Source organism: Caballeronia sp. LjRoot29 (genome assembly GCF_964252755.1).
Classification (GTDB): Bacteria; Pseudomonadota; Gammaproteobacteria; order Burkholderiales; family Burkholderiaceae; genus Caballeronia.
Genome location: NZ_CAXUPU020000043.1, coordinates 1 through 57,671 on the forward strand (window position 1 = coordinate 1; position 57,671 = coordinate 57,671).

The window sequence follows — 57,671 nt, forward strand, 5'->3', positions numbered from 1 at the left end:
CCAACCCCAAGACCAACCCCAAGACCAACCCCAAGACCAACCCCAAGACCAACCCCAAGACCAACTCCAAGACCAACCCCGACCACTAACCCCGAGTGCGAACGAAAGACCCCATCACTTCCCCGTAGCCCCCAAACCTCGCCGATCTCCAATACCGATCGTGATCTCGGAAACTGGTCTTACTTAGCAGAAATTGCACACTTACGATTCTTCGTAATCCTGCTTACAGGGCCTGGTTTTCACGTTGTTTGATCTATTTCACGATATCTTCGGAGTGGGGCGATGAAGAAACAAATCCTGGGAATTGCCGCATGCATGTCGGTGTGCGGCGTTGCACACGCTCAAAGTTCGGTGACTCTCTATGGGCTCCTCGACAACGGCTTCGTGTTCAATTCGAATTCAAAGGGTAGCCGACAATACGAATTGGGTTCCGGCAATCTGCAGGGCGATCGTTGGGGCATGATCGGCTCCGAGGATCTGGGCGGCGGGTTGAAGGCGATCTTCCGGCTTGAGGGCGGCTTCAACATAGACAACGGCACACTAGGCCAAGGCGGCGCGGAGTTCGGACGCAAAGCGTATGTAGGACTCGCGAGTCCCATGGGCACCGTGACGCTCGGTCGCCAATACGACCTGCTCGGCGACTATGTCGGCAGCTTCGAATCGGGCAACGCCGAAAAGCTGGTGACGCTGAAAGAATGGGGCAGCATCTACGGCTCGCACCCGGGCGACATGGACAACCTCGACAACACCAACCGGATCAACAACTCGATCAAGTACGCCAGTCCCAACTATGGCGGCCTGACCTTCGGCGGCTTCTACAGCTTCGGCGGCAAGGCGGGAGAGTTTACGCAGAACCAGATCTATGCGTTCGGCGCGGGCTACGACAACGGCCCGCTGGCGCTTGGCGTGTCATACGAAAACGCACGCGACCCGAACTTCTCGGTCTTCGGCTCGAATCCCAACGCGAACTCACCTACATCAACCTCGGCGCTGAATATGTCCAGCCCGGTGTATAGCGGCTTCGCGTCGGCCCATACATGGCAGGTCGTTTCGGCGGGCGCCGCGTACAAGATCGGCAACGCGACCATTGGCGGCGTGTATAGCAATGTCCAGTTCAAGGACATCGGCGCCGAGGCGGGCGCAGGCCTCAATCCGCAGAAACTGACGGGGACCGCGACCTTCAACCTCGGGGAAATCAACCTGGCCTATCTGGTGACACCGGCCTTGCAATTAGGCACCGCGTTCACCTATACACGCGGCAGTTCGATCGGCAGCATCTCCGGGGCGAGCTACAGTCAGGTGAATCTCGCGGCGAACTATGCGCTCTCCGTGCGTACGGACCTGTATGTGGTCGGCATCTACCAGCACGCGAGCGGCAAGGATTCGACCGGGAAAACGGCGGTCGCGGCAATCAGCAACCTGAGCAATTCGTCAACCGATGTGCAGACGGCGCTGATCGTTGGCATACGTCACAAGTTCTAATACGGAACGCACTCCGAAATGAGCTAGCAGAGAACGACTTCCGATCGCACGCTTGGGCGCTCGGAAGTTGTTCTAAAGAACTGCGATCCTGAAGCAAACGTAGCCGCGAGCCTATTGAGCAACCTGTTCCCTCCATCGATACTTCTGCTGCCAGCCTAACAGCCTTTTCAGCTTCTCATTGCTCAGCAGGGTCTCGAATTCGCCAAGCTGCTTCTTGACGGGCACGTTGGGATAAAACTGCTTCAACAACTCCGCCGTCGGCTGGTCAGAAGATACGTCGTCAGCTGCGACGTTCATGACCTCAAAACCAAGCCCGTCTTTTTCAATGCCAAGCCGGCATGCCGTCGCCAGATCCCGTCCATCGATATAACTCCACGCAATCCGCTTGCGCAGCCCCGGGTCCTTGGACCACGTCGGGAATTTTTGATAGTCGACAGGATCAAGTACGTTGCCAATGCGGAAGCAATAAATATCCGCGCCCGTGCGCGCATGAAACGCCTTGGCGGTGACTTCGTTGATCACCTTCGACATGGCATAGCTGTCCATCGGATCGACCGGATATTGCTCGTCCAGCGGAAAGTATTCCGGGTCCCGGTGCCGGTGTGCAAACACCACGCCATAGGTCGTCTCGCTCGAGGCAACGATTACTTTCTTGATACCCAGCTTCGATGCAGCGTCGAGCACGTTGTAGGTCGACATCACGTTGATGCGGAATACCTCATTGTCGGTGGTAATGAGGATCCTGGGAATAGCGGCAAAATGGACGATCGCGTCAATGGGCTTGGGCTCGAGATCATCGTCGAACTCTTTTAGCACGGTGGTCGAAGCCAGCGCGTTGAAAACCTGTCCTGCATCGGTAAGGTCGGTAATCAAGGTACGTGCTATGGGCTTTGCCATGGGTACGCGATCGAGATTCAACACTTCATAACCATGCGAGACGAGATCCTCGACCACCCATTTCCCGGCAAGCCCGCTGCCGCCGGTCACTATTACTCTCTTCGTCATACGATGTACTCCTGGTCTGATTGTTGGGGCTCGACGTTAGAACCAGATGTTACCTCCGGGCAGGGACAGGTTCTGTGACGAACTTCATAGTTGCGCGGCCACACGCATCAGGGACAACCCCGACACCAATGTATGACGCTCGTCACAGACACGATGGCGGACGGCAACCTACGATCTGCCTCAACGAGAATTAAATCAAGGAGACATCGGTGGCTGCAATATCGTCCAAAGAGGATTCGCAACCTGTCCAGACGCGTCTCTCCGACACGCTGCGTGGCTGGCTCAAGATCCGGGAATTGAATATTTTTTCGGTATTGCTGCTGGTCGGAATCCTGATCAGCATTTTTTCTCCTTATTTCCTGACGACGAACAACCTGATGGGCGTGTTCAGGTCATTTTCGCTGATTGCGATCATGTCCATCGGGATGATGCTAGTCATTATCACGGGCGGTATCGATCTGTCGGTGGGCTCCGTGATGGGCTTATCGTCGCTCGTGACGGCGCTTGCTTTCCAGCATGGTGCCGGTCCTGTCACGGCTGTGTTTGCAGGACTATTCGTGGGACTCGCCGTCGGCTGTTTCAACGGATTCCTGGTCACCTGGATCCAGTTGCCGCCCTTCATTGCCACGCTGGGCACATTGAGCATTGGACGGGGCCTGATGTACATGATCACCAAAGGCGTTCCGGTTACGCCTGATGTTCCGGATAGCTTCACGTTCATCGGACAAGGGTATCTCGGGTTAGTGCCGTTTCCCGTGGTCATCATGATCTTCATGACCATATGTTTTTCCGTATTGATGCGTCAGACCCGTTTCGGCCGGCACGTGTATGCCACGGGAGGCAACGAGATGGCGGCACGCCTGAGCGGCGTGCGCACCTTTCGCGTCAAGTTCATTGTCTATGCCCTTTCAGGGCTCATTGCTTCTATCGCCGGCATTGTCAGTTTCTCGCGCTTTGTCTCGGCGGAGCCGGCCTCAGGTTTCGGAGCAGAACTCGATGTTATTGCGGCAGCTGCGATCGGCGGCGCAAGTCTTTCGGGAGGCGCTGGCAGCGTAGAGGGCGCGATTATTGGCGCGGCGTTGGCGGGAATCATCGCTAACGGGGTCGTGCTGTTGAACATTGATACCTACGCACAGCAAGCCATCACCGGTTGCGTCATTCTGATCGCGGTCAGTATCGACATCTGGCGTGTCCGCCGAAAGGGACGTTGAGGAGAAGGACATTGAAACCCGCCTCTCGCTGATTTTTTAACACCACTAAAACAAAACCGGAGACAAAAATGGATATGACATTTCGCACCGTAATGAGCGTCGGCGTGGCCACCGCGGCACTATGTCTGAGCGTGTCGGCTCAGGCCAAGGACGCAAAGGATATTTCTGTCGCCGTCATTCCAAAGGTGGCTGTGCCGTTCTTCGACGACTGCAACAAGGGCGCACAACAGGCCGCCGACAAGACGGGTGTCAAGTATCAATGGGTGGTGCCGCAAAACACCCAGGGTTCGACGCAGGTAAAGATCATTGAAGACCTGATATCGAAGCACGTAGACGGCATTGCTATCTCGGTCAACGAACCCAAGTCTGTCGAGAGCGTGATGAAGCGCGCCGAACAGAGCGGCATAAAAGTACTGACGTTCGACTCTGACTCGCCCAAGAGCGGCCGGTCGATGTACATCGGTACGAACAACGAGTCGGCGGGGGAGACCATGGCCGAGACGATGGGCAAGGCACTTGGCGGATCCGGTGACGTTGCGATAGTGACCGGGCAGCTCGGTGCGGTGAATCTCAATGAACGTATCGCCGGTATCAAGAAGGGGCTGGCGAAATACCCGGGCATCAAGATTGTGGAAACACAGGGCACGGACGATGACCTCGCCAGAGGTGTTTCGGTTGTCGAGACAACCCTGCGGGCCCATCCGCAACTGAAGGGCATTTTTGGGGTAAGCCAGGTCGGTGGACCAGCCGTGTCAAAGGTGCTCAACACGAAAGAGTTCGGCGCTATGAAAGGCAAGCTCGAAGTGCTTGCGTTTGACGATCTTCCCGACACGCTAAAGGCGCTTAAGGATGGCTCGATTCAAGGGATCATGGTTCAGCGGCCTGTCACCATGGGTTCGCTTGCGGTGAACAATCTGGTGGCGCAGATCCAGGGTACGGGAGAAGCGCCTAAGGACATCGATACGGGCGTGACGGTCGTGACTAAAGATAATCTTGGAAGCTACACCAAGTAAGCTCGGTACGAGCAAGGGAGAGCCATGGCAGCGCCATTCCTGGAGATGAGGAACATTTCCAAAACGTTCCCCGGCGTCAAGGCGCTCGACGGCGTCAACCTTCAGATCCGGCAAGGCGAGGTGTTAGCACTTGCCGGGGAGAATGGGGCTGGCAAGAGCACGTTGATGAAAATATTGACGGGTGTTTATAGCCCGGATTCAGGTGGAAGCATCCTCATCGAGGGTAAGGAAATCGCGCTGCGCGATAGCAATCATGCACGCGCGTTGGGTATCGGCATCATTTATCAGGAGTTGTCGGTAGTCGAAAATCTTAGCGTGGCAGAAAACTTGTTTCTCGCCAGGGAGCCACGCAATCGCGTTGGTTTGCTCGACCGGGCACGCATGGACCGCGAAGCGAGACAGATGCTTGAAACGATCGAACTCGATCTCGACCCATCCGTGCGCGTGAGCGAATTGAGCGTCGGGCAGCAGCAGATGATCGAGATCGCCAAGGCGCTTGCGTATCAGTCAAAGGTCATCATCATGGACGAGCCGACTGCTTCGCTCAGCCATCATGAAACGCGCACGCTGCTTCGATTGATCAAGCGCTTGCGTGAGCGCAACATCGCGGTGGTCTACATCTCGCACAGGCTGGAGGAAATTTTCGAGCTTGCCGACCAGGTGACGGTGCTTCGTGATGGTCGTACCGTCAATACCTCGCCGATTGCAGACGTAACCCGCAATTCGCTGGTTCGCATGATGGTCGATCGTGAGTTAAGCGATCTATACCCGGGGTCCGCCGTGTCGCACGCAAGCAAGGAGGCTGTACTGGAAGTCCGGGACTTGTCGTTGCGGGCGGTGAAGGGCGCGCAAGCGCGGATACGGGACATCAGCTTCACGTTGCACCGCGGCGAAATCCTGGGCGTTGCGGGACTGGTCGGTTCAGGGCGTACGGAGATCATGGAGATGATTTTCGGCATGCGTCCTTGCACGGGAAGTATCGCCATCGACGGCAAGCCGGTGACCATCCGCAGTCCCCACGATGCAATTGAACAGGGTATTGGCTTCGTCACCGAAGACCGCAAGGCGCAGGGGCTCGTGCTCGGAATGAGCGTGCGGGAAAATTTCAGCCTGACCCACTTGAAGCGCTATTCACCCTTCCAGTTCCTGCAACGCGCTAAAGAAGAGAATAGCTGCAAACAATTCGTGCGCAGCCTCGGCATCAAGACGCCTGACAATGAACAGAAGGTCGTCAATCTTAGCGGGGGAAATCAGCAAAAGATCGTGATCGCTAAATGGGTCGCGCGAAATCCCAAGGTCCTGATTGTTGACGAGCCAACACGTGGCATTGACATTGGCGCTAAGGCGGAAGTGCACGCATTGCTGGCGCGGCTCGCTTCGCAAGGCATTGGGATCATTGTCATTTCGTCCGATTTGCTGGAGGTGCTTGCAGTCAGCGACAGGATCCTGATTGTTCGTGAAGGACAGTTGAATGGCGAGATGACGCGTGAGCAAGCGACCCAGGAACGAGTGATGGCCGCAGCGACCGCTTGATTTTTGATTTTACACATTGAACGGAAAACCATGACAACGATAGCTGTGATTCATACGGGACCCGTGACGGTTCTACCGATCAAGGAACAACTCAGCGAGTTGATCGCGCACGCGCGCGTGATCAACATCATGGATGACAGCCTGCTGAATGACGTCCGTACAGCGGGGCATCTGACACCGGAAGTCGCCAGCCGCATTTATAGCTACATGTTGAATGCGCAGGCAATGGGCGCGGACATCATCGTCAATGCGTGTTCTTCGGTCGGCGAGGCGACGGACTCGTTAAAAGAATTGATCCGCACGCCGATTGTAAAGATCGACGAGTCGATGGCGGAAGAGGCCAGCGCGATCGGCCCGCGTATCGGCGTGGTCGCAACCGTAGCCACTACGCTGGACCCCACGGTGCGGCTGATCCGGCGCAAGGCGGGTGAGCTCGGCCGCATGGTCGAGGTGACCGAGCGGATCGCGGAGGGGGCGTTCGAAGCGCTGCTTCGCGGGGAGGGTGCGCTGCACGACGAGATTCTCAAGCAGACAATCGTCGCGCTCGCCGATCAAGTCGACGTCGTCGTGCTCGCGCAAGTGTCGATGGCGCGTCTCATCCCCACGCTTGGCACGCTGCGTGTTCCGGTGCTGTCCAGCCCGCGCAGCGGCGTCGAAGCGGTTAAACGCGCGCTAGCGGCGCTTTGACGGCCCGAACGTTCAAGGAGGGCGCAGTGAACGATGCCGGTAACATGATCTGTTTTGGCGGCTGCTTGTTGCGCAGGAATTTCGCAACGAAGAGGGGCGTCAGAACGATCTTGCGTTCGTGCATGGCTGTCAGCCCTTCAGTTTTCAAGTCGTTGAAGTGCCGGTTGACGGATTCGCGCGATGTACCAATGAATTCGGCGAGCTTGTCTTGCGGAATAGGCAGATCGATAAGGACTGCATCTGCTTGACTTAAGCAGTCGAATTCGACGCCTATCTGACCGGCGAACATCACGAGAATGTTCGTCAGGCGTTTGCGCACGTCGTGCAGGGACAGGTTTTCGATCAGCTGCTGAGCTTCCTGCCATCGGAGGTAATGGCTTCGCAAGACGAAGTCGTTGATTACGTCGTAGCGGGCGAGCAGTTGTTTGAAATCAGCCTTGCGAATGTAGCAAATCATGCTGGGAGCAAGCGTCTGCGCATGATGGGAATAATTGGCCTCGTTCAGAACGTCGCCGTCGCCGAACAGCATGCCCGCCTTGATAAACGACAGCGTGATCTCTTGCCCGTCTTCGGTCAGCCTGAAGAGCCGGACGCTTCCGCTTTTGAGCAAATAGACATGATTGCTCAGGTCTTCAGGTCTGTAGATCGTTGTATTTTTTCGAACCGTCCGGTGATCGCTGAATGCGGGCATGACCTCATCGAGGCAATGACGTTCGATTAGCGAGAGAAGCTCGCTTTTTCCGACAAACCACATTGGAAGTCTCCTTGAACCTTGGCTCCTGAACCGGGAAGGGGCAGGAGCCGTTTCTATACATGCGTTCGCCATGATTTGCTTTACCCGTGAGGTCGAACCATCGCTTCCAACATTGCATGCAACGCATACACCGGACACACATTTCCGCCACGCAGGTTCAGGCAACCTGCGGCGCATGCGCTGCAAGAAATGCACAAACCGCGTCGGTGACTTGCCGGGTCGTCGCCGTGCCACCCAGGTCGGCTGTATGCGTTGCGGGATTCGCCGTCACGTGTTCAATAGCCGCCATGACTGCGCGTGCTGCGTCCATTTCGCCAAGATGCTCCAGCATCATGACGACCGACCAGAACGTACCGATAGGATTCGCCAGGCCCATGCCCATGATGTCGAAGGCTGAACCATGAATCGGCTCGAACATGGACGGATAGCGGCGCTCGGGATCGAGATTGGCTGTCGGCGCGATGCCGAGACTTCCGGCCAGCGCAGCAGCCAGGTCGCTCAGGATGTCGGCATGCAGGTTGGTCGCGACAATCGTGTCGAGCGTTGCAGGGCGGTTCACCATGCGTGCAGTGGCGGCATCGACGAGTTCCTTGTCCCACATGACATCGGGAAACTCCTTCGAAATTTCGAGGGCGATTTCGTCCCACATCACCATTGCGTGACGCTGCGCATTGCTCTTGGTGATAACGGTCAGCAGCTTGCGCGGACGCGACGCCGCCAGGCGAAAAGCGAAGCGCAGGATTCGTTCGACGCCTGCTCGCGTCATGATCGAAACGTCGGTTGCGACTTCGATAGGATGGCCTTGATGCGCCCGGCCGCCCACCCCTGAATATTCGCCCTCTGAATTTTCCCTGACGATGACCCAGTCGAGATCAGTCGGACCACAGCGTTTAAGCGGGACATCGATACCCGGCAGGATTCTCGTGGGACGCACATTGGCGTACTGGTCGAAGCCCTGACAGATCTTGAGCCGCAGACCCCAGAGCGTGACGTGGTCGGGGATCGCAGGGTCGCCTGCCGAGCCGAACAGAATCGCGTCCTTGTCCCGGATCGCATCGAGGCCGTCAGCGGGCATCATCACCCCGTGCTCACGATAGTAGTCACCACCCCAGGCGAAGTTTTCGAACTCGAACTTGAATTGGCCCGTTTGCGCGGCCAGCGCTTCCAGCACTTCCTGTCCTGCTGGCACGACTTCCTTGCCAATGCCGTCTCCGGGAATAGTCGCGATCCGATAACTCTTCATCTCTGGTCTCTGGAATTGGAAAACATCTGGGCATGCTAAAGCGCAATGGCGCCGCGAAACGCTGCGGGAGTTAAACTGTCTTTAACTTTGAGTTAATAATGAAGTTGCCGGCGACCTCGCAATGACCTCTCCAATTCAGGCAGAAGACTTGAGTTTTTTCTCCATCCTGGCGGGTTGTGGCAGCCTGACAGCTGCTGCGCGCGAGTTGGGATTAAGCACGGCGGCAGTCAGCAAGCACCTCTCCCAGATGGAAGCGCGCACAGGCGTCGCGCTGGTGAGCCGGACGACCCGCCGCATGAGCCTCACGCCCGAGGGCGACCTTTACGCGGCCCGAGCGCGGAGAATCCTGACTGAAATGGATGAGCTTGCGCAGCTTCTTGGCAGGGCGGCCGTTGCGCCAAGCGGGCTGTTGCGCGTCAACGCCACGCTGGGTTTCGGACGCAGTCACATTGCTCCCGCTATATCGCGATTTGTGAAGCTGTACCCTGAGGTCGACGTGCAGTTGCAGCTATCGGTCGATCCTCCTCCCCTTAGCGAAAACGCCTTCGACGTATGCGTGCGTTTCGGCCAGGCGCCGGACTCGCGTGTCATTGCCCGGCTGGTCGCGCCAAACCGGCGCCTGCTCTGTGCAGCACCGGCTTATTTCGCTGATCATCCACTGCCCCGGCATCCTCAGGATCTTGCGCAGCACAATTGCATAGGCATACGCCAGGGCGACGATGGCTACGGTATCTGGCGGCTGACGACGGGGCGGGGCGGGGAGGAGAAAGCCGAGGTTATACGCGTCCGGGGCAACCTCACTACGAACGATGGCGAGATCGCTGTGAAATGGGCGCTCGATGGTCACGGCATCCTGATGCGTGCAGAGTGGGACATCGCCGAGTATTTGCGCGACGGCCGATTGATACACGTATTGCCGGCTTACCGGACGCCCGATGCCGATATTTATGCGGTCGTTCCGCAACATCTGCAAACAACGTCACGCGTTAAGTCGTTCGTCGATTTCCTCATACTTGCTTTGCAAACTAAATAAAGATTGAGCAACGTCCAAGTTCGATCAAAATTGTTTTCGCTCTCTTCTCGCGTCGTTTAGACAAAGTGAATAAACACGTCGCCTTCTTTCGTAACTTGAATCTCGGACGACCGAATTGCCCGACCAAGGTCCAGTTCGAAGAAGCGTTCGTGGCCGCCGGCGCAGCGTCAGCGTCTTCGTTCCTGACCAATGGCACGATGGTTTTCACAACAGGCTCTGGCAGACAAGCGCTTAGGGTGTTCAATGATGCTTGCGAGATTCTTCATGGGACGTGTGGGCTTGAAGAGCCGGGCTTCATGCGCACCATCGAGTACCTGACTCAGCTCATCGCTCTGGAGCCCTTCGTGGAAATCGATCCCGGTAGCGTCCACGCCTGTTGTGCGTCCTTCCTTCATGCAACAGATGGCTTGTCCGTTGCACAGCTACCCCTTGAGTCCGGACGTCGCGACGTAAAGGTGCTTCAATTGACTGATTCCGAGGCATTTAGTGTCAGTATCAAGGTCGGAAATTCGACAGGAAGTCCGAACGCATTTCTCGAAAAGCGCCTAGGCGTTCCTGTTACCACACGCAGTTGGAACACCATTGTTCGCCTCGTGCAAAAGCATGCCTAAGCGCTTACAGGGTTGCCGGGTTCATGCTCATTTGTCCGCAACAATGGGAGCTAGATCCGGCTCTGAGAAAGCTCGCTCACGCGGTGGAATGGGATACGCATTTCCGGTGTAGAGTTGAGCATCATCGACTTGAGTCCCCCCATGTCCAAACCTACGCCCGATCAAGCCAGCCAGGAGACCGCTCGTCTCGTGCTTCGTATGGATGCCGCCATTTCAGCATTCAGGGCTGGGCTAAAGTCGGGGGTGCAAGCACTCGATGCAGCGAGCCCGATTGACTCGCAACTCTCGTCATCGTCGAGCGGCAATATGCCAGCAAGCGGGTCGGGTCTGGGAGAGCGTCGTGTGCCTCGTCGGCCGAACAAGGTGGAACTCGCTATCCTCACGGCGCTTGCCGACACCTACGGCGCCGAGATGCTGACCAATTCCTCCCTTGGCTACGTTTTGCGCGTCTTTGCAAGGGGCGGCGGCGTTGCACTCGTGCAGCGCTTGCTGTTCGGTGAGTCGGCGTCGGACCAGCAGTTGTCGCTGATGCTAACGGCGGCTCGCACTGCGCTCACACAAATCTCAACGGTTTTCCCGGACGTGTTTTTCGCGGATGCCAACGCCGTGATTGCGGGCTTTCGACCGCGGCCGCCGACGGGATTTTCCAGCTAGAGCGCAAAGAAACAAGCGAGCGCATGCCGGCATGGTTTCGGCGTCAGCGAGGCAACGATCGCGCTAACGTTTGCGCAACCAGTGAGCCGAACCACTTAGGCGATGCATCCACGCAGCCGCGCTAAAATAACGGCGCTTCAAAACGCTAAGCCATAAAATGGGGTCGCTGCATATTGCAGGGCGGCTGCGGCACTTCTCACGCGACATCTTTCATTCACACGGCGGCTCAAATCAATTTCACTGACGGCGTTCTCGGCGCTAGCCTTCATGCGCTCACTATGCCCGAAGTGCTCGGGGTCGTTGTCGCACTCGTGCTTGGCGGCATGGTCAAAGGGATTGTCAGTATCGGCGTGCCGCTTGTCGCCATGCCCATATTGAGTCAGTTCTTGCCGATCAAGCAGGCAGTACTGCTTCTTTCAATGCCCATCATTCTCGGCAATATCCCGCAAGCACTGGAAGGCGGTGAAATGCTGCCGACGGTTCGCCGTATTGCGACTCCGCTGATTGGTACCGTCCTGGGAAATATCGTCGGCGTAACGGTCTTGATTTCACTCGCACCGCATCGCGCGCAAGCCGCGGCCGGTTGTTTGCTGATGCTTGCCGCGCTGTTGTTGCTCGCGGCGCCTAAGCTCACGCTATCGCCTCGCTCGGCCAAGCCCGCGGGCCTTGTGTTCGGATTTGGTGCGGCCGTGATGGAAAGCATTGCGTCGGTTCCCGGCCCTTTGCTTGCGATGTACCTGATCGCGACAGGCGCAACAGGCAGGGCATTTACGAAACAGATCGCAATCATCCTTGTTGTATCCATCCTCACCCTGATCCTCACGTTCAGCGGAGGCGCTCATACGAGTCTTAGCGATATTGCTATTTCGACGGCGGCAAGTGTTCCTGTGATTATCGGCATCCTGCTTGTGCGGCCGCTTCGCGACAAACTGCCGCCGGGCGCATTCCGCATGTTGGTGCTGCTTTTTGTACTTGCCGCGGCGTGTCAGATGATCTGGAAGTCGGGCATTTTGTAAGGTTGCAGAGGCTCATGGCGATGCAGGCGCCCAAGCGTCCTCAATCCGTCACTTCATCAATCCGGGATATCGGGCTCGACCAGCTTTGCCAGTTGGAGAAGCGACTCCTGCCAGCCGAGGTAGCACATCTCCACGGGAATGACTTCGGGTATGCCCTCCTGGACGATGTTGAGCTCGGTGCCGCAGGACACTTGCCGCAATGAAACAGTGACGTCCATCTGGCCGGGCAGGCTTGAGTTGTCGAATCGGTCCGAATAGCGGATCTTCTCGAACGGCACCAACTCAGCGTACTCGCCGCCGAACGAGTGGCTGTTGCCGGTGGTGAAGTTGCGGAAGGACATCTTGTGTGTGCCGCCTACGCGGGCATCCAGGTGGTGGACCTGACAGGTGAACCCGTAAGGAGGAAGCCACTTCTCTATTGCATCGACTTCGAGAAAGGCCCGATAGATGCGTTCGGGAGTCGCGCGCAAGACGCGGTGCAGACGGACGGTTCCAGTAGTCATGGTGTGAATGCCTTTCGGTGGAGAAGTGGAGTGAAGAAGTGGGGCATAACCCTACGACGATTCGGCGGCGTCCGTATCGACATGAATCAAGGTCGGTAAAAACCCCTGGGCATCGATAAATTCCATTCGCACCCGATGTGTCCTTCTAGTATGGTGGGCGCCACTTCGGCGTTCACGGATACGATCCGCGATATCCGGGGTGGACACCGCATCGCATCGCATCGGCCTGGTAAAAAAATGAATCTTTTTTCCCTGCCGTGTCGAATTGGACGGTCTTCGTTCGTCGCCTCAATAGCAGCATGCGATTTGCCTGCCCATTCATGCCCGTTCAATCAGACACTGACAGGAGCTTTGCCATGACGATTCAAAAGATCACGCCGTTTCTCTGGTATGCCGAGGAAGCTGAGGAGGCCTCTGCTTTCTATGCAGATATTTTCCCGGACTCGCGTGTCGTCCGGGTCACTGCGGTGACGAGTGCCGGTTCAACGAAGCTTGTCGAATTCGTGCTCTTCGGGCAGCCTTTTTTCGCCATGAGTTCTGGGGGAGGCGACGCGTTTAACCATTCGGTGTCTCTAGTGGTCAACTGTGACGATCAGGAAGAACTCGACCGCTATTGGAACGCCCTTCTCGAGGGCGGCGGTTCGCCTGAGGCATGCGGCTGGCTGAAAGATCGCTTCGGGGTGTCATGGCAGATCATTCCCTCCGATCTCATCCCGATGATGTCGGATCCTGATCCGGTAAGGGCCACGCGCGTTGCAGAAGCCATGATGAAAATGGTGAAGTTCGATGCCGCCACGCTGAGAGCCGCTTATGCCGGAACCGGCGATTAACGAGGGGATCTGAAATAGGGTGAGCGGAGCCGCTAGCATCCGAGCCTCAGCAACCAGAGGATGCCGTAACGTGTAATTTTCGGCCGCGCTCACCAGGGAACGACGCGTCCCAGGTAGTCCAGGTAATGCAGCCCGGAGCGCCCTTCGTAAGCCTCCATCGTGTTCAGCAAGTTCGGGATACTTTCCTCGATACTCAGACGCCCCTCAGGACCGCCCATGTCTGTTCGCACCCATCCAGGCGCCATCAGTAACAAGGTTCTCGCGCCGTCCGGGTGACGTGCAGCGAAGCTACGCATGAACATGTTGAGCGCAGCCTTACTGCCCCGGTAGACCTCATAGTTGCCGTTAGTATTGTTAGTCAGGCTGCCTTGCCCGGATGACATCAAGCCGATCGTTCCGGCCGGCTGCACGAGATCCTGAAACGCCTCTATCGCCCTCATCGGACTCAACGCGTTCGTCACCATCACGCGTACGAATTCCTCGGTCGAGACATCGGCGATCGTTTCACCATCATTGTTTTTGACGCCCGCGTTCACGAAGAATAAATCCAGTCGTCGATCCTTAAGGCGGCTATGCAACGCGGTGACCTGCTCAGGAATCGTGATATCGACTGTTTCAACTTCCAGCGCACCCTGGCTGCTTGCCGAGAGTTGGCGCAGCTTGTCCATTGAACCCTCGCGGCCAGTGGCGATGACTTGCCAGCCGCGCTTCAGATATTCCTCGACCATCGCGAATCCGAGACCCCGGGATGCGCCAACGAGGAGGACAGTTTTCTTCGGAGATGTGTCTTGCATTGATCGTTCCTTAAGTCATGAGTCGAGACATCGAATATAGCGATCAGAGATACATGGCGGAAGGCGCAGCAGTTGCATTTATAACGTGCAGCAGACGCCATGTCTCAAGTTGATGATGCTACGATGAGGCATGACAGAACCCGATCTGAATCTACTCATCGCGCTCGATGCATTGCTCACCGATGGCAGCGTGGTCGGTGCCGCGCGTCGGCTGGGATTGAGTGCCTCGGCAATGAGCCGAACCTTGACCCGGCTTCGCGAGGTGACCGGTGACCCGTTATTAGTTCGAGCGGGGCGCGGCATGGTATTGACTCCCCATGCAGAGGCACTGCGTCAACGCACTCAGAATGCGGTTCATGAAGCACGTGCCGTACTTCGTCCCTCAACAACGGAACCGGATTTTTCAACGTTGCAGCGGACCTTCACCATTCGCGCGAGCGACGGTTTCGTGGAGGCTTTCGGTGCCGCCCTGATCGCGGCGGCGACCGCGGTTGCGCCGCGCGTGCGTTTGCGTTTTGCGCCCAAGCCCGAGAAGACAGCGGCATATTTGCGCGACGGCTCCGCTGATCTTGAGATCGGTGTATTGAGCGACATGGGGCCGGAAGTTCGTGTGCAAGCGTTATTCCGCGATCGGTTTATCGGCGTTGTCAGGCAGGGTCATCCGCTCGCGATGGAGCGTGAGGTGACAGTCGAACGGTACATCGCCTTCGGTCATGTCGTCGCTTCACGACGCGGTCGAACAACTGGACCGGTTGATGAAGCGCTAGCGGCTTTAGGGTTCGAGCGAATGATCGTCGCCGTGGTTCCGAGTTTTCCCGCCGCGCTCGCTGTAGCGCGAGCCTCCGACCTGATCGCGCTCGTGCCTGCGTCTCAGGTAAGCAAGCAGCCCGAACAGCAAAGGTTGCTCACGTCCGCCTTCGAGCTTCCCATTGCGACCGAAGAGATTACGGTATCGCAGATGTGGCATCCGCGGTTAGAGGTCGATCCTGTCCACCGATGGCTTCGACAACTGACGCTGGCTGTATGCCGTGAGCGTTTGCCTTTGTGATGCAATGGAGGGCATAAGGCAATGCGCGCGCTCAACTTCAGCCGCCGCGTGACAGAGTATTAGCTTTCTTGATACTGCCGCCAGACATGCTGTTTTCTTGAATTTGACTCCGTACACTTGTTTTCAAGGCGACGAACCGCGCCGCGATAACAAAGGTTTCAGGAGACAAAAGTGAGCAAACAGATATTGCTGGAGGATCTCCCTCTACGCCGCTTCCATCTGCGCGTTGCGTTCAGCGGCACCGGTGGCCAGTTCAGCGATGGCTTCGTGCTGGGGATCATCGGCATTGCGGTGAGCATGGCATCCGTGTCGCTTCATTTGACTCCGCTCTGGATGGGGTTGCTTGGCGCTGCGTCCCTCGCGGGCCTGTTTCTCGGGAGCATGTTCGCCGGTCCGATTGCGGACAAGTACGGCCGACGCACCATCTTCGCCTTCGACATGTTGTTGTTCGCCATCATCTCGGCGGCGCAATATTTCGTGACTTCGCCGGCACAGCTGTTGGTCCTGCGCCTGCTGCTGGGCTTGATTCTTGGTGCGGACTACGTAGTAAGCAAATCGCTCGTGACCGAGTTTTCGCCACGCCGTTACCGCGGCCGCTTGCTTAGCGTACTTGCCGCCGCATGGGCTGCGGGCTACGTCGGCGCCTACCTTATCGGCTTTGTCATCCGTGACATTGGCCCTGACGCATGGCGAATCATGCTGGCCGCAAGCGGGATCCCGGCACTCCTCATTCTTCCGTTCCGCCTGGGTGTGCCCGAGTCGCCTATGTGGTTGATGAAACGCGAGCGGCGCGACGAGGCGCTTGCAATCATTCGTCGCAAATTCGGACCTGAAGTCATCCTTCCTGACTCGTCACGCGTGTCTTCGTCAGCAGCGTCTCAGCAACGACGCGGGGCGTGGTCGCAATTGTTCTCACCGCGCTGGCGCAAGAACACGCTGGTTGGTTGTGTGTTCTACACCTGTCAGGTCGTGCCGTATTTCGCGCTGGGCACGTTCTCCCCAAAGGTGCTCCAGGCCTTGCAGGTCAAGGACAACTTCGTAGGAGGGCTGATTTATAACGTCTTGCTCTTCGCGGGAGCGATCGTCGGTCTTCTGATCGTCGACAAGCTGTCGCGTCGCGCCTTCCTCATTGGCACGTTCTACCTCGCAGCGGTCGCCCTGGCGATCCTTGCTTACGCGGGATTCGGGCCGATAGGAACCATGATCGCGTTTGGTCTCTTCGCCTGCATTCTTTCAGCGGCCGCGAATCTTGAGTTCGTGTATCCGCCCGAACTCTTTCCGACTGACCTGCGCGCATCGGGGGTTGGGCTGGCAGTTGCCTCCAGCCGGTTTGGTTCGGCCATCAGCACGTTCCTTCTTCCGTTAGCGATGCAGCACGTGGGCATTCATTCGGCACTCGGTGTATGCGTCGGCGTATTAGTGTTCGGGGGTGTCTTTTGCCACGTATTTGCGCCCGAAACGGGCACCGAAAATCTATCGGACATGAGGTCCGGGCAAGGTACTGAAAGCGAATCTGCAATGGGCGACGAGCAGGGCGCCGCGCTTGCGGCTTTTTCAGACGGCAACAGGAAGTGACTACCCTTGATGCTCCGAAGAAGCGACGCGCCAGATGACTTATCCTGCGGTGTCATGCAAGGACAACATTTAACCGGGCCCATCATGTCGCTGAACAAGCCAATCGATATGCACGCGGTACAAGTCTTCGTTGCCGTCGCGGAAGAGGGCAGCATGTCCGGGGCGGCGGCGCGGATGGGCATTTCTCAATCGGGTGTCTCCCAGATCATCCGGCAACTCGAGGAAGAACTCGGCGTCGTGCTCGTCAATCGAACCACTCGCCCGCTGGCGCTGACGCCCTTCGGCATCGCGCTGCGAAACCGCGGTGCGATATTGAGTGAGGAAATCGCGAACCTGAAGGCACAGGTCGTTGAAGCAGGGCAAGGGATCAAGCCGGACCTGCGTATTGGGCTGGTCGACTCGTTTGCGGCGACATGCGGGTCGGTCTTCACCAAGCGCCTGCTGGGGAAGGTTTCAAGGCTGTCCATACGCACTGGGTTGAGTCCGCAACAGGGCGAGGCATTGTTACGCCGGGATCTGGATCTTGTCGTCACGAGCGACGCGCTGATGGATGCCAACGACGTAGTGCGGTACCGGCTCTTTTCAGAGCGATATCTTGTCATCACGCCAAGGGACGCGCACATGTCCGTGCGGACCGTCGACGATGTTCGGGCGCTGGCAAACTCGCTGCCGATCGTACGTTTCAACCGGACCTCGCAGGTTGGGATGCAGATCGAGCGATACCTGCGCCGGATCGAACTGCGCATGCCGATCCGTCTGGAACTCGATAACGCCGATGCGCTGACGTCGATGGTCGCTGAAGGGATCGGATGGGCAGTGACCTCGCCAATGTGCCTGCTGCAGGGCGCAGCGCATGCGAGTCAGGTGGTAACTCATGTGGTGGACAACCTGGGACTCGAGCGGTCGCTTTACCTGGTCGCGCGTCGTGACGAATACAGCGCGTTTTTCGAGGACGCGTGCGAGACGGCACGCGAGGTGATCGAAACGTTTTTCCTGCCCAGGCTGAAAGCGTTGGGCAGCGGGATTGAAGAACTGATTGTTGTTGGTGAAAGCAATGTTGAAAGGAACTCACATGAATAAGCTTGTTTATAACGAATCACAAACCGAATCACAAACCGAATCACGAAACGATTCACGGACCGAACGCGACTACGTTGGCGAAGTCACCATACCCGGCGACAAGCTGTATGGCGTCAACACGGTAAGAGGCGTTGAAAATCTCAGCGTCTCGCCGCTCGGCATCGCGCACTATCCACAGTTCCGGGACGCGTTTGCACAATGCAAGTGGGCCGCCGCGTTGGCGAATCGTGACAATGACGTGCTGACTACCCAGCAGTGCGAAGCGATCATGCTCGCGTGTCGGGACGTCATAGCGGGGCGGTTCGATGATTCGCTTATCGTTGATCTGCTGGAAGGGTCCGGCGGTACGTCGACGAATATGAATTTCAACGAGGTCATCGCCAATCGGGCGCAGCAGCATCTGGGACAACCGTCCGGGTCATACGATGTTATCCACCCCAATGACCACGTCAATCGTTCGCAATCGACCAATGACGTTTATCCGGCGGCGCTGAAGATAGCAACGCACGCGATGCTTGAGCCGCTCATCGCGGAGATAGTGCAGCTTGCTGCGCACTTCGACACCAAGGCAACGGAATTTGCCGACATCCTCCATCTCGGCCGAACCTGTCTGCAAGATGCGCAGCCGATGCGGCTGGGACAAGTCTTCGGCGGCTACGCATCGCTTACGCGGCGTCTGGCGGAAGAACTCGCGGCCGTACGCGACAAACTCCGCACGCTTCCGCTTGGCGGTACTGCGATCGGCACGGGGTTTGGCGCACCGGCAGGATATCGATCGGCTGTCTATCGGCATCTGTCCAGCATCACTGGCGTGGACTATACGGCGCCGTCAAATCCCTTCGACGCGATGCAGAATATGGACGTGTTTTCTCGCGTTTCAGCCGAACTGCGCACCTGCGCCGCGTCTCTCGCGAAGGTCGCGTCGGATCTGACCGTGCTGTCATCCGGCCCGGTAGGGGGCCTTGGGGAACTGCATCTTCCTGAGGCTCAAGCGGGCTCGTCCATCATGCCGGGCAAGGTCAATCCGGTCTTGCCAATGGCCATGATCCAGTTGAGTTTCGCTGTTATCGGGAATGACGTTGCGGTCGCTCAGGCGGTTCAGTATGGGCAACTCGAGATCAATCACTTCGAGCCCGTCGTGGCGTCTCGCGTGTTCGACAGCATCATGCTGCTGACCAACGGCATCCAACGATTCGCGCAGAAGTGCGTAGCGGGTATTACAGCCGATGTCGCGCGAAACGAGCAGCACCTGATGGATTCGATGGCCATGGCAACCGCGCTCGTGCCCAAGCTTGGATACGCTCGCGTGAGCAAACTGGCTCGCCAGTCCGTCGCGGAAGGTCGCCCGCTGCGCAGCATACTGGACGAGTCCGGGCTGCTGGCCAAAGACGATACGCTGGCGGCCATTCATGAGGCCTCGTATCCGGTCTTTGGCGCGTAAGCAAACTTTGCTGGTAATGGTCGTCGCTACGCCCAAGAAAAAAACCGCGCTAGTTGCTAAGCGCGGTTTTTTTATCCAAGGCTGGCGGGGGGCTCGCAATAAGACTAAGTGCACCCTTTGTCGCCAGCTTTACTGAGCCTGAATTTTCCGTGGCTTCGGCGGCGTTTGTACCTTGCTGTACTGGAACTCCGGTGTGTCCTTCAGTGCTTCCTTCGTTGCGCCTGCCAGATAGAAGTTGCCATTGCGGATGTCGAGCGACGCAATGGGAACGGCGACGTCATGCGTGGCGACACCCAGGAAGCCGCCAGTTCCGATGACGGCTGCCGAGACTGTCGTATCCGGCGAAATGACCAGGTCGATGATGGAGCCGATCTTCTCGTTCTTATCGTTGTAGACCGATTTCCCAAGAATGCTCTTCTTGGCGCTCCAGCCCTGCAGCAATGCTTGCGACTGTTGAACCGTCACGGACAGCGGCTGGGTGCCGGCCACTTGTGCTTGCGCACCCATGCTTGCCGCGCCAATCAGGGTTGCAACCGTCAGGCTTTGCCAAATTTTCATATCGAGTTCTCATATCATTAGGGTCAGCGGTATGCGCAATTTGCGGGCCTGGCCGGAACGTTTCGTCCTTTGGTGCTGTTAACCCCATTCCTAGCCGGTCCGACGCTTGCCGACCTTGCGCTCGGATGCCTTATTCAGCGCGGCAATGAGCGCCTGTTGCAGGCATCCAAGCGCATCTTCAACAGAGATCGCTTGATCCGCCCCTAAAGCTGTTGCGTTGCACAAAAGTTGACTCTTGAGCCACTACGGACTTACCCGAATGCAAATTAGTATCAGTTTTCGGTTTCAATTTCAGTGGTGAAATAGTCGTCACAGGGCTAACTTGCACACATGGCGTGGCGCAATGTGGTCTATGCGAACCGCCCCAAAAAATAGCGGGTCAGGAGGAAGACAGATGGACACCATTGCGAGTGCTGCGGCGTGTCAATGCGGAACGTGCGGTGATTGCCGCGCCGCTCGTACGGACGCCCGGCGCGCCAACATTGTCCAGCCGGATCTGGAACTGGTCGCCGTGCCGCGCGACGAGTCGTTCAAGGTGTGGTCGCACGGTTATCCGTATCGAACGGTGCGCTGGCACTTTCATCCCGAATACGAAATCCAGGTCGTTACATCGACGACGGGAAAATACTTTGTAGGCGATTACATCGGCAACTTCGCGCCCGGCAATCTGGTCATGACAGGCACGAATCTGCCGCACAACTGGGTCAGCAATGTGTCGCCGGGCGAGCGCGTGGATGAGCGCTGTCTCATCCTCCAATTCGATGCCGAGGTCGTCGCTAACGCCATCAAGGTGTTTCCGGAACTTAAGTGCGTGGAGTCCTTACTCGATGCATCGCGCTGGGGTGTGCTGTTCACACGGAAAACAGGAGCGGCCGCCGAACCCATCATGCGCGAGATGCTGGGCGCGCAAGGCATGCGGCGCATCACGCTGTTCATCGAGTTGCTTGACTTGCTCGTGCACAGCGCAGAACAAACCAAGCTCGCCAGTGCCGCGTATCGTGCGGACCCGGCGCGCTATGCCGAGACGCGCATCAATCACGTGCTTTCCTACATTGGCAAGAACCTGTCGCAAGAGTTGCGCGAGACCGAACTGGCCGAACTCGCGGGACAAAGCGCCAGCGCTTTTTCGCGATATTTCCGCCGCCATACCGGCGTGCCGTTCGTGCAATACGTGAACCGGTTGCGCATCAACCTTGCATGCCAGTTGTTGATGTCGGGTGAACTGACTATTACCGATATCTGTTATCAGGTCGGCTTTAATAATCTCTCGAATTTTAACCGTCAGTTCCTGTTGCTGAAGGACATGTCGCCGTCGAAATGGCGCGCGTATCAGCAGCTTAACGCGGCGAGCGCGACTGAATCATCGGACGCGGCGGAGGCTCTGGAAGAGCTTGGTTAGCGCATGTTTTTGCGGGTGAGGGTGTTGGCAAAAACAAAGAGAAACTAATTTGTACTACGGAGTAACTGAATTTCCCAGCAAGACCGCAGCAACACCGCAGCAAGTTCCAGGCACGGCAGCATCTGCGCCGTCATTTTTAAAAAAATGGAGACATTCGATGACCAGACTTTCGAACCAACTGATCGGCGCCGGCGTGCTGAGCCTTGGCCTCAGCTTTATAGGCAGTACCGCCGCGTTGGCCGCGCCCAGTGGCACGGTCGCCTTCCTGATGCCCGACCAGGCATCGACACGCTACGAACAGCATGACTTCCCCGGTTTCAAGGCCGAGATGGCGAAGCTCTGTCCCGACTGCAAGGTGCTCTACCAGAACGCCAATGCCGACGTCGCGACGCAGCAGCAGCAATTCAACTCGGTGATCGCGCAAGGCGCGAAGGTAATTGTCCTTGACCCGGTGGATTCCACGGCTGCCGCATCGTTGGTTCATATGGCACAGGGTCAGGGGATCAAGGTTATTGCCTATGACCGGCCTGTGCCATCGACGCCGGCCAACTACTACGTATCCTTCGACAATGAAGGCATCGGCAAGTCGATCGCCGAGTCGCTCGTCCAGCACCTGAAAGACACGGGCGTACCGACATCTAAAGGCGGCGTGCTCGAGGTCAATGGTTCGCCGACCGACGCGGCGGCGGGACTGATCAAGAAGGGCATCCATGCCGGCCTGGCGGGCAGCGGTTACAAGACGCTGGCTGAATACGACACGCCGGACTGGGCGCCGCCCAAGGCCCAGCAGTGGGTTAGCGGCCAGATCACCCGCTTCGGCTCGCAGATCGTGGGTGTTGTCGCTGCGAACGATGGCACGGGAGGCGGCGCCGTCGCGGCTTTCAAGGCAGCAGGCGTGAATCCGGTGCCGCCGGTGACTGGTAACGACGCGACGCTTGCTGGACTGCAACTGATCATTGCAGGCGATGAGTACAACACCATTCTGAAGCCGAGCGAGATCGTGGCGGCTGCGGCGGCGAAGGTGGCTGTCGGCTTCCTGTCCGGCCAAACCCCGAAGGGCGAAACCACGCTCTTTAACACGCCGTCCCAGCTCTTCAAGCCCGCGGTCATCACGTCGAAAAACATCAAGGCGGAGGTCGTCGACAAGGGCTTCGCGAGCGCCAAGGACCTGTGCACCGACCGTTATGCCGACGGCTGCAAGAAGCTTGGCATCACGAACTGAGCTGTCTTGAACTGAACTGCGCAAACTGATCCGGCGCGACGCCGGGCGGGATCCGGCTCGTGCCGGGTCCCTCTACTCTTAATGAGGTATCCGTCCCATGACTGACGACTCCACAACACGATCCAGGCGCGGTGAGCTGGTGCTCAGTCTGCGCAGCGTCTCGAAGCACTTCGGAGCGGTCTCGGCCCTGACGGACATCGAGCTCGACGTGCATGCGGGCGAGGTGGTCGCCCTCGTAGGCGACAACGGCGCCGGGAAATCGACACTCGTCAAGGTGCTTGCCGGTGTACATCAACCGAGCGCCGGTACGATCACGTTCGGCGGCAAGGAGGTCACGCTGTCCAATCCGGGCGCGGCGCTCGATCTCGGCATTGCCACGGTGTTTCAGGACCTCGCGCTCTGCGAGAACCTCGATGTCGTCGCGAATATTTACCTCGGACGCGAACTGAACCCGATGCGTCTCGACGAGGTCGCCATGGAGGTGAAGGCGTGGACGCTGCTGAACGAGTTATCGGCCCGCATTCCGAGCGTGCGCGACGTGGTTGCGTCGCTATCGGGCGGGCAGCGTCAGACGGTGGCGATCGCACGTTCGCTGTTGCTCGATCCAAAGCTGATCATGCTCGACGAGCCAACGGCAGCGCTTGGCGTAGCCCAGACCGCCGAGGTGCTGAACCTGATTGAGCGGGTGCGTGACCGCGGCCACGCCGTCATCATGATCAGTCACAACATGGAAGACGTGCGCGCCGTGGCCGACCGGATCGTGGTGCTGCGGCTTGGCCGTAATAACGGCGTTTTCTATCCCGACTCCTCGAACCAAGAGCTGGTGGCCGCGATTACCGGCGCCACCGAGAACGCCGTGTCGCGCCGCGCCGGCCGTCGTCAAGCCGAACAGAGCGTCTAGACCCAAGGAACGATCATGAGCAACGAAATGCAAGGCACTCCGCCGCGTGAAACGCAAGACGCGCCTAAGCCGGCCACGCTCCTCGACCGCAGCGATGTCCGCGTCAAACACGCGACCGGGGTCGGCGGCGCCGTTTCCGCCTTCGTCGAACGCGTGCGCTCGGGCGATCTGGGGTCTCTGCCCGTCATCGCGGGCCTCGTCATTATCTGGACCGTGTTCACGAGCCTGAACCCGGTATTTCTCTCCGCTAACAACCTCGTGAATTTGCTGTTCGACTGCTCGACAGTCGGCGTGATTTCACTGGGTATTGTCTGCGTGTTGATGGTGGGGCAGATCGACCTCTCGGTGGGTTCGATGAGCGGTTTCGCTTCGGCGCTCGTAGGCATGCTCTGGGTCAATCATGGCTGGCCCGTGCTGTTGGCCATTGTCGCGGCCATCGCGGTGGGCGCGTTCGTTGGCGCTATCTACGCGGTGCTTCTGAACCGGCTCGGCATGCCGAGTTTCGTCGCAACGCTGGCAGGGCTGCTCGCGATCCTCGGCATGCAGTTATACGTGCTGGGCGCCACCGGATCGATCAACCTGCCCTACGACTCCGCGCTGGTGAATCTCGGGCAACTCATCATCATCCCCGCCGCCATTTCGTACCTTCTCGCGCTGGCGCCTGGCGTCGTGATGATGCTGCTTGGATTACGTACCCGTGAGCGCCGCCGCGCGTCCAACCTCTCTGCACCCTCGGTGGGCAGCCTGCTCGTGCGCAGCGTGGCGCTTACCGTTTTGCTTGAGGCTGTGGTCGTGTACCTTAACCAGGGACGAGGCGTGCCGCTTATGTTTGGCGTCTTCCTCGGCCTCGCGGTGGCGATGGACTACGCGCTCAAGAGGACACGATGGGGCCGGTCGATGAACGCAGTCGGCGGCAATCACGAGGCCGCGAGGCGGGCCGGCATCAATGTCAGCGGCATCTATATGAGCGCCTTCGTGCTGTGTGCCAGTTTCGCCGCGCTTGGCGGCGTGCTGACCGCGGCACGGCTCGCCTCGGCCAGCCAGCAGGCCGGCAGTGGCGACGTGAACCTCAACGCCATTGCAGCAGCGGTGATTGGCGGTACGAGTCTTTTCGGCGGCCGCGGCAGCGCCTATTCAGCAGTGCTGGGCATTATCGTGATCCAGTCGATCGCAAGCGGCCTGACGCTGCTTAATCTGTCGTCCTCGCTGCGCTTCATGATCACCGGCGCGGTGCTGGCGATTGCGGTGATCGTCGACTCGCTTGCCCGGCAGTCTCGCGTCTCGCATGGCCGTGCGTAAAATCCGCAAACTTGGAGAGCAGTAAATGACTGACATGATGAAGGGAAAGGTTGCCGCCATCACGGGAGCGGCGTCGGGTATCGGACTGGAGTGCGCGCGCACGCTGATCGCGGAAGGGGCGAAGGTGGTGCTGGTCGACCGCGCCGGAGACAGGCTCGCGCAACTGTGCGCGGAACTGGGGCCGAACGCGTTCCCGCTGGTCGTGGATCTGCTGCAGCCGTCGGAGGTTTCCGGAATGCTGCCGAAGATCCTCGATCTTGCCGGCGGCCTCGATGTCTTCCATGCCAACGCCGGCGCGTACGTTGGTGGTGAAGTGATCGACGGAAATCCGGACGAGTGGGATCGCATGTTGAACCTCAATATCAACGCTGCGTTCCGATCGGTCCACGCCGTGCTGCCGCACATGGTCGCGCAGAAATCGGGCGACATCATCTTCACAAGCTCTATCGCCGGGATTGTCCCGGTTGTGTGGGAGCCGATCTACACCGCCTCCAAATTCGCGGTGCAGGCATTTGTCCATACGATCCGGCGTCAGCTTTCCAAGCATGGTGTGCGGGTAGGCGCGGTGGCTCCCGGCCCGGTTGTCACGGCGCTGCTCGACGATTGGCCGAAGGCGAAGATGGACGAGGCGCTTGCCTCGGGCAGCCTGATGCAGCCCAAGGAGGTCGCCGACGCGGTACTCTTCATGTTGACGCGGCCGCGCAACGTGACTATCCGCGATCTCGTGATCCTTCCAAACAGCGTTGATCTCTGAAACGCGTTGAAGGACGCGCAAAAGAGGCGAGCCCGGTTTGTGTGCGGTGCGGCTCGCCATCCACCTTGGACGCACCGTAACAAGCATCTAGCAGGCAGTGAGCCATGACAGCAGAAAACCCGACCGCCAAAGCGACAGACAGCACGCGCGATGCGAAATATGTCGTTGGCGTGGACGTCGGCACCGGCAGCGCCCGGGCCGGAATCTTCGACCTTGCCGGCCACATGATGGCCACGGCCAAGCGTGACATCACCCTGTATCAGGCGAGTGGTTCCATCGTCGAGCAATCGAGCGGCGAGATCTGGAATGCCGTCTGCGATGCCGTGAAGGATGCGCTGTCGCAAGCCGCGGTGTCAGCGGATCAAGTCGCCGGCATCGGCTTCGACGCCACCTGTTCGCTCGTCGTGCTGGGCGAGGGCGGCCAGCCCCTGGCCGTGGGTCCCTCCGAGCAAGCTGAGCGCGACATCATCGTCTGGATGGATCACAGGGCCGTGGCGCAGGCAGAGCGCATCAATGCGACAGGACATGAGGTGCTGAAATTTGTTGGCGGCAAGATATCGCCGGAAATGGAGACACCCAAGCTGCTGTGGCTCCTTGAGAACAGGCCGAGCGTCTTTGCTGCGGCATGGCAATTTTTCGACCTGACCGACTTCCTGACGTGGCGCGCGACCGGGGACCTGTCCCGATCCACCTGCACGGTGACCTGCAAATGGACCTACCTCGCGCACGAACGGCGCTGGGACGAAAGTTACTTCCGTAGCGTTGGCCTGGACGTGCTGGCGAACGAAGCCTTTGCTCGCATCGGCCAGAGCGTTGTCGACCCGGGAACGCCATTGGGAAGCGGGCTAACCGCGAATGCCGCCGCGGAACTCGGCCTCCGAACCGGAACGCCGGTTGCAACAGGCGTGATCGATGCCCACGCCGGCGGGATCGGCACAGTGGGCGCTGACGGTAAGTCCGAAGCCAACCTTGGCTATGTCTTCGGCACCTCTTCGTGCACGATGACCACGACTCGCAGCCCGGTCTTCGTACCCGGCGTATGGGGTCCCTATTTCTCGGCGATGGTGCCGGATGCATGGCTTAACGAAGGCGGTCAATCGGTGGCGGGCGCCGCGATCGAACATCTTCTTTCGATGCACCCCGCGACGCCCGATGCCCGGCAACAAGCTGAGCAGGCGGGTCAGTCCTTGCCGGTGATGCTCGCTACGCTCGCGGAGCAGGCTGCCGATAGTTTGTCGGAAGCCGTGTTGCTGGCGAAGGGCTTGCATGTCGTCCCGGAGTTCCTGGGAAACCGTGCGCCGTTCGCCGACCCTCACGCACGCGCCGTGATCGCGGGCCTTGGGATGGAGAGCGATCTGGACAGTCTGGTCGCGTTTTATATCGCCGGCATTTGCAGTATTGGATACGGCCTTCGTCAGATCATCGAAGCGCAGACCGTAGCGGGCGCTCCGATCGAGCGCGTGGTCATCAGCGGCGGTGCGGGGCGGCTCGATCTCGTCCGGCAATTGCTCGCGGACGCGACGGGAAAGCCCGTGCTGGCAACGCAAGCGGAAGAGCCGGTTTTGCTAGGCGCCGCGATGCTAGGCGGCGTGGCTGGCGGCTTGTTCGATAACGTGCGCTCGGCGATGACCCGGATGTCGCATATCAGCAAGACCTACGAGCCGGCTATAGGCGATATTGCGGCACTGCACGAAGCACGGTATCAAGCGTTCAAGCAGTTGCAGAGCGTTGCCAGAGAGATCCGCTAAAAGCGGCGCGAAGGTTAGCAGTCGACACAAACTGCCTACTGACGCAGCGTTCTAATCCATCACACTTAAGCCCTCGCGAGAATGCCAACGGTAAGACGCTGGCATCCTCGCTCAGCGCATCTGTCTCATTTCGCGACAGGTTCTTTAGCCGCCGCCAGACCAAGCGTCCGATTCTGCGACAGTGGTCGAATTCCTCACGCTCACCACGCTGGCTGTCCACGCAGCAGATTCCTTTTGCCTGTAGGCGCCAAGCCTCTGTTTATGGGAAGTCCGTGTCATCGGCATGGAGATTGCATAACGGTCAGCGATAATGTAAGCGATAAAAAAACGCGTAGGAAGAACCGGCAAGCCTGCCTGCAGCGTCCAGGGCCGGCAAGTTCCCATGCAAGCGGTCAAGCCTTTAAAAGGAGACGAAACGTGAAAGCTGCAGTGCTGCATGAATACGATGAATCATTGAGCCGTGACGAGTTCGTGCGTTACGAGGATGTCGCTGATCCGAAGATCGGAAAGGCCACCGACGTGATCGTGCGGATTGGCGGCGCGGGTGTTTGCCGTACCGACCTGCACGTGGTCGAAGGCATTTGGCGCAGCAAGGTTGACGTGGCGTTGCCCTACATCATGGGCCACGAAAACGCGGGCTGGGTCGAAGCGGTGGGCTCCGCCGTGGAGAGCGTCAAGGTGGGCGACGCGGTGATCTGCCATCCGCTCGTGACTAGCGGTCACTGCCTGGCATGCCGGCGCGGCGACGACATGCATGCAACCGACAGTAGTTTCCCGGGCATCAACGCCAATGGCGGATACGCCGAATATCTCCTGACGGGTGAGCGTTCTCTGATCAAGCTGCCGAAGTCGCTGGCGCCCAAGGACGTCGCGCCTTATACCGATGCCGGATTGACCGCGTACCGCGCTGCCAAGAAGGCCTCTCGCCATTTGCTGCCCGGCCAGTTTGCGGTCGTGATCGGCGCCGGCGGCTTGGGACACATCGGCATCCAGGTGCTGAAGGCCTTGTGCGCTGCGGAAATCATCGTGGTCGACCGCTCGGACACCGCGCTGAGTCTGGCGAAGGAATGCGGCGCGGACCATACGGTCAAGGGCGGTGGCGACGAAGTGGAGAGCGTGCTCGCGATGACCGGCGGCAACGGCGCGGAAGCGGTCATCGATTTCGTCGGTGAAGGTGACGCGATCGCCAAGGGGCTCGCCATGACGCGTAACGGCGGGTTCTATTACATCGTCGGATATGGCGGGAAGATCGAATTGCCGACCATCGACATGATCACCAGCGAGAAAACAATCGTCGGCAACCTGGTCGGCACTTATCCGGAGCTGGTCGAGTTGATGGCGCTCGCCGATCGCGGACTGGTGCATCTGGCGACGAAGGAATATCGCTTGAGCGATGCGAACCAGGCGCTCAAGGACTTGCATCACGGCAAGATCAGGGGCCGCGCGGTGCTGATTCCCTAGTGAGTGACGTAATTTAACCGGACTAGGGAGGGCGCTGTGACGCCGCAGCAAAATTCATTGCCGATTCCTGAACGCGTGCGCCTGGTCATTGCATTGACCGAGGTGAATTCCCGGTATTTGCGGGGCGAAAATCGCTGTGCCGGCGCGGAGATCGAGTTGGCATGTGCGCTGGCGTGCGAGAAGCGCGAAGGCGTAACGCCCGACCGGACGCGGGACATCGTGCAACTGCGAGCGCGGCTGGACGCATCACAAAACGAATTGCTGGCCATTGAAGCCGAGCGCGACTGGCTTGAAAACGAGCTCGCGAATTTCGACACGGCAGAGCCCAACAAGAAACCCGGGGAGTGGCAATGAATCGAATTCCGGTCACTGTGCTTACCGGGTTTCTCGGCGCAGGCAAAACCACGCTGCTCAATCGCATCCTGAGTGAGCAGCATGGCCGGCGCTATGCGGTGATCGTCAACGAATACGGCGAGCTCGGCATCGACGGTGCGCTGGTGGTGAGCGCCGAAGATGAGGTGATCGAGTTAAATAACGGCTGCGTATGCTGCAAAGTGCGCGGCGACCTGATCCGCGTAGTGTCCGGACTGATCAAGCGCAAGGGCGGTTTCGACGGCATCCTGATCGAGATGTCAGGGCTGGCGGACCCGGCGCCCGTGGTCCAGACATTCTTTATTGACGATGCCATTCGCCAGCGCACGCGGCTCGACAGCGTGATTTGCGTAACCGACGCGCTGCACCTCCAGGCATGTCTGGCCGACAGCCGTGAGGCCGCGGAGCAACTGGCACAGGCAGACATCGTACTCCTGAACAAAACCGATCTCGTCGATGCGAACGGCCTGGTTTCGGTAGAGACGGCTATCCGAGGCATCAACCCCACTGCGGAGTTGCTGCACAGCGTCCGCTGCGCGGTGCCGCTGGCTTCGCTGCTTGATCGGGGCGCGTTCGATCTCAAGCGCCTGCATCTTTCAAACTCTTCCGACGATGCAGACGAGCGGCCCTTCCGCCATATATCCGTTGGTCCCGGCCGGCATAGTCATGGCATAGATTGCGTGTCGCTGCGTGTTGAGAAACCGCTGGAACGCAGCCGTTTTCTTTCGTGGTTGCAGCAACTGGTGGTCGAGCAAGGGCAGGATCTGCTACGGGCCAAAGGGATTGTCGACCTGTCGGGATCGGAGCGCCGTTTCGTGTTCCAGGGCGTGCATATGACCATGGATACGGACTTCGACCGGCCGTGGCGGCGGGATGAAGTACGCGATAGCAGGCTGGTGTTTATCGGCCGCAATCTTGACCGGCTTGGCTTGCGGGAAAGTATCGGCCATTGCCAGACCGACTCATGAATGCGCCGCCGCCTCTGATCGAGTTGCTCGGAGCCTATTGGATGACGGAGGCCCCCGTTGTCGCGCTAGCGTGGGACTTTGCCGGTCGCAATGTGGGATTTGCGCTGGGTGACGGCACGGTGGCGCTCGCGGCCGGGGAATGGCCCGGCGGTCCGGCGCTCAAGCCCCGCGAGGGCGGTGGCGTCGAGTTCGTGCAGCCGCGCGAACCGCCGGCGCCGGTCGTCCGCTTCAGCGTGCATGATGGAACTTGCCTCGCGCTTGCCGCGGATCCTGAAGGCGGTTTTCTCAGCGGCGGAGATGACGGGCGTCTCGTCCATCTGAAGGCGGATGGTACGAGCAATGTGCTCGTCGATGCCGCTGGTGAGTGGATCGATCTCGTGGCAACAAGCAGGACCGGCCGTGCCTATACGACTGGCCGCCGGGTGCACTGGCTGGGAGCGAAACCCGCTAGTCTGGCGTTAATGGGTTCGGCAACCGCACTCGGCTTTAATGCCTCCGGCGACCAGTTGGCGATCGCCCATCACGGCGGCGTCACGCTATGGCCCGTCGACACCCATGTTCCCCGCTTGCTCGCATGGCCCGGCTATCACCGCAGCGTGGCATGGAGTCGCGACGGCCGTTATATCGTGAGCGGCATGGAAGAGAATGCCCTGCACGGGTGGCGCCTGCCGGACGGCGGCGACATCGAGATGGGCGGTTATCCCGGGCAACCCGGGTCGTTATCGTTTTCGGCAGATGGCCGGGTGCTGGTCACGAGCGGCGGTCCGCGCGCGGTGTGCTGGCGATTCGATCCTCCCGGCGGGGATTCTCAACCCAAGGAATGTGGCATTACGGGCAAGACGCCGGTCACTGAGGTTGCTTGTCATCCCACGCATCCACTGATTGCCGTTGGTTATCACAATGGCGCGGTACTGCTGTGCCAGTCGGGCGGCAGTGATTCGCTGTTCGTCAAGGGCGCTGACGGCAGCCCTGTGAGTGCCATCGCCTGGTCGCCCGACGGCGGAAGGCTCGCGATGGGCACTGAAGCCGGCGCGATTGGCCTCGTATCGTTGCCGGAGGCGCTGTTTCATTTCGCAAGCCCGCGATGACGGGACAGACAACATCCACTACATAAAGAAGGAGACAACCATGAGCAATGAACAGCTTACGAAGGACCAGTTCTTCGAGCGCCTGGGAGCGATTGGAGACGAAATGACCGCGGCTTACGGCAAGGACTTCGCGATGGGCGCTTTGGTGCTCGCCGCACGTTTTATCGCCGAGAAGAAACCGAATGGCGACGTTGATGCCTCTCCCCAGAGCGTGATCTATACGGGCGAGAAACGTGGAGGCGTGGGGCTGTAAGCGGTTTGTGCTGAGTTGATCAGAAGGGAATGCTGCAAGGCCGGAGTCCGGATTAAATATTTTGGCATCCTGATTGAGCGGACGATTTCAAGTTGCCGCCGGGTGGCCTCCAACGTCCTCTGAATTGCAACGCACGGTAACCATGATCGTCCCAATATCGGACAGATCCGCTGAAAGCGAATGTCGCATAACAAAACAGAATGAGCTGCCCGCGTCCCGCTCACACAACGCCAAATATCGCACAGCCTTATGAGGCGGCCTTAGAGCCTCGTTGGCATGCTAATCGCTCTAGAAGTACAGATCGAGACCCACGTGTCGATGATCCCAAGTACACAAAAACCGAAGTACACAAAAACGACAGGAGGCATGGATCGTGAAGACTGGACCGGGAACGCCGTCTGTTCAGCACTCCCGAACCAATGATTTGTTCGCGACCGTGACCGCCGGCCTGTGTTGTTGATTGTTGACTCTGGCCGTGGCATTAACCGGCCCTGCCCGTAGCGCCGCCGTACAACGGTGAAATAAACCGCTGAATACGACGGTGAATCGTGAAATGGAAAAGGAGAGCTCAATGTCTGACGGATTAACCCTCAACAAGATCACGTCCCAGCGCGGGATCAGTATCGGTGAAGCGGCACGCCGCGTTGCCGACCTCGGCTGGACGCCCAGTTACGTTCAGGAGGCGATGACCTTCCCGACCGACTACAAGATCAGCAAGGCGCCGCGCGACCCGATGAAACAGGTGCTGCGCTCCTATTTTCCGATGCAGGAGGAAAAGGATAACCGCGTCTACGGCGCGCTTGATGCCGCGTTGCGCGGTGACATGTTCCGCAACGTGCAGCCGCGCTGGGTCGAGTGGATGAAGCTGTTCCTGGCGATCATCCCCTTCCCGGAAATTTCGGCGGCGCGTTCAATGGCGATGCTCGGCAGACTCGCGCCCGGAGAAGAGCTACGCACGGGTTTCACCATGCAGATGGTCGACGAGTTCCGGCACTCGACTATCCAGATGAACCTCAAGAAATGGTACATGGAGAACTATATCGATCCGGCCGGGTTCGATATCACCGAGGCGGCATTCGGCAAGTGCTATGCAACCACGATCGGCCGACAGTTTGCCGAAGGGTTCCTGACGGGTGACGCAGTCACGGCGGCGAACGTGTTCCTGCAAGTGGTCGCGGAAACGGCGTTCACCAACACGCTGTTTGTCGCCATGCCTTCGGAGGCCGCGCGTAATGGCGACTATGCATTGCCGACGGTGTTCCTCTCGGTGCAGTCCGACGAAAGCCGCCACATTGGCAATGGCCATTCGCTGGTGATGTCGGTCATCAACGATCCGGACAATCATCTGTTGCTCGAGCGCGATCTTCGTTACGCCTTCTGGCAGAACCACGCCATTGTGGATGCGGCCATCGGCACGTTCATCGAGTACGGCACCACGGATCGGGATAAAAACAAGGAGTCGTATGCGGAGTTGTGGCACCGGTGGATCTATGAGGATTACTACCGTACCTACATGCTGCCGCTCGAAAAATACGGCATCAAGATTCACCACGATGACGTTGGGGCGGCGTGGGATCGGCTGGTCAAGAAGAATTACGTCCACAAGGTCGCCCAGTTCTTCTCGGTAGGCTGGCCGGTCAACTTCTGGCGTATTGAAGCGCAGACAGAAAAGGACTTCGAGTGGTTCGAGCATAAGTACCCGGGCTGGTACGCCGAATTCGGCGACTACTGGAAGTGGTACGCGAAGAAGAGCATTCCCGGCGAGACGAACATGCTGTTCGACCAGGAAAACGGCTATGTGTACCCGCACCGTTGCTGGAGCTGCCTCGTGCCGTGCCTGATCCGCGAAGACTTTGTCGTCGATGAAGTCGATGGTCAGTTGTTCACATATTGCTCGGAGTTGTGCCACTGGACCCACAAGGTAGCGTTCGCCTCGGAATACGAAGGGCGGCCGACGCCGGCCATGGGACGCTTCAGCGGACGTCGCGAATGGGAAGAGTGCTACCACGGATGGGATCTTGCCGATTGCATCAAGGATCTCGGTTTTGTACGCAGCGACGGCAAGACCCTGGTGCCGCAACCACATCTCCAGTTCGACGACAGGAACATGTGGACCCTCGACCATGTTCGCGGGCACGTCATCCAGAGCCCGATCGTCCTCCTGCGGGGGATGACGCCGGAGCAGCGCGAGAAGCACATCGCTGAATATCGAGCCGGTTTCAAGATCAATCCGGTGAACTGACGAAGCGATGCCGTCCGGGAGTGGCTGGTAACGACCGCTTCCGGACGGATCAGGGGGAAACGATGAGCAGCATGACCGATGTGCAATGGAAGAGGGAAGCCATGCCGGAGACAGTCGACTACCAGACCGTTCATATAGTGCGATTCGAGCCTGTTGGCGTCGAGATGGAGGTCGCCGAGGGCGAGACCGTGCTCGATGCCGCGTTTCGTCAAGGCATCTCGGTGATGCACGGATGCAAGGAAGGACAATGCAGCAGTTGCAAGTCCCTGCTGATCGAAGGCGACGTCGAGTTGAAGAAGTACTCAACCTTCGCGCTGCCTGACTATGAACGTGAGACGAATCACATCTTGTTGTGCAGGACGCTCGCGTTCAGTGACCTGACGGTGGAACTGCTGAACTACGACGAAGACCTGATGCGCCGCTCAATCGCGGTGAAGGAATTCGGGGCGACGCTGACAAAGATCAGCGCGCTGACGCACGACATCAGGCTGCTCGAGGTGGAACTGGACCAGCCGCTGCGGTTCTGGGCCGGTCAGTACGTTGACCTGACTATTCCGGGGCTGGACATCACGCGGTCTTTCTCCATGGCAAGCGTACCCAGCGAGCCAGGCGGTCAGACAAGTCTCGCGTTCATCATCAAGAAGTACCCCAATGGCGCGTTCTCTTCCCAGCTCGATGACGGCCTCAAGCCGGGCGACCGGCTGGTGGCGAAAGGACCGTACGGCACCTGCTTCCGGCGGGAAGAACAGCCGGGGCCCATGGTGCTGGTGGGCGGTGGTTCCGGCATGTCTCCCCTGTGGTCGATCCTCAACGATCTGGTCCAGAGCGGCGAGCAAAGGCCGGTGCGATTCTTCTACGGTGCCCGTACCCGTCGCGACTTGTTCTATATCGACGACTTCGCCGCGCTCACGGAGAAGCTATCCGACTTTCGCTTTATCCCCGCGCTTTCACATGCTGAAGCGGGCGATGACTGGACCGGCGAGACCGGCTTCATTCACGAGGTGCTCGCACGGACCTTGCGCGAGGAAGGGCTTGCCGGCGAGATCGATGCCTATACGTGTGGCCCGACGCCGATGATCGACGCGGTCATGCCTGTGCTGCAAATGGCCGGTGTTTCGCCCGAGCGGCTTTATTTCGACAAGTTCACCCAGGCCGTCCGCTAACCGGCGCCCCAGCCGGTTGCAGACCCGAAGTTCCGATAAATGAAGGACGAAGGAGGAGCGACATGAGCACCACGATAGAGCAACCGGCACCGCTGGCATCAGGCGCGGCCGGCGCGGCCCAGTTCGCTGGCTGGGACAGCCGCAAGTACAACTACTTCGAGCCGAAGGGCCGCAAGGCGTCCCACTACGAGGACATGACGGTCGACGTCCAGCCGGATCCGAAGCGCTACCTGCTGCAGGACTGGATCATCTCGTTCGCCGATGGCACGCCGACCTACTCGGAAACGTGGACCGCGGCCAAGTGTACGGACTGGCACAAGTTCCGCGCAGTCGATGAGGAGTGGGAGCGTACCCACTATCAGCGCCAGTCCACCATCATCGGCATGATCAGCAGCGCGATTGGCAATGCCCGGCGCTCGGGCGCGGTGAAACGCTTCGACAAGACCTGGCTCAAGTTGCTTGAGCAACATCTTGGCGCTTACAAGCATGCAGAGTTCGGCCTGGGTACGGCGACCATGCACGCGCAGCGTTATGGCGTGACGCAGATGATCAACAGCGCCATCCTCACCAACGCATCGTACAAGCTGCGCTTCGCACAAGACCTGACGCTATACCTGGGTGAGATCGCACTGGACGCGCCGAATCTCGACCTCGACGCCGGCAAGGCTCACTGGCTGACGGACCCGATCTGGCAAGACACGCGCCGGGCCATAGAGGCTATTGGCGGGGCGACCGACTTCCTTGAAAAGTATTTCGCGGTGAACGTGGTCTTCGAGCCGCTGGTGGCCGACTTGTTCCGCAGCGGTTTCGTCATGCAGATGGCCGCATCGCAGAACGACTTCCTGACGCCTACGGTGGTTTCCGCGGCCGAGGGCGACTATGAGCGCAACCTCGCCAATGCAGTGGAGCTGTTCCACATGCTGGCGAACGACCCGAAGCATGGGGACGCCAACCGCAAGTTGTTCGGCGAATGGCTCGAAAAGCACGGCGCCCTCGCGTCTGAGGCAGCGAAGCGGCTGCAGCCGATCTGGTCGATCCCGCATGTCAAGGTGGTGCAGTTCAACGACTCTTTGAACAGTTCGATCGAGCGAGCCGAAATGATTGCCCGGGAGATCGGCATTCATTTCCCGCTGACAATCCGGGCCTGAACCATCCCTTGGCAATTTCTTTCAATTTGAGCTAACCGGGAAGAGGAGTACACGATGTCAGTGCATACCGACAACATCTTCAAGTCGATGAAGGACGTTCGTTTCGAGCAGACCATTTCCCATCAGTGCGGCGTCACCATGAACGATAGTGTCGAGGCACGCGCTATTGCAGAGCTGATGGCGCATAAACCCGGCATCACGGTCACCTACCTGCCCGCGATGATTCGTATAGACGGGCAGGGAAAGATCGAGTTCAAGATGAGTGAGATCAGCGAGTCGCTGGGCCGCGAGATGACGCCGCATCTGTTCGAGATCTCCACTTCGACCCACTACGGGCGAATGGTGATGATTGACGACGACACCGTCGCGCTGTTCGGCAATATGGACGACGCCATGGCTTACGAGTGACCCCAGGCCCCAACCGTACTGCAACTCGCGACCGGCTTTGCAAGACCTTTGCGGGACATGTTGACCGGTCGCTTTTCGCATAACCATGGAGACAATGTCATGTATCGAACCACGGACGGTGAAGAGATCTTCATCATTGACGGGCACGTCCATCTTTGGGACGGCAGCAAGGCCAACTTGAAGAACGTGCATGGCCAGCAGTTCATTGATTGCTTCTATGCTTACCATTCGAACCTGAGCCCCAAGGAGTATTTGTGGCCCAAGGAGAAGTTCGACAAGTACGGTGAAGAAGCCATGTACGAGGACTTGTTCGTCAAAGGCTACGACGACATGGCGATCTGCCAGCCGACATACTTGACGGACTTCTACAAAAACGGCTTCAACACGACCGAAGCAAATTATGTGTTGAAGGGGAAATATCCGCATCGGTTTATTGTCAACGGCGCGTTCGATCCGCGTGACGGCGAGGCCGGGCTCGATCGCCTTGACGAGTTGTCGGAGAAGTACAAGATCCAGGGCGTCAAGCTCTATACCGCCGAATGGCGCGGTGACAGCAAGGGTTACAAGCTCTCGGACCCCGGCGTGCAGAGGTACTTCGAGCGCTGCGAAAAGCTGGGCATCAAGAACGTCCACGTCCACAAAGGCCCGACAATCCTGCCGCTGAACCGCGACGCCTTCGACGTGGCCGACGTCGACGACGCAGCGACCAGCTTCCAGAACCTGAATTTCATTGTCGAGCATTGCGGCTTGCCGCGCCTGGACGATTTCTGCTGGATCGCGACGCAGGAAACCAACGTGTATGGCGGTCTTGCGGTGGTGCTGCCGTTCATTCACACGCGCCCCGAGTATTTCGCTCATGTGATTTCGGAACTGCTCTTCTGGATTGGTGAAGACAAGATCCTGTACGGCAGTGACTACGGCATTTGGTCGCCGAAGTGGTTGATCGAGAAGTTCATGGCGTTTGAACTCCCGGAATCAGTCAGCAAGGAAACGGGCGTTCAACTGACGATGACCGCCAAGAAGAAAATTCTTGGGCTCAATGCTGCACGCCTGTATGGCATCGATATAGATGCGCAAAAGAAGTTGCTGGCCGAGACGCAGCAGACTGCCACGGTATGACCATCATGGCTGCCATTGCTGCGGTGGACCGGACCGCGGAGGTGTGGGCGCGGCTAGAGTCCGTCATCGATCCCGAACTCGATGAGTCGGTGACGGAACTGGGTTTCGTCACCGGTGTCGAGGTCGACGCCGGCGGCGACGTGAAGGTCGATTTCCGGTTGCCGACCTACTGGTGCGCCGCCAATTTCGCTTTCTTGATGGCCGACGACATGCGTATTGCCGTCGCAGCCTTGCCGTGGGTGGGGAGGGTCACGGTGGGGCTCGGCGAGCACATGTATGCCGACAAGATCAATCACGGCGTCGCGGCGGGGCATTCGTTCCAGGCTACGTTTGGAGATGAAGCCAATGGTGAGGAACTGGAGGAAGTTCGCCGGATCTTCATGGTCAAGGCTTTCCAGCGACGGCAGGAAGCGCTCCTGACTTATCTGCTCGATCACGGGCATGAACCGGCGGTGTTGCTGCAGCTAACGGTGGTCGAACTTGCCGCGCTGCCGAGCGATTCCGATGGTCGCCGCTTGATTGCTCGCTATCTGGAGCGGCGCCCGGTCATTGGGTCGGATGCGGACGAGACGGCCTTCGTCGACCAGGATGGTGCCTTGCTCAATGCCGCGCAGATCCACGCTTATCTTCGCGCCTTGCGGCGGGTTGGCGTCAACGCCGAATTCAACAGTGCGCTGTGTCGCGGGCTACTGGCCACGCGATACGGCACGGAATGCGGGCCCCAAGTGGAGGTCAAACCGGTACATTTCGTTCGCTCTATCAGCACAGCCAGATCAAACTAAATTGATTTGTTATCCGAATCAATCATAAAAGGGAGACGCACAACCATGCCGAATATCATGTTGCACGACGACGAGGCCCGCTCCGCTCTGGGCCGCGGCGTGGCCAAGCTCGCCAAGGCGGTACGTGGCACGCTGGGTCCCCGTGGGATGAATGCAATCATCGACCGGCCGATCGGAACGCCGATCATCTCGCGCGATGGCGTGAGCATTGCCAACGAGATCGAACTGGAAGACGTGTTCGAAAACATCGGTGCGCAGGTTGTCAGGGAGGTATCGAAGCAAACCAACGAAGTGGCTGGCGACGGCACTACGACAGCGACTGTCCTGGCTGATGCACTGGTTCAGGACGGCCTTGCCTGTCTCGCCGAAGGAGCCAACCCGGTTGAGCTGGTGCAGGGCCTCGAAGCCGCTGTGACCGAGGTTATCGCCGCGCTCAAACGTTCGGCGACGCCGCTGCAAGGAAGCGACGAGGTGCGTGCCGTTGCTATCGTGGCGGCTAACGACGAGATTACGGGCGCAATGGTCGCTGAAGCACTGGAGCGGGTTGGTCCCGACGGCATCGTCGACGTCGAATTTGGAACGACGGTTGAAACACGTCTGGAAGTGGTCGACGGCATGGCCTTCGATCGTGGTTACCTGTCGCATCATATGGTCACGGACCTCGAGAGAATGCAGGTGGTACTCGATAACCCGTTCATCCTGATGACCGATCAGCGGTTGCAGTCAATGGAAGAGGTGGCGGCAATCCAGGCGCTCATAGCGCAAAGCAAACGCCCGCTGCTGATCATTGCGGAAGAGGTGGCACCTGCGTGTGTGGTCGGTCTGCTCGCGTGGCGAGACAACGGTGGAGTTCCGGTGGCGGCCATCCATCCGCCCGAATACGGGCACTGGCGCAAGGCGATGCTCGAGGATATTGCGATTGTCACGGGGGGCCGTGTGATCGCGCGTGACCTGGGTGGAAAACTGGAAACCACGGAACTGCGCGATCTGGGGAGCGCCCGGCAAGTGCGCATCTCGGCCAACCAGACCATCATTACTGCCGGGGGCGGCGATCAGGTCGGCATTGCCGCGCGTCGCCAGCAGGTTGCTCGCCAGTACGAAATGGCGCCGGAAAATGTTGAGCGGGACAAGTTCCAGGTGCGCCTCGCCAAGTTGTCCGGGGGCACTGCAATGATCCTGGCGGGCGGCGCTACACCCGTCGAACAGAAGCGCCGGGTTCACTTGATCGAGGACGCGATCAACGCGGCGCGTGCGGCTATTGCCGAGGGTGTCGTTCCCGGAGGAGGGATGGCTTTACTGCGAGTGTCCTCCGAACTCGAAGGGATCGTTTCAAGGACCCAGGGGAGTGTCCAGCAGGGCGCGAGACTGCTGCAACGGGCGCTGATGAAACCGCTCTTTCACATCGCGACAAATTGCGGGCTGAACGGCGAGGCGATTGTGGCCGAGGCGGTGCGTTCGAAACCGGGCATGGGACTCGATGCGCGCACAGGTGCATTCGTGAACCTGGTGGAGGCGGGGATCATCGATCCGGTGAAGGTCAGTTATAGCGCGGTGCGAAATGCCGCGTCGGTGGCAGGTTTGATCTTGACAACCCAAACGCTGATTGCGAAGAAGCCGGAGACGATCGATCCTACGGCCGGACCTGCGCTTGGCGGTGGCGCCGAATTGTTCGGCCGGAAATAATCGGGCTGTGACCGGCGTCCATGCGGAGGCCGGTCGGGGAAATTTCAGTAATTCGGTATCCGAAACAGATCGTAGCGTTTCTTTTTAAGGGAAGCCGGCAGAGGTACTTTGCCGGCTTCCCTCGTTTTTTTGATTCCCAGCTTACAACGCTTCAAGCGTATTTCACGTGAACGCGTGGCTTGTCTAACTGTGCCTTGTAATAGCGGGCTATTACATCGATAAGCCGTGAGTCGTTTTCTCCGAAAATATGCTGCAAGGGACGGGACTATGTCGGCAATGTGTCTTGCAAAAGAATAGTTGGGCAGGCCGTGTTTTCCCGAGCGGACCTGGTCAAAAGCTAGGCATATACTAGTCCGTGGTGTTGCTGCCAGCTTACAGAATTGCATAACGAAAAGCGCCAGCTGCAACGCCAGAAAAGCGAGTCACGACGAAGCCTGCCTTAAAGGGGTTTCGCGTTGGCCAATCGCATTGGAGGAGACTTGTGGCGAGACACCAAATTGAGAGTGCATCGGTTCCTGGCCATCAGGCCGTGATGCATGAGCTAATGTCGCAGGCGCAGCGCGCCGACATCCTCCACTCTGACCGCGACACCATGCGCGCATGGGAGCGTTTCCTGGCGGGCGAGTCCTCTGTGGCGGTTCCTTCGGCCCTCATTGCATCGTGGCAACGTAGTCTGGAGTCCGGCGTTAATCCATCTGCGAGTCTCGCGCCGTTTGCGGTACATGGCGATGCTGTCGAGGCTTTGCGGTGGCGTCATCGGGAGTTGCTGGCGGCGTCGGACCGGTTGTTTGCCGCAACGGCGGATCTCTTCGCGGATTCCGGCTCCATGCTGCTCCTGACTAATCAGGATGGTGTGATTCTTAAAGCGGCCGGGGACCTTCGCACGTTGACGGCCGGCGAGAAGATCCATTTGACCACCGGCGGCGACTGGCGCGAAGCAATGGCGGGCACTAACGGCATTGGGACCGCGCTCGCGACCGGCGAGCCGACGTACATTCATGGTTCAGAGCATTTCTGCGAAGGCATCAAGTCATGGAGTTGCGCGGCGGCGCCGATTTATGAACCCGGTACCGGCTCGATCATAGGTGTCCTCGATATTTCCGGACCGCCATCGACTTATCAGATCAATAACCTGACGTTGGCGATAACGGCGGCGCGCCAGATAGAAATGGTGCTGGCCGAGCAGTCCGCGCGCCAGCATATGCGTCTATTGGCGTTTTGCCTGCAGCAGCTTTCATCCTGCGATGCTGCGGGGATGATCGCTATCGACCGGCGCGGCCGGCTCGTTCACACGACAGGCAGGGTGCCGCTTCCCGTCGCCATAGGAGAGCGGTTCCCCGGGATGGATGAGAGTTCTGCCGTGGAGGACTGGGCCCGGCATTTACCCCAGGGTTTGCGTGCTGAATGGTTCAGCCCGGTTGTGGTGGAAGGCAGCACGATCGGCGCAATGCTGGTTGTTCCCGCGATCCGGTCGCGATCCACACACAAGCGGACGGCAGAGCGTATCAACGCGTTTGGGAGCGCGGCGGGACATCAGGATGGAGGCCAGGGTGGAAGCGAACCCGGCAGCGAGGCTGACCCGCAGCGGAACTGTTTCGCTCAGATACTCGGGCAGAGCGCGCCGATGCTTGCCGCGGTCAATCGAGGTCGCCAGCTTGCGCGCAGGCGCGTGCCTGTGTTGATCGAGGGTGAGACCGGAGTCGGCAAAGAGTTGTTCGCGCGGGCAATACATGGCGAGGAACGTGGGGGCGGAGCTTTTGTCGCTTATAACTGCGGGGCGGCGTCGAAGGAACTGATTGGCAGCGAGTTGTTTGGGCATGTGCATGGCGCATTTACCGGGGCGACTGCGGAAGGCCGGCCGGGCCGGTTTGAACTGGCGCACGGCGGAACCTTGTGTCTCGATGAAATTGGCGAGTTGCCGCTCGAATTGCAACCTGTGCTGTTGCGCGCGCTTGAGGAGGGGGTGGTTTATCGGTTAGGGGACACGCAGCCACGTCGCGTTGATGTCCGTTTGCTGGCGATGACTAATCGTAATTTGCATGACGAAGTAAAGTCAGGGCGGTTCCGTGGCGATCTTTATTACCGCATTAGTGTTACTCGCATACGGATCCCGCCGCTGCGCGAGCGGGACATCGACATTGATCTTTTGGTCGAGCATTTCAACCGTCGGTTGGCGCTTCGGCATGCGGTTCCTGTGAGACGGCTGAACCCCGACGTCATGGCGGTGCTGCGCGCGTATTCCTGGCCGGGCAATGTCAGGGAGATGCGCAATATTATTGAGAACTTGCTGTTGACTTCGCGGGAGGAGGAGATCGGGCTCGACGAATTGCCTGCGGAGTTGCTTGCCGAGACGGAGACTGTTGGTGTGGCGGAGCCGGTGTTGCTTCAGTCAACGAGTCTGGAAGACACGGAGCGCGCGGCCATTGCTCGCGCGGTGTATGGCGCTCATGGGAATCTTGCGCAGGCGGCGCGTTCGCTTGGGGTTTCTCGGAGTACGTTGTACAGGAAGATCGAGGTTTATCAACTCGAGGGGATTGTTAAACCGGTTGGTGAGTGAATGGTGCGAGAGGGGGCAGTTCTTGCGGTCCGGGTTGGTGCCAGGTGGCTAGGTTCTTGCGGTAGCGGTCGGGGTCAGTGCTGGGTTGCACGGGTTCTGCGGTAGCGGTCTGATTCATTGCCGGGTTGCTGCTTTTTAGGTTTTTGCGGGTTATGTGTTGGCTGATCTCTTTATCACTATTAGCCACTGCGCGTGGCGGCGCGTCATTTCTTTGTCCAAAGCGACAAAGAAACGAAGCAAAGAAAACGCTTTCACCGCTCTACCCTAAGTGTCCACAGCGTGCAGTTTTGATTCATGGGTGCCCCAAAAGCACGGTGCTCGCCAGAGCCACGGATGTGTGAACCCCTCTTTCTCCGAACACGGATACCCCACGCTGCGCCACCAGTGTTTGAACCTGCCCAAGGGACACCCCGCGCTATCCGCGGAAAACACCCCATCAAATAGGTTCGCATACCGAATCATATAGGAAACCAGACAAGAAGCTGGGTTATTGAAACGGGTGGGACTGTACGCGACGAAAATGTTGCACCGGCTAGGAAACGCCTACCAAAAATGAAGCGGTCAATTTGCCTACAGCCTCAAGGTACTTCACGGAAGTAGTACACGGCATTGCTGGGCAGGCCACGCAACTAACCCGTATGAACTCAAGAACTGAACCGTTTTCATGAGCACGGCTTTGCAAACTGCGGCTAACTGAGCAAACGAAACTGAACTGCAAATAGGTGTGGGGCCGAGCGGGTTTGCTTGGCAATAGTGCTTGCCCGAGAGCGTACGGGGCGAAGCGTTTTACTGTCAGGATTCGCGAGAAAGAGGGGTTCACACATCCTTCGCTCTGGCGAGCACCGTGCTTTTGGGGCACCCATGAATCAAAACTGCACGCTGTGGACACTTAGGGTAGAGCGGTGAAAGCGTTTTCTTTGCTTCGTTTCTTTGTCGCTTTGGACAAAGAAATGACGCGCCGCCACGCGCAGTGGCTAATAGTGATAAAGAAAACATCCAACATAAAACGCGCGAAGACCTGGAGAGCAGCAACCCGGCAATGAATCAGACCGCTAACGCAGAACCCGTGCAACCCCAGCACCGACCCCGACCACAAACCCCAGAACCCCGACCTCAACCCCGACCATATCCGGCGCCTGATTCGCCAAAATCATCTTCTTGACGGATTGTATGATAGACATATAATAAGTTAAAAACCCGCACCGAAAAAAACGGGCAGCTGGCATCGATCCGGCAAAAAAACCAGCTACAAACCAGGAGACAAATGTCGATGCTAGCCGAAGCAAGTATTGGATATCGCCTTGACCGGTTGCCGCTCTCGCGTTTTCACTGGCGACTACTCGGCCTCGTCGCCGCAGGCATGTTCTTTGATTCATTCGACATTTACATCGCCGGTGCCGTACTAGCGGCCCTCATCCACAGCGGCGAATCAACACTTCAACTCAACGCGGGTTTCGTCTCCGCAACCTTCATCGGCATGATGGCCGGCGCCTGGCTGTCAGGCCTGCTCGGTGACCGCTTCGGCCGACGCTTCTCCTATCAGTTCAACCTCGGCGTGTACGGATTCGCATCGATTGCCGCCGCTTTGTCCCCGAATATCTACTGGCTGATTTTCTTCCGCCTGGTAATGGGCCTTGGCATGGGCGCCGAGATCGTGGTCGGCTACGGCACGCTCAGTGAATTCATACCAGCATCGTGGCGCGGACGCTTCGGCACTATCCTGAACCTGATCATCAACACGTCGCTGTTCTTTTCCACCTTCATCGGATGGCTCATCATTCCCCATTACGGCTGGCGCTGGATGTTCGCCATCGCAGGCGTCGGCGCACTGATCGTCTGGTTCCTGCGCAAGTCGATGATGGAGTCGCCGCGCTGGCTGGCATCGCGAGGGCGCACCACGGAAGCCGAGGAAATCGTGACGCGGATCGAGACGGCTTGCGGAGTGACCCCAGGCTCACCGGACTATCCGCACGTGACCGTGGACCTGCTGTCGCGTGACACCGCTCCAGAAACACCCGCGCAGTTGGCTGACCTGTTTTCGCGTCGGCTCATCAAACGCACGATCACCGGTATCACGGTCCTGATCGGACTGTTCACGGTCAATTACGCATTCGTCAGCTGGATCCCGACCTTCCTGGTCAAGCAGGGACACAGCGTCTCCAACTCGCTAGGCCTGACGACCTTGATGTTCGCAGGCGGCCCGCTGGGCTCGTTGATCGCCTTCGGACTCGCCGAACGCCTGGGCAGGAAGTGGGGCATTGTCGCGTTCTCCCTAATCGGAATTGTTTTCGCCGTTGCATATCCGTTCGCGCAATCGCAGGTCATGATTACGGCTTGCGGTTTCGCGATTACCGCGTGCATCTACGTGCTCTCATCGTTCAGCGTGGCGAGTTACGTCCCCGAACTTTTCCCAACAGAAGTCCGCTTGCGCGGCTCGGGTCTGTGCAACACGATCGGCCGCGGCTTCAACATCCTGGTGCCGTATCTCGTCGCCATGGCGTTTGCATCGTTCGGCATCGTTGGCGTGGTCTCGATGATCGCCGGCACCCTGCTGCTGCAAGCGCTAATCGTGGCGGCCATTGGACCGGAAACCAAGAACCGGTCGCTCGAAGAGATCGCCGGGGCAGCAACAGTCGAAACGCCGTCCGATGCGGACACGACTCCGGCCACTGCACTCAAATAGCTTTCATTCGAAAGCCAACTCAAAGCAACTTGCATCGCAAGGAATTCCTGTCATGCCAACGCTTGAAAACTATCGCATCTTCGCAGTGAAGTACGCGCACCACGCGCGCCGTTCCACCGAGAACTTCATAGGCGGTGATTCGCACGATGTCCCCATGCCACTCGATTATTTCGTGTGGGCGGTCGTCGGCGAGTCGCGCACGTTCATCGTGGATACGGGGTTCGACACCAGCATGGCGCAGCTACGCGGCCGCACCATTACCAATCCGGTCGAAGAAGGCCTGAAGCGGATCGGCATCCGGCCGGAGTCGGTGGACGATGTCATCCTCACGCACATGCACTACGACCACGCAGGCAATCGCTCGCTCTTTCCGAAGGCTCGGTACCACTTGCAGGACAAGGAGATGGCCTATTGCACGGGTCGCTGCATGTGTCATCACGCACTGAGTCATCCATTCGAACCGCAAGACGTCACCGCGATGGTCGGCCGGGTGTTCGAGGGACGCGTGGAGTTTCACGATGGCGATTCGCAACTCACGCCCGGCCTGAGCGTGCATTGGGTCGGCGGTCATTCGAACGGCCTGCAGGTCGTGCGCGTTCACACGGAACGTGGCTGGGTCGTGCTTGCCTCCGACGCCTCCCACTTCTACGCGAACATACGCGAGAACCGGCCGTACCCGATCGTCTACAACGTCGGCGACATGCTGGAAGGCTTCAAGACTGTCATGCATCTGGCGGACTCGCCCGATCATGTCGTGCCGGGGCATGACCCCGAAGTACTCAAGGTCTACGCGCCGCATGACCGCGAAACCGAAGGCTGGATCGCACGCCTGGATGTGGCGCCGGGCGTGGGGTCACGTTAGTCGCCCCTGATTTCTATTCTTACCCGACGGAGAGCAGCACCATGATTGTAGAAATGCGCGTTTACCACTGCTTGCCGGGCCGTTTACCTGCCCTTCAGGAACGTTTCAGCACCACGACACTAGGCTTTTTCGAAAAATATGGCATCGAACAAATCGGCTTCTGGACCACGCTGATCGGGCCCAGCAATCACACGCTCACCTATCTGCTGAAGTGGCAAAGCCTCGCCGAACGCGAGACCAAGTGGAATGCGTTCCAGGCCGATCAGGAATGGATCGCCAAGCGCGCGGCGAGCGAGGCCGAGAAGATGATCGTCGAGCGAATCGAGAATGTCTTTCTCACACCGACAGCTTTCTCCGCATTGAAGTAAGGCAGGGAAAACCCGAATCAATTGTCTATCGACTGATTGTCATACAATCGGATAGACTTATTGCATGGACGCGGCGAGACATCGCCGCCTGTCAACTTTGAGTTCTATCGGAAAGGCAAGGCAGATGACGCGACCGCAACGGATTGGTTTTATCGGGCTGGGAATGATGGGCGCGCCCATGGTGCACTGCTTGGCGAAAGCGGGCTTTGAACTCTTTCTCGCCGATGCCGACACGGCTCGTTCGGATGCGCTCGCGAAGGAAACTGGCGCGGTGCAACTGGATGCGAACAACGCCGCATCGCTTGATGTCCTGATCACCATGTTGCCGAATTCGGCAATCGTGGAAAGCGTGCTGCTCGATGGCGATTCCAAGGCCTGGGCGCGTCTTTTGCCCAAGGGCGCGGTTGTGATCGACATGAGTTCATCGGAGCCGGAGCGTTCGCGCAAGCTGGGCGCTACGCTCGAGGAGATGGGGCTCGACTATCTCGATGCACCTGTTTCCGGCGGTGTGAAGAAGGCGAAGGAGGGCACGCTCGCCATCCTCGCCGGCGGTGACGCAGCGGTCCTTGCGACCTGCAAGTCCGTACTCGAAGCAATGGGCGAGAGTGTCCTGCATATCGGCACGGCGGGCTCCGGGCACGCAGCGAAGGCGCTGAACAATTACGTCTCGGCAGCAGGCCTGATGGCGACGGTAGAAGCGCTGCACATTGCAGAGCGTTTCGGAATCAACCCGGCTGCGATGACAGATGTGCTGAATGCATCGACGGGGCGCAGCAATACCTCGGAGAACAAGGTCAAGCAATTCATGCTCTCGGGTTCGTATGCATCCGGCTTTGCCTTGCAGTTGATGAACAAGGATTTGAAGATCGCGCGCGCATTGTCCGAAGCAGTGGGATATCCCATGAAGCTCGGCATGACGTGCACGACAGTCTGGGACGAGGTGTCTCGACGCTCGACGCCCGCGACGGATCACACCGAGATGTACCGGCTGCTGGCAAGCGACGAATAAACCCGCAAACGGAGAGGACGAACATGTCTCGTGCGGCACAGTTTTATATCGATGGACAATGGACCGATCCGGTCTCGCCGGCCTGGTTCGACCTGATCGATCCGGCAACGGAAAGCAAGATCGATCGGCTGGCGTTAGGCAATGCAGCCGATGTCGATCGCGCGGTAGTTGCCGCCCGAAAAGCATTGACTGCTTACTCGGCGACTTCGGTTCAAGAGCGCATCGACTTGCTCCGGCGCATCCTTCAGATCTACGAGCGGCGCTATGACGAATTTGCCGAAGCAATGCGGATCGAGATGGGCGCGCCAATCGCATTTGCACGCAAGGGACAAGCAGCGCGAGGCCCTGCGCACCTCAATGCATTGATCAATGTTCTCGAAAATTTCGAGTTCGAGGAACAGCGTGGCACAACGCGCGTGCGTCTGGAACCCATCGGCGTTTGCGGACTCATCACGCCCTGGAACTGGCCGATCAACCAGATTGTGGTGAAGATCGCACCCGCATTGGCCGCGGGTTGCACGATGGTGCTCAAGCCGAGCGAATATTCGGCGTTAAGCGCGCTGTTGTTCGCCGAGGTCGCGCATGAAGCAGGGGTGCCGCCGGGTGTGCTGAACGTGGTAAATGGCGACGGACCGGGCGTGGGCGCAGCGATTGCATCGCATCCGGATATCGACATGGTGTCGTTCACCGGTTCGACGCGCGCGGGCATCCTGGTCGCCAAGATGGCGGCGGAAACGGTCAAGCGCGTGGCGCAGGAACTCGGCGGCAAGTCCGCGAATATTCTGCTCGACGACGTGAACCTGGACGATGCCGTCACGCGCGGCGTGGCCGCGTGCTTCACTAATTCCGGACAATCCTGTTCGATCCCCACCCGCATGCTCGTGCCGCGTCACATGATGAACGACGCAGCGCAGATCGCGAAAACGGCGGCATCGACCTACAGCGTGGGTGCAACAGACAGTGAGGCCACGCAGCTCGGACCGCTCGTCAACCGCAATCAGTTCGAGCGCGTGCAGGTGCTGATTCAGAAAGGAATCGACGAAGGAGCGCGACTGGTTGCCGGAGGAACGGGGCGGCCGGACGGGTTTTCGAAGGGCTACTACGTCAAGCCGACCATCTTCGCGGACGTCACGCCCGACATGACCATTGCGCGTGAAGAGATCTTCGGGCCAGTGCTGTCGATCATGGGCTACGACACTGAAGATGAAGCGATCAGGATCGCTAACGGAACAGATTACGGTTTGGCGGCATACGTGCAGTCCGGCGATATTGAGCGCGCCCGGACAATTGGCCGCCAGCTTCGCGCGGGTGGCGTCCACCTGAACTATCCCGTGGCCGATTTCAAAGCTCCCTTCGGCGGTTACAAACATTCGGGAAATGGCCGCGAATGGGGCGAAGCGGGCCTGCGCGAATACCTCGAAACCAAGGCAATGGTCGGCTACGGCAACGACTGAAGCAACCGCTCATTTCGCAACGCAAGAGGACATTAAGCAATGGACGACAACGCACGTTTTGACAAGGGCTTCGAGAACCGCAAGGAAGTGCTCGGCGCACCGCATGTCGAGAAGTCCTGGGCGAACGCGGACGACTTCAACCGGCCGATGCAGAAGCTCGTCACGGAGTACGCATGGGGCGAGATCTGGGGTGATCCGACCTTGACGTTCAAGACCCGCAGCATGCTCAACATCGGCATGCTGACCGCCATGAGCCAGCATCACGAGTTGTCGGTGCATGTGAAGGGCGCGCTCAAGAACGGGGTCACGAAGGAGGAGATTCGCGCGGTGCTGATGCAGGCCGCCGTGTATTGCGGCGCCCCGCTGGCGCTCGCGGCCTTCCGGGTCGCGACCGATGCAATCAAGGCCTACGAAGCCGACACCGTCAAGGGCTGAAGTTCTGCCCCTTTTAATAAGCATCCGCGAGCGATGCAACACGACATTATTGGAGACGAGCATGGAAGCAATCACGACAGACGGCGCCGCAAGAGCGGCGACCGCGCAGTCCGTCGATGAGAAGCGCCGCAACGCGATCAAGGGCGCGTTCTTCTCTGAATTCATCGACATGTTCGATATCTATCTGCCGGTCGTCGTACTCGCTCCGGTGCTGTTCTTCTTCCAGCCGCCGCACCTCGCACCCGGCATGGAAGCAATCCTCGCTTCGCTCGTTTTCATCACTACGTTGCTGGGCCGGCCGATCGGCGCGCTGCTATTCGGCATGGTCGCGGACCGGGTGGGACGTCGTCGGGCGTCGATCCTTTCGGTCTCCGGATTTGGTGTCGTCACGCTAGCGATCGCACTGCTTCCCGGCTACGAAACGCTGGGTATCGGCTCATACTGGCTGCTCGTGATCCTGCGTTTCATCGACGGTATTTTTCTCGGCGGCGGCTATACAGGTGCAATGCCGCTGGCCATCGAATATTCGAAGAAGGAGCAACGTGGTTTTGTCGGCGGACTGATCATTGCCGGATTCCCGGCGGCTTACGTAACGATCAACCTGGTTGCCATGCTGATGTTCGCCGTGTTCCCGCTGAACGGCCTGCATTCACCCTATGTGCAATGGGGCTGGCGTATTCCGTTCGTCATCGGCGCGGTATTGGCGGGCATTCTTGCGATGTACTACGTTCATAAAGTCTCCGAATCGGAGATATGGGAGAGCGAGACCGGCGAAAAGAAGCCGGAGAAACTGCCGCTTTCCGATCTGCTTCGCGGCAAGAGCGGACGCAACCTGCTGCAGGTCCTGCTGATGATGTCGGGCTTCTGGCTCACGCAAAATATCATCACGATCTTCATGCCGACGGGCCTGCTCGTGCGCACGCTGCACCTGACCGGTTTCCAGATGTCGCTTACCTTGCTGCTCTCCTATTTCGTGCTGTTTTTCAGCTATATCGGTTCGGGAATGCTCGGGCAGAAAATCGGCCGCCGGACATTTTTCGTGATCGTCGGTCCATTGATCGCAACGGTGGGCGCCGTCATTCTCTATGTGCTTTCCAACAATGACGGCTTGTCCTTGCCGGTCATCATGCTGCTGGTCATGCTGCTCTCGGTGCTGGTCACTTCACCCTGGGGCGTGATCGTGACTTACATCAACGAGCGCTTCGTCACCGATGTGCGCGCTACCGGGTTTGGCGTGGGCTTCAGCCTCTCGGTGATCATCCCGTCGTTCTACGCGTTTTATATGAACTGGCTGGGCGCGTTCATGCCGTTGCGGCTCACGCCGGTAGTCCTGCTGTGCATCGGCGGCGTGATAGGTACGGTCGGCGCGCTGATGGGTCCGGAAACGAAGCACGTCGACTTTTGAACTTACGGTAGAGACTTATGAATACGCAACGCATTGGCTTCATTGGTTTGGGCAACATGGGCGGCCGCATGACGCGCCGTCTGGTCGACGCGGGCATAGAAGTGCTCGGCTTCGACGCCGCGCCGGACCGCGCGGCGGCAGTGGGCGCGCGGGCGGGAACATCGATCGCGGAAGTAACGCGGTTCGCCGATGTCGTGCTGCTGTCGTTGCCGGACAGCAAGGTGGTTGAAGCGGTGGTCGAAGGGGCAGACGGCATTCTTGCCTCGTGCCGCAAAGGACAGACCGTGATCGACCTGAGCACGGCCGCCGCGAGTTCAACCATGCGGCTTAGCACGCTGTTCAAGGAGCGCGGCGTGCATTACATCGACGCCGGTATTTCCGGCGGGGCCGCAGCGGCGGAAAAGGGCACGCTCACGCTGATGGTCGGCGGCGACGTTGCTGCTATTGAAGCCATCCAGTGGGTCTTCAAGCCGATCGCCACGAAGGCCATCACCATGGGTGCGAGCGGCGCGGGTCATACGACCAAGCTGCTCAACAACTTCCTGAACGCCGTGAGTCTGTCGGCGACCGCCGAGGTAATGGTCGCGGGCAAGAAGGCGGGGCTCGATCTCCACCGGTTGCTCGACGTGCTCAACAGCAGCAGCGGTGTTAACTTCGCCACGCTGAACCGCTTTCCGAAGATTGTCGATGGCGATTACCTGGAAGGCGGTTTGACCAGCAAGCTGATGACGAAGGACGTCGTGCTGTATATCGACCGCGTACGCGAGCTGGGCGTGTCCTCGCTGAATTCATCAGGACCCCTCGCCAGTTTCGGGCTGGCCACCGCGCTGGGTTATGGCGACGTGATCAGTAACCGCGTGGTGGACGCGATCGGCGACGTGTCGGGCGGTGTGCGTCTCAAGGACGCCAAGCATTCTTCAACGGGAGAGCAGTAATGAAAGTGTTTCGTGGCAGGGCCGAAGGTGCAGTGTCGGAGCAACGCTCGGCTACATTCAGCGGTGTCGTGTGGGCAGACTCGATCATGCCGACCACAGACAAGATAACCATCGCGAACGTGTTTTTCTCGCCGGGCGCGCGTACCTTCTGGCACACGCATGAGCAGGGGCAGATCCTGCAAGTGACGTCGGGCAGCGGATTCGTGTGTGTGGACGGCGGCGAGCCGCAACTGATCCGCACCGGCGACGTGGTCTGGATTCCCGCTAACGAGCGTCACTGGCACGGCGCGGGGCGCAACAGCTACATGGTTCATACCGCCACGTCGCTCGGCAAGACGATGTGGGAAGAAGAGGTTGCAGAAGCGGTGTACCAGAGCGCGGTGGGCTGACGTCATGACGGCTCCCCTGACGAAGCGGCAGCAGCAGGCGAAGGACGCGTTCACGCATGTGCACGGTACGTGGAGCGACGGCTGGGATAGCCTGTTACGCCTCGACGCCAGCTTCTTCGAGGCATACGTGGCTTTCTCGGCGGTGCCGTCGAAGAAGAATCATCTCGACAACAAGGTGAAAGCGTTCGTCGCGATTACTGCTTGCGCGGCCGCGACCCACCTTTACGCGCCGGGTGTGGCGCAGCACATTGCCGCAGCACTTCGCGCGGGCGCCACGCGTGCGGAATTGGTCGAAGTGATCCAGCTTGCAAGCACCGTCGGCATTCATGCGGCGAACGTCGGCGTGCCCGTGCTTCTCGAAGTGCTTGAAGAAGAAGGCATGCGTCACGGCCCGGCACCGCTTGACGCGCATCGTGCGGCACTGAAGGAAAGCTTCATTCAGAACCGCGGGTATTGGCATTCGTCGTGGGAAGGTTTCCTCGAACTCGATCCAGAACTGTTTGAAACCTACGTGGCATTTTCTTCCGTGCCGTGGCGCGAGGGCGTGCTGGAACCCAAGGTCAAGGAGTTCATGTATTGCGCCTTCGACGCAGCAGCAACGCACCTCTATGTGCCGGGCCTGAAATTGCATATGCGCAATGCACTTCGTTACGGCGCGACTGCCGACGAGATCATGGAAGTGCTGGAGATCGTGAGCACCATCGGTATACATGGCGCCCTGCTGGCCGCGCCGATCCTGCAAGCTGCCCTGAATGAGTTCGAAACCAACCACGCGTAGGCAAACTCCGGCCGTGCCATGGGTTGCAGAACGCCGGCTTCGGCCAGAAGTTCGAGTATGATGGCTCACTGATAAATCGTCAGACGGGAATACAATCATGGCAGCCGAAATGGATTTGATACGACCGGAAACGTTGCGACATCAGGTCGAGACTGTCCTTCGCCAGGCCATCATGTCCGGGCGTTTTGCACCGGGCGCACGCCTGGTAGAACGTGAGTTGTGCGAGACACTCGGCGTGAGCCGGACATCGATCCGGGAAGCCTTGCGCCGGCTCGAAGCCGAAAAGCTGGTGTGCAGCGTGCCGCACAAAGGACCCATGGTCGCGGTCATGTCGAAGAGCGAGGCGTCCGAGCTATACGCCATACGCGGACTGCTCGAGGGGTTTGCAGCAGGTGAGTTTGCGCGGATCGCAAGCGACGCCGCGATCGCACAGTTTGGTGAAGCCGCGAAGACGCTGAAGGCGAAGGCCATGACGGGTGACCAGGCCGGCGTATTGGCCGCGAAGACGGATCTGTACGACGTATTGCTCGACAACTGCGGCAACCGGTTGGTGAAAGAGATCCTGACCAGTCTCTACTCGCGCGTGAACCTGCTTCGTGCGACCTCGTTGATGCACCCCGACCGCTTGCCGTCGAGTCTCAAGGAAATCGACAAACTGTTTAAAGCGCTGAAGGCACGAGACGCGTCGGCGGCCGAAGCTGCCGCGCGCTTGCACGTGACGAATGCTGAGAAAGCGGCCATGCGGATGCTGGACGAAACGGCTAGCGACTAGGAATTTGCCCGGGCGCTTGCGCCCTGGCTTTCATCGTAAGTAGCTGGCCGCAAAAATGCTCATTTGATTAGGATTACTGGTAATGAAAGGAAAGTCTGCGCTAATCACGGGATCGTCGGATGGACTCGGATTCGCCATGGCCGAGGGCCTCGCCCGTGCGGGTTGCAACGTCGTGCTGCATGGACTCGAAGCGCCGGACAACGTGCATGATTCGCTGATCCGGATCGAACAGGATTACGGCGTCCAGGCCACCTATATTCAAGTGGACCTGACCGACCCCAATGCGGTCGAAACACTGTTGAACACAGCGCGCGAACGCACGGGTGGTATCGATATCCTGATCAATAATGCAGTCGTACGGCACTTCGCGTCGATCGAGGACTTTCCTGCGGACCGATGGAACCAGGCGCTGGCGGTCAACCTGACAGCCGCGTTTCTGGCCATCCAGCGGGTCTTGCCTGATATGCGTGCGCGTGGCTGGGGCCGCATTTTCAACATGACATCGGTGTATGGATCGCGCGCCACGCCGAACCGTGTGGACTATGTGACGACCAAGACGGCGCTGCTCGGATTGACGCGCGCGGTTGCGCTCGAGACGGTTCACCAGGGCATTACCTGCAATGCAATCTGCCCGGGTACGGTGAAGACGCCGAATATCGAAAGCCGGATTGAGCAGTTGATGGAGGAGAGAGGCCTTGACCATGGTAGTGCCGTCAAGCAGTTCCTCACCGGCAAGCAACCCACCGGCGAATTCGTCAGCGCGTCGCATGTCGCGGAACTGGTCGTGTTCCTGTGCTCCGATGCGGGCAGTCAGATAACAGGGGCCATGATGCCGATGGAAGGTGGCTGGCTGGCAGGCTGAACACATCGGTTGGTCATCGGGTTGATCATCTGGCTGATACGAAGGGAGAAGAGGTTGATGAAAGACATCACGCGTACGCTGGCATCGTTTGTCGCACAGGCGCAGTGGGAAGACATCCCGCCAAAGGTGCGTCATGAAGCGAAGCGCGCGCTGGTGAATTACTTCGCAGTGGCGCTTGCGGGATGTTCGGACCCGGGCATCGGTAAAGCCGTGAACGTGTATGGCCGCTTCAGTTCGGGGCGTGAAGCGGGTCTCGTCGGACGCGGGGAAAGGACCGATATCCTGACCGCCGCCGCGCTAAACGCGATGAGCGCGAACGTCTACGATTTCGACGATACCCACCTGCCCACCATCATTCATCCGACCGCGCCCGTCGCCGCGCCGTTGTTCGCGCTGGCGCAGCAGTCGCCGTTGAGCGGCAAGCAGTGGCTGCTGGCGTTTGTACTTGGCGTGGAAATCGAGTGCCGCTTGGGGAATGCGATATCGCCTGGGCACTATCAGCGAGGCTGGCACATCACCTCTACGTGCGGCGTGTTCGGCGCAGCGGCGGCGGTTGGGAAGGCTATAGATTTAGACAATACTCAAATTGGTTGGGCACTTGGCAATGCGTCGGCGCAATCTTCCGGGCTGGTTGAAACGCTGGGCAGCATGTCGAAGAGCATCAGCGTGGGCAATGCGGCCCGCAATGGCCTGCTCTCGGCGTTGCTGGCGCAAGAAGGGTTCGCAGGACCCGAGCGGCCCCTCGAAGGCGAGCGAGGCTTCCTGCGCGTGATGGGCGACGCCACTGGGGCGCAGGTCGATGCAGCTTTCGCGACGCTCGGCAGCGAATGGGCGCTTCTATCGAATGCCTACAAGCCTTACCCGTGCGGTGTCGTGCTTAATCCTGTCATCGAGGCGTGCCTGGAGTTATCCGCAACTCCGGGTTTCTCGTTCACCAATGTTGAACGCGTCACGCTTAAAGGGCACCCTTTACTGCGCGCACGAACGGACCGTCCGAACATTACGCTTGGACGCGAAGCGCAGGTTAGCGCTCAACACAGTGTCGCGGTTGCGCTTGCCAGAGGCCGTGCGGGCCTTGCTGAATTTACCGATGCAGCAGTGGCTGATCCACTGCTGCGGGCGTTTGCCAGCCGGCTTGAATTCGTCGATGACTCGTCGTATTCCGTCGAAGCGGCACAGGTGACCGTCACGTTGCGTTCGGGCGAGACAATGTCGCGCCGTATCGATGCAGCGCATGGCAGCCTGCAAGCGCCGCTTGCGGACACCGACCTTGAAAACAAGCTCAGGGAGCTGGCCGGGTACGGCGGCTCGGGTTGTAACCCCAACCCGTTGATCGACTCTCTATGGACGCTTGAAAGCGCGCCTGATTCGTCCTTGCCCATGTATCTCGCTTGTTTGTAATTCGATAAGCGTATGCGGCGGGCACACCATTCATCACTGTCGAGGAAGCATCATGTCGGAGAATAAGAAGTTAGGTTTTGTGGGTGTCGGCGTCATGGGGCGTCCCATGGCCCGTCGCCTGATCGAGCACGGTCATTCTCTCGTGATCTACGATCGCAACGAAGAGGCGCTCGCGGAGTTATCGGCGCTCGGCGCGCAAGTGGCGGGCAGCGCACGGGAAGTGGCCGACAGCGCGCACATTGTCTTCACGAGTCTTCCCACGCCGGCCATCTTCAAGGACGTCGCATTGGGTGCAGACGGGCTGATCGCCGGCAAGGTGATCAAGGTTCTGGTCGACCTGTCCACAGTCGGTTCGCGAACGGAACAGGAAGTGGCGGCCGGACTGCTTGAAAAAGGCATTGAAACAGTCGATGCCCCCATTAGCGGCGGCGCGGCCGGCGCGCAAAAAGGCACGCTCGCCGTCATGGTTGCAGGGAAACCGGAAGCGATTGCTCAGGTGCGCGAGCTATTCGATGTCTTCGGCAAGGTGTTCATCGTAGGGGAGAAGCCGGGTCAGGCGCAATTGATCAAGCTGCTGAACAACATGCTTTCGTCCACGGCGTTTGCGATTACATCGGAAGCTTTCGTGGCTGGCGTGAAGGGCGGGCTCGATCCCGACGTAATGATGTCGGTGTTCAATGCGGGTAGCGGCAAGAACGGCGCGACGCTCGATAAATTCCCGAAGCAGGTCTTGCCGGGCACATTCGATTTCGGCTTCCCGATCGGGAGCGTTTGCAAGGACATTGGACTTGCGGTGGAAGAATGCCAGGCGCTCGGCGTGCCAATGTGGGTTGGCAGCACCGCACGTCAAGTATGGAACTACGCGGGCATGCAGGACGGCAAAGCACGCGACATGACTGAGCTCGTCAAGTATGTAGAGAGCTGGTCGGATGGCAAGGGCCTCGCTGGTTAAACGTGGTTAAAGACGCCCGAAACGTGCTGCAGGTCTCTTGCTGTGCATGGAAAGCGCCGTGTGTTACTTTTGCAGTGACTATGGGGAAGCCGTGCATCGAGGAGACCAGGCATGGAAGTGAATCAAGCAGTCGGCGCGTTGCGGGATGCGCTTGGCGCACAGGTCGTGGCGTTGCCGGATGAGTTTGGCGACCGTCGTGTGAAGGACTGGAGCGGACTGCCGAGCGCGGTGCCGCTTGCACTTATCAGGCCACGGGACACGCGCGAGGTCGCGGCAGCGCTCGAAATCTGTGCTCGCTACGTTCAACCGGTCGTTACGCAAGGTGGCCTGACGGGACTCGTGGGCGGCGCTAATGTAACGGGTGGCGAGGTCGCGCTGAGCCTCGATCGCATGAACCAGATTGTGGAGATCGACGCTGTGTCGGGCACCATGACGGTTCAGGCCGGCACGCCTCTGCAAGTGGTGCAGGAAGCGGCCAGCGCGGCCGGCTTCTATTTTCCGTTGGATCTCGGCGCGCGCGGCAGTTGTTCTATCGGCGGAAATATCGCCACCAATGCGGGTGGGAATCGGGTCATCAAGTACGGCATGATGCGCGACCAGGTGCTGGGCATCGAGGCCGTGCTGGCGAGCGGAGCGATTGTCGGCGGCCTCAACAAGATGATCAAGGACAACAGCGGCTACGATCTGCGCAACTTGCTGATCGGCAGCGAAGGCACGCTCGCGGTCAT

Annotated in this window: 54 protein-coding genes (1 of these 54 running past the window's edge); 48 read left to right on the plus strand and 6 right to left on the minus strand. The window is 59.0% G+C overall.

Features of this window, described 5'->3' with window-relative positions; all coding sequences use genetic code 11:
- Window positions 1-282: 282 nt before the first annotated feature.
- Window positions 283-1,482 carry a porin gene (locus ACSQ83_RS31285; protein ID WP_414953824.1) on the plus strand — a complete coding sequence of 400 codons (1,200 nt, stop codon included), beginning with the start codon at window positions 283-285 and terminating at the stop codon, window positions 1,480-1,482.
- 111 nt (window positions 1,483-1,593) lie between these two features.
- On the opposite strand, the gene ACSQ83_RS31290 is transcribed toward ACSQ83_RS31285, so the two are convergent.
- Window positions 1,594-2,487 carry an NAD-dependent epimerase/dehydratase family protein gene (locus tag ACSQ83_RS31290; RefSeq protein ID WP_436230798.1) on the minus strand — a complete coding sequence of 298 codons (894 nt, stop codon included), beginning with the start codon at window positions 2,485-2,487 and terminating at the stop codon, window positions 1,594-1,596.
- Window positions 2,488-2,696: 209 nt separating this feature from the next.
- On the opposite strand from ACSQ83_RS31290, the gene ACSQ83_RS31295 reads away from it, so the two are divergent.
- From ACSQ83_RS31295 to ACSQ83_RS31310, 4 genes are all read left to right on the plus strand, one after another.
- Complete coding sequence (locus ACSQ83_RS31295) at window positions 2,697-3,698, plus strand: ABC transporter permease (RefSeq protein WP_414953822.1); 1,002 nt, start codon at window positions 2,697-2,699, stop codon at window positions 3,696-3,698.
- Window positions 3,699-3,790: 92 nt separating this feature from the next.
- Window positions 3,791-4,711, plus strand: a complete 921-nt coding sequence (locus tag ACSQ83_RS31300; RefSeq protein WP_436230817.1) for a sugar-binding protein — start codon at window positions 3,791-3,793, stop codon at window positions 4,709-4,711.
- 24 nt (window positions 4,712-4,735) lie between these two features.
- A complete protein-coding gene (locus tag ACSQ83_RS31305; RefSeq protein WP_436230799.1) occupies window positions 4,736-6,244 on the plus strand; it encodes a sugar ABC transporter ATP-binding protein in 1,509 nt (502 codons plus the stop codon).
- A 30-nt stretch (window positions 6,245-6,274) separates the two neighbouring features.
- Window positions 6,275-6,931: an aspartate/glutamate racemase family protein gene (locus ACSQ83_RS31310; protein ID WP_414953820.1), complete on the plus strand. Its 657-nt coding sequence runs from the start codon at window positions 6,275-6,277 to the stop codon at window positions 6,929-6,931.
- Here the strand turns inward: ACSQ83_RS31310 and ACSQ83_RS31315 are convergent.
- On the minus strand, window positions 6,906-7,685 hold the full coding sequence (locus tag ACSQ83_RS31315) for a Crp/Fnr family transcriptional regulator (protein WP_414953819.1): 780 nt from the start codon (window positions 7,683-7,685) through the stop codon (window positions 6,906-6,908). The two genes, ACSQ83_RS31310 and ACSQ83_RS31315, sit on opposite strands and share 26 nt — an antisense overlap.
- A 157-nt stretch (window positions 7,686-7,842) precedes the next feature.
- Window positions 7,843-8,928 (minus strand): tartrate dehydrogenase, encoded by a 1,086-nt coding sequence (locus tag ACSQ83_RS31320; RefSeq protein ID WP_414969589.1) that lies wholly within the window; start codon window positions 8,926-8,928, stop codon window positions 7,843-7,845.
- 121 nt (window positions 8,929-9,049) lie between these two features.
- Between ACSQ83_RS31320 and ACSQ83_RS31325 the strand changes: the two genes are divergently transcribed.
- The 4 genes from ACSQ83_RS31325 (at window position 9,050) to ACSQ83_RS31340 (ending at window position 12,242) form a co-directional block, all read left to right on the plus strand.
- Complete coding sequence (locus tag ACSQ83_RS31325) at window positions 9,050-9,961, plus strand: LysR family transcriptional regulator (protein WP_414953817.1); 912 nt, start codon at window positions 9,050-9,052, stop codon at window positions 9,959-9,961.
- A 65-nt stretch (window positions 9,962-10,026) separates the two neighbouring features.
- Entirely contained in the window at window positions 10,027-10,572 is a 546-nt protein-coding gene (locus ACSQ83_RS31330) for a DUF1697 domain-containing protein (RefSeq protein ID WP_414953816.1), read from the plus strand.
- A gap of 141 nt (window positions 10,573-10,713) precedes the next feature.
- Window positions 10,714-11,226, plus strand: coding sequence for a hypothetical protein (locus ACSQ83_RS31335; protein ID WP_414953815.1), 513 nt, complete (start codon window positions 10,714-10,716; stop codon window positions 11,224-11,226).
- A gap of 278 nt (window positions 11,227-11,504) precedes the next feature.
- A complete protein-coding gene (locus tag ACSQ83_RS31340; protein WP_414953814.1) occupies window positions 11,505-12,242 on the plus strand; it encodes a TSUP family transporter in 738 nt (245 codons plus the stop codon).
- 56 nt (window positions 12,243-12,298) lie between these two features.
- Here the strand turns inward: ACSQ83_RS31340 and ACSQ83_RS31345 are convergent, their stop codons facing one another.
- Window positions 12,299-12,745, minus strand: a complete 447-nt coding sequence (locus ACSQ83_RS31345; protein ID WP_414969587.1) for an SRPBCC family protein — start codon at window positions 12,743-12,745, stop codon at window positions 12,299-12,301.
- A 356-nt stretch (window positions 12,746-13,101) separates the two neighbouring features.
- Here ACSQ83_RS31345 and ACSQ83_RS31350 point away from each other — a divergent pair, with 356 nt between their 5' ends.
- Window positions 13,102-13,575 carry a VOC family protein gene (locus ACSQ83_RS31350; RefSeq protein ID WP_414969586.1) on the plus strand — a complete coding sequence of 158 codons (474 nt, stop codon included), beginning with the start codon at window positions 13,102-13,104 and terminating at the stop codon, window positions 13,573-13,575.
- Between the two features lie 89 nt (window positions 13,576-13,664).
- On the opposite strand, the gene ACSQ83_RS31355 is transcribed toward ACSQ83_RS31350, so the two are convergent.
- Complete coding sequence (locus ACSQ83_RS31355) at window positions 13,665-14,369, minus strand: SDR family NAD(P)-dependent oxidoreductase (protein WP_414969585.1); 705 nt, start codon at window positions 14,367-14,369, stop codon at window positions 13,665-13,667.
- A 130-nt stretch (window positions 14,370-14,499) separates the two neighbouring features.
- Between ACSQ83_RS31355 and ACSQ83_RS31360 the strand changes: the two genes are divergently transcribed.
- The 4 genes from ACSQ83_RS31360 (at window position 14,500) to ACSQ83_RS31375 (ending at window position 19,513) form a co-directional block, all read left to right on the plus strand.
- On the plus strand, window positions 14,500-15,417 hold the full coding sequence (locus ACSQ83_RS31360) for a LysR family transcriptional regulator (RefSeq protein WP_436230800.1): 918 nt from the start codon (window positions 14,500-14,502) through the stop codon (window positions 15,415-15,417).
- Between the two features lie 171 nt (window positions 15,418-15,588).
- Window positions 15,589-16,992, plus strand: coding sequence for an MFS transporter (locus ACSQ83_RS31365; protein ID WP_436230801.1), 1,404 nt, complete (start codon window positions 15,589-15,591; stop codon window positions 16,990-16,992).
- Window positions 16,993-17,076: 84 nt separating this feature from the next.
- The gene (locus tag ACSQ83_RS31370) at window positions 17,077-18,072 is read left to right on the plus strand and encodes a LysR family transcriptional regulator (protein ID WP_414969582.1); all 996 of its coding nucleotides are present in this window, start codon (window positions 17,077-17,079) and stop codon (window positions 18,070-18,072) included.
- On the plus strand, window positions 18,065-19,513 hold the full coding sequence (locus ACSQ83_RS31375; RefSeq protein WP_436230802.1) for an aspartate ammonia-lyase: 1,449 nt from the start codon (window positions 18,065-18,067) through the stop codon (window positions 19,511-19,513). Before ACSQ83_RS31370 ends, ACSQ83_RS31375 begins: the two co-directional genes overlap by 8 nt.
- Window positions 19,514-19,642: 129 nt before the next feature.
- On the opposite strand, the gene ACSQ83_RS31380 is transcribed toward ACSQ83_RS31375, so the two are convergent.
- Window positions 19,643-20,071 carry a PRC-barrel domain-containing protein gene (locus ACSQ83_RS31380; protein ID WP_414953806.1) on the minus strand — a complete coding sequence of 143 codons (429 nt, stop codon included), beginning with the start codon at window positions 20,069-20,071 and terminating at the stop codon, window positions 19,643-19,645.
- Window positions 20,072-20,465: 394 nt separating this feature from the next.
- On the opposite strand from ACSQ83_RS31380, the gene ACSQ83_RS31385 reads away from it, so the two are divergent.
- The 34 genes from ACSQ83_RS31385 to ACSQ83_RS31550 form a co-directional block, all read left to right on the plus strand.
- Complete coding sequence (locus ACSQ83_RS31385; protein WP_436230803.1) at window positions 20,466-21,470, plus strand: AraC family transcriptional regulator; 1,005 nt, start codon at window positions 20,466-20,468, stop codon at window positions 21,468-21,470.
- A gap of 157 nt (window positions 21,471-21,627) precedes the next feature.
- The gene (locus ACSQ83_RS31390) at window positions 21,628-22,692 is read left to right on the plus strand and encodes an ABC transporter substrate-binding protein (RefSeq protein WP_414969579.1); all 1,065 of its coding nucleotides are present in this window, start codon (window positions 21,628-21,630) and stop codon (window positions 22,690-22,692) included.
- A gap of 97 nt (window positions 22,693-22,789) precedes the next feature.
- A complete protein-coding gene (locus tag ACSQ83_RS31395; protein ID WP_414953803.1) occupies window positions 22,790-23,593 on the plus strand; it encodes an ATP-binding cassette domain-containing protein in 804 nt (267 codons plus the stop codon).
- Window positions 23,594-23,608: 15 nt separating this feature from the next.
- Window positions 23,609-24,892, plus strand: a complete 1,284-nt coding sequence (locus tag ACSQ83_RS31400; RefSeq protein ID WP_414953802.1) for a sugar ABC transporter permease — start codon at window positions 23,609-23,611, stop codon at window positions 24,890-24,892.
- Between the two features lie 25 nt (window positions 24,893-24,917).
- The gene (locus tag ACSQ83_RS31405; RefSeq protein WP_414953801.1) at window positions 24,918-25,646 is read left to right on the plus strand and encodes an SDR family oxidoreductase; all 729 of its coding nucleotides are present in this window, start codon (window positions 24,918-24,920) and stop codon (window positions 25,644-25,646) included.
- Window positions 25,647-25,750: 104 nt separating this feature from the next.
- Window positions 25,751-27,394, plus strand: a complete 1,644-nt coding sequence (locus ACSQ83_RS31410; RefSeq protein ID WP_436230804.1) for an FGGY-family carbohydrate kinase — start codon at window positions 25,751-25,753, stop codon at window positions 27,392-27,394.
- 417 nt (window positions 27,395-27,811) lie between these two features.
- Window positions 27,812-28,855, plus strand: a complete 1,044-nt coding sequence (locus tag ACSQ83_RS31415) for an NAD(P)-dependent alcohol dehydrogenase (protein ID WP_414953799.1) — start codon at window positions 27,812-27,814, stop codon at window positions 28,853-28,855.
- 36 nt (window positions 28,856-28,891) lie between these two features.
- Window positions 28,892-29,209, plus strand: a complete 318-nt coding sequence (locus ACSQ83_RS31420; protein WP_414953798.1) for a hypothetical protein — start codon at window positions 28,892-28,894, stop codon at window positions 29,207-29,209.
- Window positions 29,206-30,195, plus strand: coding sequence for a CobW family GTP-binding protein (locus tag ACSQ83_RS31425; protein WP_436230805.1), 990 nt, complete (start codon window positions 29,206-29,208; stop codon window positions 30,193-30,195). The genes ACSQ83_RS31420 and ACSQ83_RS31425 overlap by 4 nt, the downstream gene beginning before the upstream one ends.
- A gap of 41 nt (window positions 30,196-30,236) precedes the next feature.
- Complete coding sequence (locus ACSQ83_RS31430) at window positions 30,237-31,283, plus strand: WD40 repeat domain-containing protein (RefSeq protein ID WP_436230806.1); 1,047 nt, start codon at window positions 30,237-30,239, stop codon at window positions 31,281-31,283.
- 40 nt (window positions 31,284-31,323) lie between these two features.
- A complete protein-coding gene (locus ACSQ83_RS31435; protein WP_414953795.1) occupies window positions 31,324-31,536 on the plus strand; it encodes a hypothetical protein in 213 nt (70 codons plus the stop codon).
- Between the two features lie 571 nt (window positions 31,537-32,107).
- Window positions 32,108-33,778 (plus strand): aromatic/alkene/methane monooxygenase hydroxylase/oxygenase subunit alpha, encoded by a 1,671-nt coding sequence (locus ACSQ83_RS31440; RefSeq protein ID WP_414953794.1) that lies wholly within the window; start codon window positions 32,108-32,110, stop codon window positions 33,776-33,778.
- Window positions 33,779-33,849: 71 nt separating this feature from the next.
- Window positions 33,850-34,941 carry an NADH:ubiquinone reductase (Na(+)-transporting) subunit F gene (locus tag ACSQ83_RS31445; RefSeq protein WP_414953826.1) on the plus strand — a complete coding sequence of 364 codons (1,092 nt, stop codon included), beginning with the start codon at window positions 33,850-33,852 and terminating at the stop codon, window positions 34,939-34,941.
- A 62-nt stretch (window positions 34,942-35,003) separates the two neighbouring features.
- The gene (locus ACSQ83_RS31450) at window positions 35,004-36,089 is read left to right on the plus strand and encodes a toluene hydroxylase (RefSeq protein WP_436230807.1); all 1,086 of its coding nucleotides are present in this window, start codon (window positions 35,004-35,006) and stop codon (window positions 36,087-36,089) included.
- A 54-nt stretch (window positions 36,090-36,143) separates the two neighbouring features.
- Window positions 36,144-36,497 (plus strand): MmoB/DmpM family protein, encoded by a 354-nt coding sequence (locus tag ACSQ83_RS31455; RefSeq protein ID WP_414953792.1) that lies wholly within the window; start codon window positions 36,144-36,146, stop codon window positions 36,495-36,497.
- A 99-nt stretch (window positions 36,498-36,596) separates the two neighbouring features.
- A complete protein-coding gene (locus ACSQ83_RS31460) occupies window positions 36,597-37,616 on the plus strand; it encodes an amidohydrolase family protein (RefSeq protein ID WP_414953791.1) in 1,020 nt (339 codons plus the stop codon).
- A complete protein-coding gene (locus ACSQ83_RS31465) occupies window positions 37,613-38,398 on the plus strand; it encodes a metal-sulfur cluster assembly factor (protein ID WP_436230808.1) in 786 nt (261 codons plus the stop codon). Before ACSQ83_RS31460 ends, ACSQ83_RS31465 begins: the two co-directional genes overlap by 4 nt.
- Before the next feature lie 45 nt (window positions 38,399-38,443).
- Window positions 38,444-40,081, plus strand: coding sequence for a molecular chaperone GroEL (locus ACSQ83_RS31470; RefSeq protein ID WP_414953789.1), 1,638 nt, complete (start codon window positions 38,444-38,446; stop codon window positions 40,079-40,081).
- A gap of 481 nt (window positions 40,082-40,562) precedes the next feature.
- Window positions 40,563-42,638, plus strand: coding sequence for a sigma-54-dependent Fis family transcriptional regulator (locus ACSQ83_RS31475; protein ID WP_414953788.1), 2,076 nt, complete (start codon window positions 40,563-40,565; stop codon window positions 42,636-42,638).
- A gap of 1,270 nt (window positions 42,639-43,908) precedes the next feature.
- The gene (locus tag ACSQ83_RS31480; protein ID WP_436230818.1) at window positions 43,909-45,321 is read left to right on the plus strand and encodes an MFS transporter; all 1,413 of its coding nucleotides are present in this window, start codon (window positions 43,909-43,911) and stop codon (window positions 45,319-45,321) included.
- Window positions 45,322-45,373: 52 nt separating this feature from the next.
- Window positions 45,374-46,183, plus strand: a complete 810-nt coding sequence (locus ACSQ83_RS31485; RefSeq protein WP_414953787.1) for an N-acyl homoserine lactonase family protein — start codon at window positions 45,374-45,376, stop codon at window positions 46,181-46,183.
- Window positions 46,184-46,224: 41 nt separating this feature from the next.
- A complete protein-coding gene (locus tag ACSQ83_RS31490; RefSeq protein WP_414953786.1) occupies window positions 46,225-46,551 on the plus strand; it encodes an NIPSNAP family protein in 327 nt (108 codons plus the stop codon).
- A 124-nt stretch (window positions 46,552-46,675) separates the two neighbouring features.
- A complete protein-coding gene (locus ACSQ83_RS31495) occupies window positions 46,676-47,560 on the plus strand; it encodes an NAD(P)-dependent oxidoreductase (protein WP_436230809.1) in 885 nt (294 codons plus the stop codon).
- Window positions 47,561-47,583: 23 nt separating this feature from the next.
- A complete protein-coding gene (locus ACSQ83_RS31500; protein WP_436230810.1) occupies window positions 47,584-49,014 on the plus strand; it encodes an aldehyde dehydrogenase family protein in 1,431 nt (476 codons plus the stop codon).
- 39 nt (window positions 49,015-49,053) lie between these two features.
- Complete coding sequence (locus tag ACSQ83_RS31505; RefSeq protein ID WP_414953783.1) at window positions 49,054-49,449, plus strand: carboxymuconolactone decarboxylase family protein; 396 nt, start codon at window positions 49,054-49,056, stop codon at window positions 49,447-49,449.
- A gap of 61 nt (window positions 49,450-49,510) precedes the next feature.
- Window positions 49,511-50,854, plus strand: a complete 1,344-nt coding sequence (locus tag ACSQ83_RS31510) for an MFS transporter (protein ID WP_414953782.1) — start codon at window positions 49,511-49,513, stop codon at window positions 50,852-50,854.
- A 17-nt stretch (window positions 50,855-50,871) separates the two neighbouring features.
- The gene (locus ACSQ83_RS31515; RefSeq protein WP_414968002.1) at window positions 50,872-51,789 is read left to right on the plus strand and encodes an NAD(P)-dependent oxidoreductase; all 918 of its coding nucleotides are present in this window, start codon (window positions 50,872-50,874) and stop codon (window positions 51,787-51,789) included.
- Window positions 51,789-52,178 (plus strand): cupin domain-containing protein, encoded by a 390-nt coding sequence (locus tag ACSQ83_RS31520; protein ID WP_414953780.1) that lies wholly within the window; start codon window positions 51,789-51,791, stop codon window positions 52,176-52,178. The genes ACSQ83_RS31515 and ACSQ83_RS31520 overlap by 1 nt, the downstream gene beginning before the upstream one ends.
- 4 nt (window positions 52,179-52,182) lie before the next feature.
- Entirely contained in the window at window positions 52,183-52,956 is a 774-nt protein-coding gene (locus ACSQ83_RS31525) for a carboxymuconolactone decarboxylase family protein (protein WP_436230811.1), read from the plus strand.
- A 97-nt stretch (window positions 52,957-53,053) separates the two neighbouring features.
- On the plus strand, window positions 53,054-53,728 hold the full coding sequence (locus ACSQ83_RS31530; protein ID WP_414953778.1) for a GntR family transcriptional regulator: 675 nt from the start codon (window positions 53,054-53,056) through the stop codon (window positions 53,726-53,728).
- A gap of 82 nt (window positions 53,729-53,810) precedes the next feature.
- Entirely contained in the window at window positions 53,811-54,590 is a 780-nt protein-coding gene (locus ACSQ83_RS31535) for a 3-hydroxybutyrate dehydrogenase (protein ID WP_436230812.1), read from the plus strand.
- A 57-nt stretch (window positions 54,591-54,647) separates the two neighbouring features.
- On the plus strand, window positions 54,648-55,991 hold the full coding sequence (locus ACSQ83_RS31540; RefSeq protein WP_436230813.1) for an MmgE/PrpD family protein: 1,344 nt from the start codon (window positions 54,648-54,650) through the stop codon (window positions 55,989-55,991).
- A 52-nt stretch (window positions 55,992-56,043) separates the two neighbouring features.
- Window positions 56,044-56,943, plus strand: a complete 900-nt coding sequence (locus ACSQ83_RS31545; RefSeq protein WP_436230814.1) for an NAD(P)-dependent oxidoreductase — start codon at window positions 56,044-56,046, stop codon at window positions 56,941-56,943.
- A gap of 111 nt (window positions 56,944-57,054) precedes the next feature.
- Window positions 57,055-57,671: the beginning of an FAD-binding oxidoreductase gene (locus tag ACSQ83_RS31550; RefSeq protein ID WP_436230815.1), read on the plus strand. Its footprint extends 772 nt past the window's final position; only the first 617 of its 1,389 coding nucleotides appear in the window; its start codon is at window positions 57,055-57,057; the stop codon falls past the right edge of the window.

Bases quoted from the DNA above. Each gene is read 5' to 3' on its own strand.
- ACSQ83_RS31285 (WP_414953824.1), top strand. From the start codon at position 283: ATGAAGAAACAAATCCTGGGAATTGCCGCATGCATGTCGGTGTGCGGC.
- ACSQ83_RS31290 (WP_436230798.1), bottom strand. From the start codon at position 2,487: ATGACGAAGAGAGTAATAGTGACCGGCGGCAGCGGGCTTGCCGGGAAA.
- ACSQ83_RS31300 (WP_436230817.1), top strand. From the start codon at position 3,791: ATGAGCGTCGGCGTGGCCACCGCGGCACTATGTCTGAGCGTGTCGGCT.
- ACSQ83_RS31305 (WP_436230799.1), top strand. From the start codon at position 4,736: ATGGCAGCGCCATTCCTGGAGATGAGGAACATTTCCAAAACGTTCCCC.
- ACSQ83_RS31310 (WP_414953820.1), top strand. From the start codon at position 6,275: ATGACAACGATAGCTGTGATTCATACGGGACCCGTGACGGTTCTACCG.
- ACSQ83_RS31315 (WP_414953819.1), bottom strand. From the start codon at position 7,685: ATGTGGTTTGTCGGAAAAAGCGAGCTTCTCTCGCTAATCGAACGTCAT.
- ACSQ83_RS31320 (WP_414969589.1), bottom strand. From the start codon at position 8,928: ATGAAGAGTTATCGGATCGCGACTATTCCCGGAGACGGCATTGGCAAG.
- ACSQ83_RS31325 (WP_414953817.1), top strand. From the start codon at position 9,050: ATGACCTCTCCAATTCAGGCAGAAGACTTGAGTTTTTTCTCCATCCTG.
- ACSQ83_RS31335 (WP_414953815.1), top strand. From the start codon at position 10,714: ATGTCCAAACCTACGCCCGATCAAGCCAGCCAGGAGACCGCTCGTCTC.
- ACSQ83_RS31340 (WP_414953814.1), top strand. From the start codon at position 11,505: ATGCCCGAAGTGCTCGGGGTCGTTGTCGCACTCGTGCTTGGCGGCATG.
- ACSQ83_RS31345 (WP_414969587.1), bottom strand. From the start codon at position 12,745: ATGACTACTGGAACCGTCCGTCTGCACCGCGTCTTGCGCGCGACTCCC.
- ACSQ83_RS31350 (WP_414969586.1), top strand. From the start codon at position 13,102: ATGACGATTCAAAAGATCACGCCGTTTCTCTGGTATGCCGAGGAAGCT.
- ACSQ83_RS31355 (WP_414969585.1), bottom strand. From the start codon at position 14,369: ATGCAAGACACATCTCCGAAGAAAACTGTCCTCCTCGTTGGCGCATCC.
- ACSQ83_RS31360 (WP_436230800.1), top strand. From the start codon at position 14,500: ATGACAGAACCCGATCTGAATCTACTCATCGCGCTCGATGCATTGCTC.
- ACSQ83_RS31370 (WP_414969582.1), top strand. From the start codon at position 17,077: ATGTCGCTGAACAAGCCAATCGATATGCACGCGGTACAAGTCTTCGTT.
- ACSQ83_RS31375 (WP_436230802.1), top strand. From the start codon at position 18,065: ATGAATAAGCTTGTTTATAACGAATCACAAACCGAATCACAAACCGAA.
- ACSQ83_RS31380 (WP_414953806.1), bottom strand. From the start codon at position 20,071: ATGAAAATTTGGCAAAGCCTGACGGTTGCAACCCTGATTGGCGCGGCA.
- ACSQ83_RS31385 (WP_436230803.1), top strand. From the start codon at position 20,466: ATGGACACCATTGCGAGTGCTGCGGCGTGTCAATGCGGAACGTGCGGT.
- ACSQ83_RS31390 (WP_414969579.1), top strand. From the start codon at position 21,628: ATGACCAGACTTTCGAACCAACTGATCGGCGCCGGCGTGCTGAGCCTT.
- ACSQ83_RS31395 (WP_414953803.1), top strand. From the start codon at position 22,790: ATGACTGACGACTCCACAACACGATCCAGGCGCGGTGAGCTGGTGCTC.
- ACSQ83_RS31400 (WP_414953802.1), top strand. From the start codon at position 23,609: ATGAGCAACGAAATGCAAGGCACTCCGCCGCGTGAAACGCAAGACGCG.
- ACSQ83_RS31405 (WP_414953801.1), top strand. From the start codon at position 24,918: ATGACTGACATGATGAAGGGAAAGGTTGCCGCCATCACGGGAGCGGCG.
- ACSQ83_RS31410 (WP_436230804.1), top strand. From the start codon at position 25,751: ATGACAGCAGAAAACCCGACCGCCAAAGCGACAGACAGCACGCGCGAT.
- ACSQ83_RS31425 (WP_436230805.1), top strand. From the start codon at position 29,206: ATGAATCGAATTCCGGTCACTGTGCTTACCGGGTTTCTCGGCGCAGGC.
- ACSQ83_RS31430 (WP_436230806.1), top strand. From the start codon at position 30,237: ATGACGGAGGCCCCCGTTGTCGCGCTAGCGTGGGACTTTGCCGGTCGC.
- ACSQ83_RS31435 (WP_414953795.1), top strand. From the start codon at position 31,324: ATGAGCAATGAACAGCTTACGAAGGACCAGTTCTTCGAGCGCCTGGGA.
- ACSQ83_RS31440 (WP_414953794.1), top strand. From the start codon at position 32,108: ATGTCTGACGGATTAACCCTCAACAAGATCACGTCCCAGCGCGGGATC.
- ACSQ83_RS31445 (WP_414953826.1), top strand. From the start codon at position 33,850: ATGACCGATGTGCAATGGAAGAGGGAAGCCATGCCGGAGACAGTCGAC.
- ACSQ83_RS31450 (WP_436230807.1), top strand. From the start codon at position 35,004: ATGAGCACCACGATAGAGCAACCGGCACCGCTGGCATCAGGCGCGGCC.
- ACSQ83_RS31455 (WP_414953792.1), top strand. From the start codon at position 36,144: ATGTCAGTGCATACCGACAACATCTTCAAGTCGATGAAGGACGTTCGT.
- ACSQ83_RS31460 (WP_414953791.1), top strand. From the start codon at position 36,597: ATGTATCGAACCACGGACGGTGAAGAGATCTTCATCATTGACGGGCAC.
- ACSQ83_RS31465 (WP_436230808.1), top strand. From the start codon at position 37,613: ATGACCATCATGGCTGCCATTGCTGCGGTGGACCGGACCGCGGAGGTG.
- ACSQ83_RS31470 (WP_414953789.1), top strand. From the start codon at position 38,444: ATGCCGAATATCATGTTGCACGACGACGAGGCCCGCTCCGCTCTGGGC.
- ACSQ83_RS31480 (WP_436230818.1), top strand. From the start codon at position 43,909: ATGCTAGCCGAAGCAAGTATTGGATATCGCCTTGACCGGTTGCCGCTC.
- ACSQ83_RS31485 (WP_414953787.1), top strand. From the start codon at position 45,374: ATGCCAACGCTTGAAAACTATCGCATCTTCGCAGTGAAGTACGCGCAC.
- ACSQ83_RS31490 (WP_414953786.1), top strand. From the start codon at position 46,225: ATGATTGTAGAAATGCGCGTTTACCACTGCTTGCCGGGCCGTTTACCT.
- ACSQ83_RS31495 (WP_436230809.1), top strand. From the start codon at position 46,676: ATGACGCGACCGCAACGGATTGGTTTTATCGGGCTGGGAATGATGGGC.
- ACSQ83_RS31500 (WP_436230810.1), top strand. From the start codon at position 47,584: ATGTCTCGTGCGGCACAGTTTTATATCGATGGACAATGGACCGATCCG.
- ACSQ83_RS31505 (WP_414953783.1), top strand. From the start codon at position 49,054: ATGGACGACAACGCACGTTTTGACAAGGGCTTCGAGAACCGCAAGGAA.
- ACSQ83_RS31510 (WP_414953782.1), top strand. From the start codon at position 49,511: ATGGAAGCAATCACGACAGACGGCGCCGCAAGAGCGGCGACCGCGCAG.
- ACSQ83_RS31515 (WP_414968002.1), top strand. From the start codon at position 50,872: ATGAATACGCAACGCATTGGCTTCATTGGTTTGGGCAACATGGGCGGC.
- ACSQ83_RS31520 (WP_414953780.1), top strand. From the start codon at position 51,789: ATGAAAGTGTTTCGTGGCAGGGCCGAAGGTGCAGTGTCGGAGCAACGC.
- ACSQ83_RS31525 (WP_436230811.1), top strand. From the start codon at position 52,183: ATGACGGCTCCCCTGACGAAGCGGCAGCAGCAGGCGAAGGACGCGTTC.
- ACSQ83_RS31530 (WP_414953778.1), top strand. From the start codon at position 53,054: ATGGCAGCCGAAATGGATTTGATACGACCGGAAACGTTGCGACATCAG.
- ACSQ83_RS31535 (WP_436230812.1), top strand. From the start codon at position 53,811: ATGAAAGGAAAGTCTGCGCTAATCACGGGATCGTCGGATGGACTCGGA.
- ACSQ83_RS31540 (WP_436230813.1), top strand. From the start codon at position 54,648: ATGAAAGACATCACGCGTACGCTGGCATCGTTTGTCGCACAGGCGCAG.
- ACSQ83_RS31545 (WP_436230814.1), top strand. From the start codon at position 56,044: ATGTCGGAGAATAAGAAGTTAGGTTTTGTGGGTGTCGGCGTCATGGGG.